The following is a 57,671-nucleotide window of genomic DNA, read 5'->3' as shown; positions in this document are numbered from 1 at the left end:
GGCTGTCAGAAGCCTTTCAGAAGTAGTTCGCGTTTCCTAAAAACCCCCAAATGTCTTTTATTCATTTTTTTGAAAAAGGAAAAGGTCAGCCTTTAATTCTGATTCACGGATATTGTGAAACGGGTAACATGTGGCTTGACTTTGCGGAAGCACTTTCTAATCAATTTCGGGTGCTTTGCCCCGACTTGCCCGGGATTGGAAACTCCCCGATTTCAGGTGATCAGCTTTCTTTGGAAGAAGTTGCGATTTCATTGGAAGAATGGATGGAGTCCAACCAAATCGAAAATCCAATCCTAATCGGTCATTCACTCGGAGGGTATGTTTCCTTGGCGCTTTTGGAATTGATGGGAAATCGCATCAAAGCAATTGGCCTTTTTCATTCCACAGCTTTTGCTGATGATGCGGACAAAAAGGCAATGCGAAACCGGACGATCACTTTTCTTCGAAAATATGGAGTTGAGAAATTCGTCACCTCATTCGTCCCCCCGCTTTTTCCCGAAAACAGAAGAGAAGAATTGTCCGGAGAAATTGAGGACGCAATCGAAGATGCAAAACGATGCAGTTTGAATGGACTGATTGCTTTTTCAGGAGCTATGAGGGACCGGAAAGATAGACTGGAGTTGCTAAGACAATATTCAGGTCCAAAATTACTGATTGCCGGCACAGCAGATGGAGCGGTAAAAATTGAAGCCAGCCGCGCCCAAAAGGATACTTTCACCCATTATTTTGAATTGCTAGGTGTGGGACACATGGGAATGATCGAGCAAAAATCAGAGACTTTGGAGATCGTTAGGGAGTTTTGTCGAAGTTCGATTGGATGAGAACTGAAATTTTCTCAATGAAATTTTTTACTGGCTCAAAATAAGGTTCAACTGCTCTTTCAAGCCGATATTTCACAAGCTCCTTTTTTGATTTATTCATTTTAAACGAATGGCATCTTTCTTAATTTCTCGATAGAGTGAGGTCATCGGTCGAGTTTTATTCCACACTTTTTTTGAATAAATCAAAGGAGAAATCGATACGCCGGTTTGAAGTTCCAGTTCATAAAACTCATCCATGATTGATTTTTCTTTTGCCAGATCAATCGAATCTTCCTCCAAAAGCAATAAGATATCCCAATCAGAATCATGTTTTTCTGTTTCCCTCGCTCTTGAGCCAAAAAGGAAAAGCTCCGAACCTGGAAACTTTTCAGAGGCAAAAGATGTGATTTTTTCTAAAATAGCCGATTGAGTCATGTTTAAAGTTAGGGAATTTTCAACATAATGAGTTACAGCAAATTGCCCAATACTGCCATCAATTCTTCCAGATACTTTTGATCCGTCTCATCAAAATCAGCCAATTGATCACTGTCCACATCGAGAACCATTGCAACCTCATTTCGGTTGAAAACCGGTACTACTATCTCAGACTTCGAAGCTGAACTACAAGCAATGTGTCCCGGAAATGCATCTACGTCCGGCACCAGTTGGGTTTTCGCTTCCTTCCAAGCCGTACCGCAGACGCCTTTTCCAAAGTTGATGCGTGTACAGGCAATAGGTCCTTGAAATGGCCCGAGCACCAATTGCTCATTTTTCACCAAGTAAAATCCAACCCAGAAAAATCCAAACCCCTCTTTCAAAGCCGCCGCAATATTTGCCAGGTTGGCATACAGATCAGGTTCTCCGGAAATTAAGGCTTCTATTTGGGGAAGCAAGGCCTCGTATTTCTCAGCTTTGGTTGCGGTATCGGGGATCAAAAGGGTCTCAGCCATGGTGGTAAATGTTTAAAATATCTTCGCCAATTGAAAGGGTTTCCGCTGGATTTTGGTTCAATATCGGGGCTGAAATTCCAGTTCCAAATTTTACTTTTCCGGTAAATATGCGTGCCTCATCCCAAAGACTATTTTCGATGAATTGTGACAAAACCTTTGTTCCTCCCTCGACAATCAGACTTTGGATTTTTCGGGAATGTAAGTCTTTCAATATGTCGTGCATACCGAACTGGTCTCCGAGATTGACAAAATTGAGGTTTTCCTGAATTTCCGATTTTTTGGAATTATAGCAAACTGTCGGAATGGTTTGGTCAAAAAGGGTTAGGTTTTGAGAAAGTTCCAACTTGGCATCCAAGACAATCCGCATGGGGTTTTTGCCTGCCCAATCCCGGACGTTTAGGCTTGGATTATCATGTAAGGCAGTGTTTTTCCCAACCAAAATCGCATCCTCCTCGGCTCTCCATTTGTGAACCAGCTGACGGCTTTGACTTCCGCTGATCCATTTGGATGAGAAGTTTTCCCGAGCCACAAACCCATCTTGGGACTGTGCCCATTTGAGAATCACATAGGGTCTGTGCTTTTCGATTTGGGTGAAAAACCGTCGGTTTTGCCAGCGCGCTTCTTTTTCCAAAACCCCCGTTTCAACTTCAATTCCCGCATTTTTTAGAATTTCGATTCCTTTTCCCCCTACCAGAGGATTGGTGTCGATGGCGGCTATCACAACCTTTTTCACCTGCTTTTCAACCAAAAGATTGGCACAGGGAGGAGTTTTTCCCCAATGGGCACAAGGTTCCAAGGTGACGTAAACGGTAGCTGCTTTTAGAAAGTCCGGATTTTGAACCGAATTAATGGCATTGACTTCAGCATGTGGACCGCCATACTGATGATGGTGGCCTTCCCCGATGATTCGATCTTGATAAACAATCACACAACCCACCATCGGATTTGGACTTACACTGCCCCTACCCCATTCGGCAAGTTCCAGTGCTCTTCTCATGTAGAGATGATCCAATCGGTTCATTTTCTTGTGAGTGAGATACGTTCCAAAAGTGTTTTTTTCCCCACTTCAACTGCTACATTGAAGAGGGTGTCGGTATTGTATCGAGTGTCTTTTGGGTCAATAAAAATGGTATAATCGCCAGGCTCAAGCCGGAAAAAAAAATTGCCACTTGAATTGGTATGAGTGCTAATGGAGTCAGTTTTATTGATAGCATAGATCACTGGACGAATTTCTGCCGGACTGGTGGTACCAGTCAATTCCCCTTTTCCGAATCCGGAAAAAGCCCTAACCGTCGGATTAAATTTCAGGGCCAGTGGATTGGCGCCGGTTACTTGGATGGATTTTCCCAAGTCAAAGTCCAAGACTATATCATAAGAAATCCCTTGTTCCAGATCAATGTTAAGAGACTGGAAATAATCGATTTTCCCATCTGGCAATTCCAAGGGAAATTTTTCCTTATTTAAGTACAGGGAATTTCCTGTTCCAAGTCTAAGTGTAATTCCAGTGATCACGCCCAGTTGCATTTCATTTCGGGCTACTGAAAGGGATCTGCCTCCGACAAACCGGGAAATGTCTACTTGCTTGTTTCCAAGTTCATAAGGAAGGAAAATCCGCTGGACATCTCCTCCTTGACGACTGTTGGGCACGAACTCCAATTCTACTCCCTGAATTTCGACAACGACGGAATCCCATTTTGCTGGAGCATCTATTAAAAGGATATTAACCAAAGCTTTGGGGCTGGAATCCAGATCTTGGCATGACCAGAGAAAGGCCGAAAAAAGTGCTAATGGAAGTAGGTGTTTGATTTTAATCACAAAACAAATTTAGTCCAAAACTCTTCAATTTAAGTGTTTTGGACAAATGGAACTGAAAGAAAAATGCCGGATTGGAGTCCGGCATTTAAAATTTATTTGAGTGTGAGTGTGGCAGCAGGGACGGTTGTTAATTTGCCAGCCTCCACGCTGATTCCTGTAATTGTTGCAGGATTGTACAGTTCGTTTGGCGTGAGCGTAAGGGTGTATGTTCCGGGTTGAATACCCTGTATCACGTAATTCCCTTTCGTGTCGGTAAAGGTGTTTAGGTCAACTCCACTTCCATTGACATTCACTTGGACAGGTTGAGCCGCGAGCGGAAGCACTTGGCCCTGCACTCCCTGAGACTGCTCCAGAAAAGCCCGAAGAACAGGTTTTAGAATGATATTGCCCGAGTTTCCGGCTACCACAATAGATTTTGCTACATCAAAATCAATCATCAGGTTATAGGAATTACCCGCTTCAATTTCCTGATTCACCTTGATTTTAAGGCCGCTTTGTTGTGCACTTGGAGTTTGGAGCTCCAGTATATTTCCATTTTTGATGAGGTAATTATCTTCTCCTAGGATGAGTCGGATTTGATCAATTTTTCCTTCGGGAAAATCCTCAGTGCCAAGTAGAAGGGTATTTCCACCTGTTAGATCCAACAAGTTGATGTATCGGCTTCCTTCAAAAACAATTTCTTTCCAAGAATTATCATCTTCGGACATTTCACTTTTCTCGTGATCGGATTTCACGCGCAGAGCCAAGACTTCGATCCAAACCTCATCAAAGTCTGCCGGGGCATCTACTAAGTAAAAGTTGACTCTGGCCTGTCCGGATTTGGGAGAATCGTCTGTGTCACAGGCGAAACTTGCCAGTAAAATCAAGCTGAGTAATAGGTTTTTAACTAGGGCCTTCATGTGTTTTTTTTTATTTAGTTTCCCTTCAAAGGATTCAATCCCCATGCCAAGGCATCAAAGTTTTTTTAAATAGGAGATTAATCTCCGGAGCTTTTTAATTTTGGGGATGATGAAATGGGAAAAATTGCTGGCTAATGGACGTTTTGGTGAAACTCCAAGATCTCCAAATCTGGAGTCCAGCAGAACAGAGTTTGAAATAGACTACGACAGAATCATTTTTTCGGCACCTTTTCGGAATCTTCAGGATAAAACACAGGTATTCCCACTTCCTGAGCAGGCCTTTGTTCACACACGGCTTACACATAGTCTGGAGGTCTCCAGTGTGGGAAGATCTCTGGGGAAGTCTGCTGGGGAGTTTCTCATCGAAAAGTATCCTACTTTAGAAAAATTGGGGATTTCTTCCTCAGCTATAGGGTCAATTGTAGCAGCGGCTGCGCTTACTCATGATATTGGGAATCCTCCATTTGGGCATGCCGGGGAAGAAGCGATTTCAGACTTTTTCAGATTTCATGTCTATGGCAAAGTATGGGAAAAGCATGTCAGAGTAGACCAATGGTCTGATTTGGTCAACTTCGAGGGAAATGCCCAGGGTTTTCGAATGTTGGTTTCCAAGCAATTTGGGTTAAATCTGACCTATGCAACCCTTGCAGCTTTCACCAAATATCCAAGGCCAAGCTTGATCCCTCAGCGGGATATCGCACGAAAGAGCCAAAAGAAATTTGGATTTTTCATCAATCAACTCATCGATTTCGAATTGATGACGGATGCATTGGGAATTGAAAAAACAAGTGCAGAATGTTGGGTTCGACATCCACTCGCATTTTTGGTGGAGGCAGCAGATGACATCTGTTATAATATTATCGACCTTGAGGATGGTTGCACGATGGGCTTGATCAGTTTTGAAGAAACCGTCAGCTTGCTCAAGCCAATATTGGGTGACCGATTTGACAAAGAGAAATTGAAAGACCGAACTCAAGCCCAAAACCTTGGTATTCTGAGAGCAATGGCCATTGGACAACTAATTCGAGAATCGGTTGAAGTTTTTGTACACTATGAGGAAGGTATGCGGAAAGGGAATTTTGATAAAGGCCTTACGGATATCATTCCATCGGCCAAAGCCCTTGCTGCCATTTCCACAGCTTCAGTAAAGAGCATCTATCGATCAAAAGTTGTCTTGGAAAAAGAAGCTGCCGGATTCCAGGTACTGGAAGGCTTGTTGTCTGTGTTTTCACAGGCGCTTTATCATCAATTCTATAGCCCTGAATTGTTCTCCGGACAAGACAAAAGCATCTTGAGATTACTTCCGGAAGACTTTCCGCTGAAAGGCTGGGGTGCAGAAGTAAATCCTTACCCACTACTCAGAAATTTGGTCGATTTTATCTCCGGAATGACGGATAAATATGCCCTCAACCTGTATCGCAGGGTGAAAGGCATTTCCTTTCCGGGAATTTGAGGAAATACAAAAAAAACCGGTGAGAGGAAATTCTCACCGGAGAGCTTATGAAAATTAATAGTTCTTTGTTGTATTCAAAAATTCAGTCAAGAAGTGCTCTTTAAATGAATTTCTGACCCTTTCGACCCGAAATTGAGTCAAATTTAATTCAGGATATCCTTTTCATTCCATTCGATGACTTCGTCTTCGAGGTAGTGGGGATATATTTTTCTGTGTTGTTTTTTGACTTCTGCCAACAGTGCTGCTCGAAATTCTTCTACATTTTCTACCGAAGTTGCCGACATAAATACAGGCTTAATTCCATTTTTCTTTTCGTAAGCATCACTTAAGGCTTTGAAATCGACATAGCGCGTTTCCTGAAGTTCATGTTCGCTGATATGTTGGGATTCCTCTTCGGACGGCATTTGAAGTACAAGGTCGATTTTGTTGAAAACCAATAAAACAGGCTTATCTCCCGCTTTGATTTCATTCAGTGTTTGAGTTACCACTCCGATTTGGTCTTCAAAAGCGTGATGCGAAATATCGACGACATGCACCAAAAGGTCCGCTTCTCGAATTTCATCCAACGTTGATTTAAAGGATTCGATCAAGTGCGAAGGCAATTTGCGAATGAATCCAACTGTATCCGAAAGCAAAAAGGGTACGGTCTCCAACACCACCTTTCTGACCGTGGAATCCACAGTTGCAAAAAGCTTGTTTTCAGCCAGAATATCCGTCTTGGTGATGAGGTTCATCAGCGTGCTTTTTCCCACGTTGGTATAGCCTACCAAGGCCACTCTCACCACTCCCTTGCGGCCTTTTCGCTGTGTGACCCCCTGTTTTTCGATTTCAAGAAGTTTTTCTTTCAGCAAGGTGATTTTAGCACGAATGTCCCGCTTATCTGTTTCGATTTCTTTTTCACCGGAACCACCCCGGGTACCCGTGCCACCGCGCTGACGCTCCAAGTGAGTCCACATGTTAGTCAATCGCGGCAATAAATATTGAAATCTGGCAAGTTCTACCTGCGTTTTAGCCTGTGCTGTTTGGGCTCTTTTGAGGAAAATATCCAAGATCAACAAAGACCTATCATAGATTTTCACCTTGATTTCATTTTCCAAATTTCGCATTTGGGAAGGGCTCAAGTCATCATCGAATATGACCATGTCCACTTCGAAATGCTCCACATATGCCCTGATTTCTTCCAATTTTCCCGAACCAACAAAGGTCTTGATCTCCGGTTTTTCCATACGTTGGGTAAACCTGTAAACCGTCTTTGCACCGAGTGTTTCGGCCAAAAAGGCAAGTTCGTCCAGATGCTCTTCCACTTCCTGTTCGCTTTGTTGCTGACGAATCAGTGTGACAAGGATGGCGGTCTCCTCTTTTGGGGCGGTGTCGTGAAGTTTTTGGAGTTTTCTTGAAAATTTATTCATAACAAGTTCTATTCGTGGTAATCAACGGTCTTTTTTGGATAATAGGTTCCGCTTCATGGATTCTATATATCCGCCATCAAATCCTGATGGATTGGGAATTCGGCTGTCCAAGTACAAATTTGGGGATAATTATCTAGAATAGATTAGGATAGTCAATTGGGGAGTAGTTATTTTGCCCTACCAAGCTCAAGTATTTATCCCCAAATGGCAGAATTGCGCAGCGCTCCTATTGCTGGTCTTATTGAGATTTTTCCAAAAATTTTTCATGACAGCAGAGGCTATTTCTTTGAATCTTACAGACATGATTGGTTGGCAAAAAATGGTATAACTGTGGATTGGGTTCAGGACAATCAGTCCTTTTCGCAAAAAGGAACTGTTCGAGGACTCCATTTTCAGCATGCACCTTTTGCACAGGCCAAACTCGTCCGGGTAATATCAGGGAAGGTGCTCGATGTAGTGGTTGATTTGAGAAAGGATTCCCCGACTTTTGGAGCGCACTACTCTACAGTATTAGATGGAGAAATAAACAACTTACTTTTCGTTCCCGTCGGATTTGCACACGGGTTTTCTGTATTGGAAGATGCTATTTTTGCGTACAAATGTTCTAATTATTACAATAAGCTTTCTGAAGGTGGAATCCTTTGGAATGATCCTAAATTGGGAATTGATTGGCGAATCGACGAGCCAATAATCTCCGATAAGGATAAAACTTGGACATCCTTGGAGGAATTTAAAATTCAAAGTAAAGGCGGCTTATGATGGGATGGCTTGACGCATTCAAAAGAAAACCGGAGGATACAACACCCCTTGACCTATCGTGGATGAAAGTGGACATGCACTCTCACCTGATCCCGGGGATCGATGATGGGTCCAAATCCATGGAGGAATCGCTTGAATTGGTGAAGCGATTAGCGGATTATGGCTTGGAAAAAATAATTACCACCCCCCATATCATGTCGGAATATTATCGGAATACTCCGGAAATTATTCATATGGGCTTGGAAGATCTCCGAAAGGCGGTCAAGAAAGAAGGAATTGCCATCCAAATAGAAGCCGCTGCGGAGTACTACATGGATGAAATTTTCCTTGAAAAAGTGAAGGCAGGTGAAAAGATGCTCACTTTTGGGGACAGTTATATCTTGGTCGAAACAGGGTTTATCAATAAACCCCAAATGCTTTTTGATATTATTTTTCATTTGGAGATGGCTGGATATAAGCCAATTTTGGCTCACCCGGAGCGTTATCAATACCTAATTATGGATAAGAAACTTCAAGAAGAACTTTTTGAAAGAAACCTTCTTTTCCAAGTGAATTTGCTTTCGTTTACAGGCTTTTATTCCAAACAGGTCAAAGATTTTGGTGAAATGCTCGTCGATAAAGGAGTGGTTGCGTTATTGGGAACAGATTGCCACAATGCACGCTACCTTGATATGCTCGACACGTTGCCAAAATACCAGAAGATTTATGAGAAGCTGCAAAATCTCGAGTTAATCAATACCCGACTTTAGGATCCGGTTATGAATATTTTGATTACGGGAATTACGGGACTTTTTGGTAGTCAACTTGCCAAAGAATTTGGTGCTTTGGGAAAAATTCATGGGCTAAAGCGTGAAAATTCCAGTTTGGACATGGTTGAGGGACTTGACATCCAATGGCATATTGGTGAGTTGTCCAATACGGAATCATTGCTTGAAACTTTGGCCGGTATGGACCTCGTCATCCATTCGGCGGGCTTGGTTTCTTTCTCTGCCAGAGACAAAGAAAAACTCTATGAGGTAAATACCATCGGTACTGCCAACCTCGTCAATGCCATGCTGGCCACCGGAGTGAAAAAATTGATCCATGTGAGTTCTGTATCAGCCATCGGAAGGAGTCCGGAATTAAGTGTGATTGATGAGGAATTTAAATGGGTAGAATCTCCATGGAATACCGAATACGCTGTTTCAAAATACTGGGCGGAATTGGAAGCCTGGAGAGGCGAACAAGAAGGCCTGGAGTTGATCCTAATTAATCCCTCTGTTTTGCTTGGAAAAGTAAGTTACGGAAAGAGTAGTACAGCGATCTATTCTTATGTCATGGAGGAGGGTAACTTTTTTCCGAAAGGAGATTTAAATTACATAGACGTGAGGGATGCAGCGAAGATTACCCGTGAATTGGTTGAAAGCCAGGCTTGGGGTGAGCGTTTCATTTTAAATAAAGAGAGCATCTCGTACCAGGAATTTTTCTCAGAAATCGCAACTGTTTTTGGAAAAAAAGAACCCAGGTTTCCGCTTTCTGACGGACTAATTTCAATTGCCTCGTTTACTCTATCGTTGCTCCGCGCTTTCGGATTGAGCAAAAGCCCCTTAAACAAGCAGACGGCGATGCTTTCTCAGCAAAAAATCAGATTTGACAATGCCAAAATCGAAAGATTTTTAAACTTCCGCTATTTTTCGCTCAGGGAAAGTCTGGAATGGGCGAAAACGCCATAAAACAAACTTAATATTTGGACGTGGCGTTATTGAGGTACTAATTAAAATAGTCACCCTGTTTTCCTGAAAAAAATCTTTTCAGGATTGAAAAAATTAAATGAAGTGAATTTTGAGATCCCTCTTTTATTGGTATCTTAAATAAACCATAAAATCATCGAATGACCGGAGATCACGATCACGACTGGGAAGAAGATAAAAAACTCGTTGAGCGATTTGAAAATTCTCTGAAATCAAACCTCGACCTCTATTTTGAAGAAGAAGAACTGGAAGACATCATTCGGTTCTATTTCGACCAGCAAAAATTTCTCAAAGCACTGAGAGCTTCAGAATATGCCCTGGAAAAGTTTCCTTTTTCGGTGGAAATACGTTTGCTCAAAGCGCAGTGTCTTATTTTTAACGATGAGCTGGAAGAAGGATTAAGTATTCTGGAAAATCTGAATAACCTTTCTCCAAACAATGAAGATATCGTTTTGGCCTTGGCCAATGCACACATCTTGGCAGGGAGTCATCAGGATGGAATAGAGTTACTCGAGAGTTATCTGCCTATGGCGGAAGACAAAGCAGAAGTTCTTTACTCGCTAGGGAACCTCTATCGGGCAAAAGGAGACAACACCAAAGCCAGCGATTATTTTAAGGAAGCGGTGAAAAATCGAATCAACCACGAGGATGCCTTGTTTCAGCTAGCCATGATCACTGAAGAGGAAGGATCGTTTGACGAAATTCTCCAGTTCTATCAGGAATTTATTGATCAGGATCCTTATTCAGCAGGCGCTTGGTACAATTTAGGGGTGGTATATAACCGACTGGGCCGGTTTGAAGATGCCATTTCCGCCTATGAATATGCGCTGATTATTGATGATGCCTTTGCATCGGCACACTTCAACCTTGGGAATTCTTTGATGAATACCCATCAATACGAGGCAGCCTTGGAGGCTTACCAAAACACCATCAACTGCGAAGGAGTCAATGCGGAAAACTGCTGCTACATGGGCGCAGCCTATGAGAAGCTGGGCAAAATCGATGAGGCCTTCAAATATTTTAAAAAGTCCGCAAAACTGGATGAAGAATACGACGACGCTTGGTTTGGACTTGGTATGTGCATGCTCAAGAAGGAAAAGTTTTTTGAAGCAATCCATTATTTCAAAAAGGCGCTCAATCTCAATAAGGAGAATGCCAACTTCTGGGTAGGATTGGCAGACGCCGAATTCAATCTGGGCAACATGCAGGCAAGTTCGGAAGCCTATGAAGAGGCAATCAACCTCGAGCCCGGCATAATGGAGACTTATGTCAATCTTTCAGTGATCTATTTTGAGCAAAACCGCTTTGAAGAAGCTGTCGATGTCGTCCGTGAGGGAATCGAGGAAGCTCCGGAAGAGCCCGAGCTGTACTATCGTATGGTAGTTTATCTGGTAAAAATGGGCAAATACAAAGATGCGTTCTCATATTTGGAAAATGCGTTAACTTTGGACTATGACAAGCATACCATCTTGTACGAATTGATGCCGGAACTCAAAGAACAGAAGGCTATCTACAAGATCATCGCTCAATATCGGGATGACCATTCCCTGCTCTAAACATTAAAACCTGGCAAATGAAATCAAGCATGTCAAAAAAGTCACAAACTGTGATGATCATCCTGCATGCGAGATTCCATGTGGCCATTAAAAATCAAATTATTATCGCATGAATTATGTGCTAAAGAATATTCCTGTACGGACTGATAAGCCACGTACCACGGGATTTACTATGGCTATGGACAAGGGTCTTAGCCTTCGGGAAACCGAGGATTTTGTAGATAGTTGCTCTGATTTTGTAGACATCGTCAAACTGGGCTGGGCGACATCTTATGTCACCAAGCGTCTTAATGAAAAGCTGGCAGTCTACAAGGCTGCAGGAATTCCGGTTTATTTGGGAGGCACGCTTTTCGAAGCCTTTATCGTCAGAGGTCAATTTGAGGATTATCGTAGAGTCCTTGACAAATACCAACTCGAATTTGCAGAAGTATCCGATGGTTCAATCTCACTGAATCACGATAAAAAATGCGAATACATAGCAACACTTGCCAAGCAGGTCACAGTTCTTTCTGAAGTTGGGTCCAAGGATGCAGCCAAAATCATTCCTCCATATAAGTGGATTGAGCAAATGCAAACGGAGCTTGCTGCTGGTGCATGGAAGGTAATTGGAGAAGCCCGTGAAGGCGGAAATGTAGGCTTGTTTCGCGATTCGGGAGAAGTACGTCAAGGATTGGTGGAAGAGATTCTAACTCAAGTGCCTGAAGAAAGAATCATTTGGGAGGCTCCTCAAAAGTCTCAGCAGGTTTGGTTCATCAAGCTTTTGGGAGCAAATGTAAATCTCGGAAACATTAGCCCTACAGAGATCATCCCTTTGGAAACCATCCGTCTCGGACTCAGAGGAGATACTTTCGATCACTTCTTGGGAGAAATCAAACTTTAATCAAAATCTAACGAAGAGGGGCTGATCGATTCATCGTTCAGCCTTTATTTTGTTTATGAATTCGTGTCTATCTGTCGGTAGATAGGCCTGCCAAAAACGTAGTTGGTAAATCATCATCTGCCGGCAGGCAGCTGAGACCGCTGGAAGACAAATGCCAAACACATGACCTCTATCAAAAAATACATCCTGACCTATTTCAAGGGTATGGCAATGGGAGCTGCTGATATCGTACCGGGCGTATCTGGAGGGTCTATTGCGCTGATTGCAGGGATTTATCAAGAATTGCTCAACAGTATCAATTCGTTTACGCTGGAAAACGGCAAGCTTTTGTTCGGGGGCGAGGTAAAAAGGTTCTATAAGTCAGTAAACGGCTCTTTTTTGTTGAGTCTCCTTTTAGGGATTCTATCCAGCATTTTTTTACTGTCGCGACTGATTACATTTTTGATGAGCAATCATCCGATCCCTTTATGGTCTTTTTTTACCGGGTTGATTCTGGTAAGTGCTTTTATGATTTTAAAGGAAATCAAACGATGGCACATGGGAGTAATTCTGGCAGTTGTGATAGGTACTGGCATCGCTTGGTGGGTGACTAATCTGCCTCCAACCACTACACCGGAAGCTTTGTGGTTTACTTTTATTGCTGGCTCCATAGCCATTTGTGCCATGATTTTACCCGGAATAAGCGGAAGTTTTATTTTGCTTATCCTTGGGCAGTACGAGGGAATTCTTCAGGCAGTCACCGAGCGTAATTTTCTCAAACTTTTTGTTTTTGCGGGCGGGTGTATCGTTGGAATTTTGTCGTTTAGCAGGCTTGTTGCCTGGCTTTTGAGAAAATATCATTCAGCCACAATTGGCTTACTCTCGGGGTTTATGCTGGGTTCGGTCAATGAACTTTGGCCCTGGAAGATCGTCACCGCATGGCGGACTTCCTCAAGTGGGGAAGAGAAACCTTTCCTGACAGACAACATCCTTCCCGGAAGCTATTTGGAGCAAGTGGGTGAGCAACCACAAATTCTAGCGGCTGTACTTGCCTTTGTTTTTGGAATCGGATTGGTACTGTTTATCGAATGGCTGGCAACCAAACTTTTGAAATCATGAGAAAATTCGGTCTGATCGGATATCCCTTAACCCATTCGTTTTCAAAGAAATACTTTTCAGCAAAGTTTGAAAAGGAAAGAATCTGGAATTGTGAGTTTGAGCTTTATGAAATCCCTCAGATAGCTGATTTTGAAAAAGTGCTTTCTGAAAATCCCGAAATGGAGGGAATGTCAGTGACCATTCCTTACAAGCAGGAAGTTATTCCGTTTTTGAATGAATTGGATTCGGCCTGTGAATTAATCGGAGCCGTCAATTGCATCCAAATCCGAAACGGCTACCGAAAAGGATTCAATACCGATTACATTGGCTTCAAGAATTCTCTTAAGAATTGGCTTGGAAAAGAGATTCCAAGGGCTTTGGTCTTGGGAACTGGGGGTGCTTCCAAAGCTGTAAAAGTGGCTTTGAAGGATCTGGGAGTTAGTTTTTTGGCGGTTTCAAGAAATCCTGCCGAAAACCAAATCACCTATGCTGATTTGAAAAGCAATTCTGATTTTATGATCAATTTTCCCTTGATCATCAATACTACGCCACTTGGGACTTTTCCCAAAACAGAAGAAATGCCTGAAATTCCGGTGGAAATGCTTACTGAATCTCATCGGGTCTATGATTTGGTATATAATCCTGCCGAAACCACCCTGATGAAGGCCTGCATCGAAAGAGGAGGAAAGGCTAAAAACGGAATGGATATGCTTGTCCTTCAGGCAGAAGCTGCTTGGACGATCTGGAATTCCTAATTGTAACTTATGAACAAGGCAATTTTACTCATCCAATGTCCCGACCAAAAGGGGATTGTATCGGAAGTGTCCCGATTTTTATATTCCTACAACGGCAACATTCTGGAAGTGGATCAGCACGTGGATGAGGAAATGGGGATGTTTTTCATGCGGGCGGCATGGGAGTTAGATTCTTTTTCTTTGAAAAAAGACGAAATAGCTTCTCGTTTTGAAGTAGAAATCGGGAAGAAATTCCAAATGGAGTTCAAACTTCATTTCAATTTTCCAAAGCCAAGAATGGCAGTTTTTGTGAGCAAACTTTCCCATTGTTTATTCGATATTCTGGGAAGACATCATGCCGGACAGCTTGAAGTGGATATCCCTTTGGTGATTTCCAATCATTCGGATTTGAAACCCATCGTGGAGGCTTTTGGGATTCCTTTTTTTTACATCCCGGTAAATGCCTCGAACAAAGACACTGTGGAAGCGGAGCAATTGGCACTTTTGAAGGAACATCGGGTGGATTTCATCGTTTTGGCGCGGTACATGCAGATTGTTTCAGCAGAGTTTATCCGACATTTTCCGAATCGGATCATCAATATTCACCATTCCTTTTTGCCGGCATTTGTGGGAGCAAGACCCTATCATGCTGCGTATGAAAGAGGCGTAAAGATCATTGGAGCAACAGCACATTATGTGACCGAGGAGCTCGATGCGGGGCCGATTATCGAGCAGGAAGTGGCTCGGGTGCGGCATCACAATACGATACCGGAATTGGTGCAAATCGGGCAGGACGTGGAGAAAGTGACACTCTCCAAAGCAATCAAATATCATCTGGATCGCAAAGTTCTGACTTTCAAAAACAAGACGATTATCTTCTATTAATCCCTGATTTTTCTCGGGATTTGGGCAGGTAACCTGGTCAGCATTTCGTAGTTGATCAGATCGGAAGTTTCGGCAAATGAAGCGACAGTGATTTCATTTTCTCCTTGGTATCCGATCAAAATCACTTCGTCTCCGGGGCTTGTCTTGGCCAAATGACTTACATCCACGGCGACAGCATTCATATTTACCGTGCCGATGACAGGACAGTATTGACCTGAAATAAGGACTTTGCCATTATTGCTGAGATTGCGGCCATATCCGTGAGAATAGCCTACGGGAAGTATCGCCAAAGTCATGTCCTGACTTGCCTGAAAACTTTTTCCATACCCCACAAATTCTCCGGATTCCACTTTTTTGAGACTCATGATTTGTGTTTTCCACGTTAAAAGGCGCTTGAGCGGATTGCGATTTTCCAAAGGACGTTGATCCTTTAGTAGGTTAAATGTCTCCCGGGTTGGCCAAAATCCATAGCCCGTGATTCCGACACGGACCAGATCCATGTGAGTCTCGGGAAAAAGTAAAGTTGCTGCAGAACAGGCCGTATGTAATCGTTCAAACTGGATCTGGTTTTCAGTGAAGAATTGGTGAAATTCCTTAAAACGCCCGATTTGACTCCTTATCCGGATGTGATTTTGAGCACTTTCTGCTCCGGCATAGTGTGTACAAAGCCCTTTCAATTCGAGAGCCGACTCGTTGTTTTGAAGAATTTCCAGGAGTTTTTTCCTGTCCGCCCACTCAAATCCGGTCCGGTGAAATCCGGTTTCTACTTCGACATGGATTTGAGCTTTTAGTCCTAAGGTTTTTGCCGTCTCGATGGCATGCTCCAAGCGCTCAAAATCAAATACAAAGAACTGAATCTCACGCCGGATTAGATCGGGGATTTCCTCCGGATGGAGCATACCCATAATCATGATTTCGTTCTTTTGGGAGCTGCTTTCCAAAACTTCCCAAGCTTCATCGGAACTGAAAGTGCTGAAATGATGGATCCCGGCCTTTTCAGCGATAGGTACCATTTGCGCTATTCCGTGACCATAGGCATTCCCTTTGACTACGGAAGAGATTGTCGGCCCAGTGCCGATTCGTGAACGGATAAATTCGATATTTTGAAAGTAGGCACTGGTGCTGATTTCCAAGCAGGACGTATGAAGCATTTTTTAAAGTCTTATTGTGGCAAAATTTAAACCCTTAAGGATTCTTAACCCAATTCTTGACTATTTTTAAGGAAATCAAGATATCTATGTCTGCCACAGAACAAAAATCCCGCTGCCCTTGGTGCCTTGGATTCCCGGAATATGTCAGCTATCACGATACCGAATGGGGTGTACCTGTCTACGATGACCGGATCCATTTCGAGTTTTTAGTTTTGGAGAGCGCCCAAGCCGGACTGAGTTGGGCGACAATTTTGAAGAAAAGAGCGGGATACCGTAGGGCCTTTGCAGATTTTGATTACCAAGTGGTAGCAGAATTTCCGGAGAGCTATGTACAGGAATTACTTCAGGATTCGGGGATTATTCGAAACGTGCTGAAAATCCGGGCAGCCATAACCAATGCTCAACGATTTATGGAAATTCAAAAGGAATTTGGGAGCTTTTCAAACTACATCTGGGGATTTGTCGGAGGAAAACCCATTCAGAATTCGCTTCGAACCATGGGCGAAGCTTTGGCCACCACTCCTGAGTCTGACCGATTGGCCAAAGATCTCAAAAAACGCGGCTTCAAATTTTTGGGCAGCACCACCATCTATGCCCACATGCAGGCGACAGGATTGGTGAATGACCATTTGGTGGATTGCTTTCGATATTCTCAGGTCAAAACTTAAACGAAAGCAAAAAATACCAGCCAAATCAGAAACAGAATAGGCAGCAATATCGGGATGGTAAACCGGATCAGGTAGCCGAAGAATGATGGCATTTTTATCCCGTTTTGCTCGGCGATAGACTTCACCATAAAGTTTGGACCATTGCCGATGTAAGTCATCGCACCAAAGAAAACTGATGCAATAGCAATTGCCGCCAATTGGAAGGTGGTGTCCGAATCATTCATCGAATTGTTTGCAAATTCTCTTACTTCAGCGATACTGTTAATGTTAGCTCCTTCCGAAGCCATGGCTGCGGCAAGGAAATTAAGGTAAGTTGGTGCATTGTCCAACACGGCAGAAAGTGTGCCTGTGCCCCAATAGAGAGTATTAACAGTAATCAAAGAAGCTCCTTCGGGAGACTTTGCAAAATTCCCGACCAGCTCGAGTGCGGGCATCATCGTTCCAAAAATTCCGACGAAAATAAAGGCTACTTCTCGGATCGGTTCAAAATTGAAATCATTCCCCTTTAGGGCCTTTTGGTCCCCGAATTTATAAGAGAAAAAGGCCACCGAAAGCATGATGATTTCTCTGAGATATGAAAATTTTTGACCGTCATAGACGATCGCCGGCACACCATCGATCACATTTGGGTCCAGGAATACGGCACAGATAATAATAAAAAGCCAGCCGAAATTTTTAATTCCAATGAATGAAAATTTATTGGTGTAGGTTATTTCCTCGGTGTATTCATCTTCGTTTGCTTTACCCATCTTGCGGTCGACGAAGTAGAAAATCAGCGCTAACAATGACAACGCTAATACCCAAGCAGGCCAGTTGTGTTCCAAAGTCCAGAAGAAAGGGACTCCCTTTAGAAATCCCAAAAACAAGGGCGGATCTCCGATCGGGGTCAATGAACCACCCACATTACTTACCATCAGGATAAAAAACACCACATGGTAAGGCTGAATATTCCCTTTGTTGAGGCGGATAAAAGGCCTGATCAAAAGCATAGATGCACCGGTGGTACCGATCAGGTTGGAAACCAAAGCACCAATGAGCAATAAAGAAACGTTAGCCATAGGTGTGGCCTTCTTGTCAATCTCTATCAAAATGCCCCCCGAAGCCACATATAGGGATGCAAGCAACGCAATGAACTGGATGTACTCTGCCAAGGCATGAACTGGAGCGTGCACATTTCCAAGTACAAAAAGATAATAGAATACCACAAGGAGCGAAAATCCAACTGCGATTTTAGGATAATTGTGATGCCAAAAGTGCTCATAAAACAGGGGACCGGTGGCGATCATAAGGAGCAAAGTGACAAAAGGGATCACCAACCAAAGCGGAGCAATATGACTGTCATGATCTCCTTCCTCAGCCTGTATTTCTGAGGAGGAGCCTGCCAAATCAGCTTGAGAGGCGTCTGCTTGAGCAATAAGTTCCAAGCCATTTTCCTGAGAAAGTGCATAGGAATCTGTTGGTTCAATTAGGCCAAAAAATAATATTCCGAAAAGTATGGATAAACTTATAAGATATTTCTTCATTTGGTCGGTTTGGTATGCAGGGTCTTACTCTCCGGAAATTTAAGCAAATTTTAATGGGGTGCCGTAGCGAAATGCTGATTACTAAACTACAGATTTTGATCTAAACTGTCCAACTTTCAAAATGAACCCGAGCCGGAATTAATGAAAAATTAATTCCTAGCCCGGATCTTTAGCTATCCTTTTACACGAGTTGTGTCAAAGCTATTTTAAAGGAGGTTTGAGCCAGTTTATTTTTGGATGGGTTTTCGGAAAATGTCTTTTTCATCGCTTTCTTAATAGTTTTTGAAACATCGGAGAAAATGGCTTTATCGGTAACTTCTGCTCCGTCACTCATCAGATATGCAAAAACCCGGGCCATTCCACAATTGGCTATAAAGTCAGGAATGACAGCTATTTTCTCGTCTGCCCAGACTCCTATCGGACCAAAGAAAATTTCGGAGTCGGCAAAGGGGACATTAGCGCCACAGGAGATTACTTCCAAGCCCGCATTGACCATCCGGGAGACTTGATCCTGTGTCAGTAATCGTGAGGCTGCGGCAGGGATAAATATTTCACTTTTCAAATCCCAGATTTTCGAATTGATCTCTTCGAAAGGGATCAGGTTTTCGGAAACCAACTTGTTGCCATTTCTTTTGATGAATAGTTCCCGAATCTCGTCCAAATCAAATCCTTCTTCTTTGATCAGTCCTCCATCACGATCGATAATGCCAACGATTTTCACGCCTTCCACGGCGAGAAAACAGGCAGCGGCGGCTCCCACATTTCCCCAACCTTGAATAATCGCCCGCTTTTCGCGGATATCTCCTCCCCAAATTGAATAGAAATGGCAAACCGCCTCAGCTACTCCGTATCCGGTGATCATATCTGCCACGGTATATTTTTTTGATCCGTCGGGGGTGAAGTTTGGATCTTCCAATACTTTGGAAACACCTTGTCTTAACTGACCGATTTTTCGAATCTTTTGTGGTTCGTTGGCGTGAAAATGTCCATTGACAATACCTTCCTGTGGATGCCAAAGTCCATAGGCTTCCGTGATGGGGATGACTTCATGAATCTCGTCGACATTCAAATCGCCTCCGGTTCCATAATAATTTTTCAATAGTGGCATCACAGCTTTATACCAACGCTCCAATACGCCGGACTTCCGCGGGTCAGCCGGATCAAAGTTGATCCCTGACTTGGCACCGCCAATAGCAGGACCTGAGACAGTGAATTTTACTTCCATGGTTTTAGCCAAGGACTCTACCTCCCGCTTGTCGAGTCCTTTTCTCATTCGGGTCCCTCCACCGGCTGCCCCACCCCGAAGGGAATTGATCACTACCCAGCCCTCAGCTTCAGTTTCCGAGTCACTCCACTCAAATACGATTTCCGGTTTTTTGTTTTCAAATTTCTCTAGCAGATCCTGCATTCTTCTTTGGGTTTATATTAGGCCCCAAAAATAGAAAAAATACCACGCAGTCCTCACCGCCCAACGGATGATCGGTCAGCCGTAGAGGGTACCCCCGCAATTATCCTCAGAAGCACCTGTGACAGAAGCAAGACAGTTTATCTCTTTCCGCAGTCTTAAAACTCCCAAGAAAGCAAAAATCAATGCCTCTTTAAATTCAATCAGTTCGGAGTTTGCATCAATCTGAAGCCAGTTTTTCTTCAGGTAATGATCCAAACGCTCAATGAAATAGGTGTTGTAAGCCCCTCCGCCTGTGATCAAAACTGTGGGGGTATCTTTTTGAGAAAAGGATTTGATTACGGATGCGAGCTGAAATGCAAAATGCTCCACTAAAGTACTTAGTGTATCCTGTGGGCTAAGTCCGGATTTAGTAATCAAAGGGGAAAAATCCCGTTCCATATCTTCCCTACCAAGGGATTTTGCCGAGCTTTTATGGTAAAAAGGCAAGCGATTGAGTGCTTCAAAAAGTGTCAGATTGACTTCGCCTGATCGGGCGATTTCTCCCTCAGCATCATAGGATTTACCCAGTTTATTGGCGGCTGCATTCAGCAAAAGATTGAATGGACTGCAATCAAAGGCTATTCGGGCACCATTTTTTTGCATGGAGATATTTGATATCCCTCCCAGATTGATGCAGAAATCAACATGTGGGAAAAGTAATTGATCCCCGATCGGAACCAAAGGCGCACCCTGCCCACCCAATTGTACATCGAGCATTCTAAAATCGTTGATCACTTTTTGTCCGGAAGCTTGATGAAGCGCCCAGCCATTGCCGATTTGAAGACTGAGACCAGTGGCCGGTTGATGGAATACCGTATGTCCATGTGAGGCAACTGCAAGTGGCTTAATTTGAAACTGCCTGCAAAAATCCTTCACTTGGTTTCCCATCCATTTTCCAAAATCCACATCCAATTGGGCCAATTCAAGCGCGGGAAGAAGATGGGCTTTTGAAAGCTTTTCTCCCAAATCAGGCGGAAAAGGGATGGTAACTGCTTCCTCTATCTCAAAACTCCAATTTTCTACTAGCTCAAAATGAACGTAGGCCATATCCAATCCGTCTCCGGAGGTGCCGGACATCAATCCAATCAAATTGTAGCTGCTAGGGTTCATGGGTTAAAGATTGTTAAGTATGGATGCAGATCAAAGATAATTTTTGGCGATGAAAAGTCTCCCTTTTAATAATGTCTAATTTGCAGGGCTTATGAGAAATTTGGTCATAGACATAGGAAACTCCCGAATCAAATCTGCACTCTTTGAGGGAAATGAATTGATTGGGGACCACTCTTTTATAGACTTGGATTCCGCCCTGTCTTTTTGGAGGACCATGGAATTTGGGCCCTGTCTTGTCAGTTCGGTAAGCGTTAGCTCGGAGGAATTAGCTGAGAAAATCCCTTTTCCTTTCCATTTTCTAAGCTATAGTATGGTTTTACCCATTTTGAACGGGTATGCTACTCCTAAGACGCTGGGCTTAGACCGAATTGCAGCAGCTGTTGGAGCCTGGGACTTGGCCGGGAGAAAGCCTGTTTTAGCCATTGACTTGGGAAGTTGCATTACATTCGAATTTGTAGACGAACTGGCCATCTATAGAGGAGGGGCAATTAGCCCGGGTCTGCAAATGCGTGCCAAGGCAATGAATTCGTTTACAGCCCGACTTCCCTTGGTTGATTTAAATAAAAAGCCCGAAAATTTTACCGGAGATTCTACCATCACCTGTATGCAGGCGGGCATCTGGTATGGGGTGGAGTTTGAACTGACAGGCCAAATTGCGGCCTATCGTCTTAAAATTCCTGAAATTAAGGTATATATCTGCGGAGGTGATTCGGTTTCTTTTGAATCATTGGCAAAAGACCACATATTTGTAGTCCCAAATTTGGTCCTTCACGGACTGAATTCTATTCTAAACCACAATGTCGATTAAAAATTGGTTGAAGTCCTTGGGTGTGTTAAGCACTCTTTTATTGTTTTCAGAAGTCGGTGCGCAGACTAGCGCCTCCACTTACAGCGCATTAGGAATCGGAGAGTTCAATTATTCTGGCCTTACCCAAAATCAGGGTATGGGAGGAATGGGGATTAGCTATGGCACCGGCTGGCAGGTGAATAATGTCAATCCCGCCCTTACCACCCGAAATACCATTTTCAATTTTCAGGTAGCGCTTAATTACAAAAGTATCAATGTGGATAACGGTACTGAAAACTCCCAAGTCGATGGGGGTGGACTATCCTACCTGGCCTTATCTTTTCCGATCAAATCCGGAAAGTTTACCTCCGGTATGGGGCTAAGTCAAATCACCGGTGTCAATTATCGACTACGGGTGGAAAGTGCAGTAGACAATTCTGATTTAAAGGCGAATAATTTTTTGACAGGCGATGGAGGAATTTCTGAAACCTATCTCAATTTCGGATACCTGCTTGCCAAAAATCTTAGTATTGGGGTTCACGGATCTTATCTTTTCGGGTCTACCATCCGGTCAAATCAACTGCTCATCACAGATGATAAAGGAGTGGAAGTAGGAGCTCCTTCTGAGTATTATGAGAGACTGACTGTATCTGATGTAGGTTTCAAAGTTGGCATTCACTACCAATTGAAGACCTCTGAGAAAAGCAATCTACATTTTGGCGCCATTTATCAGAAATTTGGGGACGTTAATGGAACCGGATTTGCAAAACTAGCCGGAATTGGCCAAGCTAGCGACCCGAAAACAGACGGAGACCTGATCGCAAATAACATAAAGGGAAGTGTCTATATCCCCAATCGTCTCGGATTTGGGTTGACCTTTGAGAAAATGAATAAACTGGCGCTAACCCTCGAAGGACAATTCCAGGATTTTACAGAATATCGAAACTTCTTTGGAGACCCTTTGGATCTTCAGGCCACCAAAAAACTTGCTTTGGGATTCCAAATGGTGCCGGATTATCTGTCGTTTGACAACTTATTAAAAAGAGGAACATACCGCATAGGTCTGGAATGGATGCAAACTCCGTATTTCTTAAATCAAACCAATATTAACGATATCGGAATTTCGCTGGGATCATCGCTTTACCTCAATCAGCTATCCATGATGAATTTGGCGTTTAAAGTAGGACAAAGAGGAACCTTGGATGCTGGGTTGATTAGAGAAAACTATGTAAATTTCACGCTTGGTTTTTCTCTGAACGACAACAGCTGGTTTTACAAAAGAGTATTCGAATAACATAATTTAAGAAATCAAGGGAAAACAAGGCCCAATACTTGTAATATCAATAGTATAATAGGAATCAAACCAAAGAAACCGAATAAAACCTTACTGAATATGAAAATTAAATCAACACTTCTGGTAATGGGGGCCATGCTGCTCTCCGGGTTGGTTCAAGCACAGGATGGCTGGAACTGGCCTGCCGATCCTGCACAGGAAGCAAAAGCAAGAGAGCTCAATGCTGCCTACACTGACTACATGAAGTCTGAGCAGTTTGTGGAAGCTACCAAGCCGCTGCATTGGCTGCTTGTAAATACTCCTGAATTAAATGAGTCCATTTATATCAATGGTACTGCGATTTATAAGGGAGCGGCCGATAAGACAGCCGATGCCGCGCAGAAGTTGGTTTATCAGGATAGTGTGATGGCTCTTTACGAAAAAAGAGGAAAGATTTACAATAACGAGGCAAAGTGGATCGAAAACAAAGCCTATTATGGCTATGTTTTTTTCAAAGGAGACAAAACCAGAATTCCGGCGGTAGTTGCGGATTTTGAAAAAGCCATTGAACTAAACGGAACCATAAGTAATCATCAGCTGGTTGCCGCTTATTTCGATTTGGTTTATCGAAACAATGCGTATAATAAAGCCTACACCGGAGAGCAAGTTCTTGCCATCTATGATAAAGCGAATGCGTTGTTGGATGAGGCAGCTGCACAAGGAACAGATGTTACCTCTTCAAAATCGACTCTTGAGACGATCTTGGTCAACATGGAATTGATCGACTGTAATTTCATCGAAAATACCATGGGGCCAAAGTTGAAGGCTGATCCAACCAACGAAGAACTGGCCAATCAAATCTTCAAGTATTCTGTACAGTACAAGTGTTATTCTTCCAATTCATTTATGGCGGCCTTGGAGTTTATTGACTCCAAAAACCCAACCTTTGCGACCTCCCAGGTAAGAGCAATGAAATACATGTCTGCCGGGGAATTTGACAAAGCTGAGCCGGTCCTGATGAAAGCCATTACTTTGGCTGAAAACAACAAGCAGAAGGGGGAAATCCAATTTGAATTGGCTAAAATCTATACTAGAGCTGGGAAAAAGTCTCAGGCTAGAACTGCTGCAAGAGAAGCAGCAGCTTTGGACCCGGAATTGACAGCTTCAGCTTATTCGTTAATTGGGGATTTGTATATGTCTTCCAGTAATGATTGTAGAGGTGGTGAAAGCAGAGCAAAAGACCAGTCAATTTTTATTGCAGCTTACGGGGCATACCAAAAAGCCGGAGATTCAAAAGGCATGGGAGAAGCTAGGGCTAGATTCCCTTCCAAAGAAGAATTGTTCACCGAAGGCTTTCAGCCCGGTGCAAGTATTAGCACGGGATGCTGGATAGGTGAGACAGTAACGTTAGCTACGAGAGATTAATTTTCACAATTCAATTATATAAAGGCAGTCTTTGGGCTGCCTTTTTTCGTTAGCCCGATTTTAAGACTATTCACTTATCTTTGAATTGTAATGAGGTATCGCTTTTTCTTTCGATTGATCCTTTTGGGATCATTTTTGATTTCCTGCCGGGAAAGTGTAGACCTGGATGAATTGATGGTCTATGATGGGCCTATCAACTCGGCAACAAACATTTTTTTGGTTCATAGTGATTCGGCAATTGTGCGATCTGAGATCACCGCTGCAAAAAATTTACAGTTTTTGAATGGCAATGAAGAATTCCCTGAGGGGATTGAAATTAAATTCTTCACCAAAGACGGCCAACTCGAAACCACTATGCGGGCAGATCGCGGATATTATTTGAAAAATGAAAACCTGTATCGCGGGGAAGGCAATGTGCAGATAAAAAACCTGCTGAAAGACCAAAGCCTGCAATCAGAGGAAATCTTTTGGAATCAGGCAGAAAAGAAAATTTACACTGAAAAGTTTGTGACTATTCAGGACAAACAAACGCTCTTTAATGGCACTGGAATGGAAGCGGACGACAGTTTTTCTGTTTACAGTCTGAAAGAAGTACGGGATAGCCGAACCCTCTTACCCGGAGAAGGAATATGAAATCGAGCATGCCCCCTGCGGTGTCACACAGAGGAATGATTATCCCTCAAGCGAAGATTCTCCCGAAGAAAAATCGGGACAGGCTATGTGGCCTTTTAAAAAACAAATTATAAACAGATGAAACTTGGAGATGTATTGATCCTTTCCTTGGCTTTAGCCTTAAGTATAATTGGAATTCATCAAAGTATGACTGTAGGAATAGGTGGCTCCTACTTTATATTTATGTTTGCAGCAGCCTTGTTATTTTGGTTTCAACTGCGACGAAACAAAGTGCTGGCTGCTGAAAAAGGGACACCGCCAAAACCAAAACAAAAGAAGAAACGCTGAGCATGGACACTACTTATCTATTATATGTCATTGTGACGTTGATTTTTTCCGCGTTCTTCTCCGGAATGGAGATTGCCTACATATCTGCCAATAAACTACAGATTGAACTTCAGAATAAACAGGGACTTCTTAGCGGCAAGGTGCTAAGCCAATTTGTGCAGAAGCCCGGTCAATTTATCGGAACAACCTTGATTGGTAACACGATCATGCTCGTTCTCTACGGTATTTTTATGGCGTTTTTGCTGGACCAACCCATCCGAAATCTGCTTCCGGAATCCTTGAATAATGAGGCGGTTATTTTGCTTTCTCAGACTGTGATCTCAACCTTTGTGGTGCTGATTACTGGAGAATTTCTCCCGAAAAGCTTCTTCATGCTGAATCCCAATAGCCTGCTTTCACTGTTTGCTCTGCCATTTTTTGGGATTTATTACCTCATGTATCCCATAGTCTGGTTGATTGTCAGCCTATCGAGAGTGTTCATCACCAAGGTCCTTCGATTGGAATACAATGAAGAAAAGCCCGTCTTTAAAGTGACTGATCTAAACGCCTTTATCAAGGAGCATTTCCGTCAGGCCAATTCCAACCATAAAAAAATGGAGATCGACTCCAAGATTTTTGATAATGCCATTGAGTTTAAGACGGTCCGAATCAGAGAATGCATGATACCACGGACAGATATCGTAGCAGTAGAGGTAGATGACAGCATCGGGGAGCTAAAGAAGGTATTCGAGGAAAGCGGGCATTCCAAAATAATCGTCTATCGCGAAACCATCGATGAAGTGATCGGTTATTGCCATCAGCTGGAGCTTTTTCGAAAGCCGAAGACAATTGAGGAAATTCTGACTCCGATTATCATCGCCCCGGAGTCTGCACTCGCAAACGAACTCCTGATCCAGTTTATCCAAGAGCGTAAAAGCCTCGCTTTGGTGGTGGATGAGTTTGGAGGTACCAGCGGAATAGTTTCAATGGAAGATATTATTGAAGAAATTTTTGGAGAAATCGACGACGAATATGACAACGATGAATTGATCCAACAGAAAATCAGCGAAGATGAATACTTGCTGAGCGCCCGTCATGAAATTGACTACCTCAACGATAAATACGGGTGGGATTTGCCCTATGGAGACTTTGAGACCCTGTCAGGGCTGATTTTATCGCTCACGGAGAATCTTCCCAACAAAGGAGATACTGTCGTTTTCGAACGATATACGTTCACGATTATGACCAAGCTCGCCCACCGGATCGAGACTGTACGACTGAAAATCAACGAATCATCCAATGCATAGCTCAGACTTTGTTCTGAGTTAAATTTTGAATTTCGCCCCTAATGCTATTATTTTGCGACACTTCTAAAAAGCGTAGTACTATAAAATGGCGTTAATTAAACAAATTAGACAGCGGACAGGACTCATGATCGGTGTAATTGCCGGCGGGTTGATTCTATTCCTTCTCGGTGGTGACCTTTTGAGCCCAAATTCCAGTCTGCTCAGTTCCAATAAAAATATTGTTGGTGAAATAGCAGGAGAAGATATCACGCTTGAAGAGTATTCACTCAAGGTGGAAGAATTCAAAGGGATGTTTCAACAACGTACCGGCAGGATACCTTCCGAACCTGAAATGGTCTCAGTACGAGAGCAGGCTTGGCAAGCCATGATCGTGGAGCGAGTATTTGACGAGGAATACCAGAAGCTCGGCCTGACAGTGTCAAGTGCCGAATTGGTGGACATGGTCCAGGGAAAAAATATCGTGCCTGAGCTGAGAGCTCAGCTGGTAAATCCGCAGACCGGCCAATTTGACAAAAATCAACTGATCGCTTTCCTACAGTCTTTAGAGACGGCAGACCCTGCGCAGCAGGCTGGATGGGCGCAACAGGAGCAACTCTTTGCCCAGGCAAGACTGCGGATCAAGTACGATAACTTATTGGCAACGTCTGAATATTTCACCACTGCGGAAGCGAAGCTGGAGCATAAAGCGGCAAACACCATTGCAGATGCTTCCATTCTTTACATTCCATACTATGTGATTCCAGATGGAGACGTCAAAATCGAGGAAAAAGAGTTGACTGCCTATTTAAGCAAAAATCAGGATAAGTTTCGGGTAGGTAATACTGCCAATATCGAATATGTATCTTTTAGTATTTTGCCGAGTGGACAGGATTCATTGGAAGTCATTTCCAGAATGAATGAATTGTCTGAGGAGCTTAAGACCTCAGAAAATGATTCGGCTTTTGTGAGTCGAAATTCAGAGATTCAAAATCCATTTATCACCTTCAGACCGGGGGACATGCTTCCGACCAGCCTCACAACCAATGTTGCTGAACCGGTAAAAGGACAGGCTTATGGGCCTTATGTAACGGCCAACTCTACCTATGTGACTTATAAGGTTACAGACCAATATGAAGGTACTCCGAGAATGAGAGCTTCTCATATTCTCTTTGGCACTGAAGGAATGGACGATGCTGGCAAAGCTGCTGTAAAATCTCAAGCAGAAGGAGTCTTGGCAGACATCAAAGCAAATGGGAATTTTGCGCAAGCAGCCAGTCAATATGGACAAGATGGTACCGCACAAAACGGTGGTGACTTGGGTTGGTTTGCCAAAGCAGATTTTGTTGAGCCTTTTGCCAATGCTGCATACGCTGCTAAATCAAAAGGCTTATTGCCAAATGTGGTAGAGACAGAATATGGCTACCATATCATCGAAGTGACTGAGCTTCCTAATTCAAGCTATACCAAATTGGCTGTTTTAGAGTTGGAATTGGGTGCCTCCGATGCAACCAGAAATGAAGCATTCAGAAATGCGGATTCCTTTGCTGCGGAAAGTGGTAACAGAAATGAATTCACTGCGAATGCCACTGACAAAGGATACCGAATCCTTCAGGCTAATAATATTGATGCAACTTCCAGAAACCTTAACAACCTGCAAAATGCCCGTGAAGTAATCATTTGGGTTTTTGGAGAAGGCGCACCAGGCAAAGTCTCCAAGGTTTTTGAACTGGACAATTCCTACGTGGTTGCTTCTGTGGTGAGTAAAAAAGAGGAAGGCAAAGCAAAGCTTGAAGACGTAAGAGAGCAAGTGGAGCAGCAAGTTAGAAATGAAAAGAAAGCAGCAATGATCGCTGAAAAGTTGGCTGGAAAGACCACATTGGAAGAAATGAAGGCAGTCTTTGCCGATGGTGCAATCAATGATATTCCTGATTTGAGGCTGAGTGCTTCCGTGATTCCCGGAGTTGGTTTTGCTCCAAAAGCGATAGGATCTATCTTTGGGCTCAAAGCGTCAGGTCAACTTACCAAGCCTGTTCAGGAAGATATCGGAATATTGGTAGGAAGATTGAATAACCTCACTCCTTCCACTGAGATTGGCGATTACACCTCCTATCAGGCTCAGATGAGTCAGTCAGGTTCACAGCGAATGACCTATCAGATCATGATGGCCTTGCAGGATTTGGCTGATGTGAAAGACTACAGATACAAATTTTATTAAAATAACCTAGCAAAAGGAACCCATGTCGCAAGGCATGGGTTTTTTTGTTTAAGATCACTTCTGAAAAGAAAAAAGTAAGTTTGAGTATGGATAGCAAGTTTAACAAAGCAGCATTCAAGGATAAATTAGAATCTGCGGGTCAGTTTCCCATGTTATATATGTTCAAGTTCATTGTGCCAAACGGAAAAGAAACTGAAATTGGCCTTCTATTTCCGAAAAATGAAATAGCTCTTAAACCAAGCTCAGGAGGAAAATACGTCAGTGCAACAATCAAAGCAATGATGGACAGTGCGGATCAGATTATTGAAATCTATGAGAAAGCCTCATCGATCGAAGGAGTAATTTCACTTTAAAAAATTAAAGCTATGTGGGTTGAGAAAAATAACAAATTGACAAAGTCATTCAAGTTTTCTGATTTTCAGGAAGCGTTTGCATTTATGACGCGTGTCGCATTTTTGGCGGAAAAGCACAACCATCACCCGAATTGGTCTAACGTGTATAATACCGTGGATATCGAATTGACCACACATGATAAGGGTAACACCGTGACCGAAAAAGACCGTAAATTGGCCAAAGCAATCGACGAAATTTAGGAATGAGTGATTCTCCCATCAGTCTTTATCTTGTGCCAACTCCGATTGGCAATCTGAAGGACATTACCTTACGTGCAATTGAAGTACTGAAGTCTGTGGATGTAATTCTTGCAGAAGATACTCGGACGAGTGGAATCCTGCTCAAACACCTCGATATCTCCAAACCGCTTCAGAGCTACCATATTTTCAATGAGCATAAAGCCGCCGAAAAATTGGTGGAGCGGATGAAGCGTGGGGAAATTTTTGCCTTGGTCAGTGACGCAGGAACTCCGGCAATATCAGACCCCGGGTTTTTACTGGTAAGAGCGGTTCTTGCTTCGGGTTTGGACGTGCAATGCCTCCCCGGCCCAACAGCCTTCGTTCCTGCCTTGGTCAATAGTGGCCTTCCCAATGACCGATTCGTTTTTGAAGGATTTTTGCCACATAAAAAAGGGCGGAAAACCAGAATCGAATCGCTGATGGAAGAGACCCGAACGATCATCCTATATGAATCCACTCATCGACTGATGAAAACTTTGGAGCAACTTGCCGAGGCCTTTGGCCCAACTCGGCAAGGATGTGTATCAAGAGAATTGACCAAACTGCACGAAGAGAATGTGCGGGGAACTTTGGAAGAACTAATTGAGTACTATCAAACCCACCCGATCAAAGGTGAAATTGTTTTGGTGATTGCAGGGAAAAGCGAAAAACGGGAATCGCGCAATCAGACTACTTAATTTTCTACCGAAAAGCTTCATTTTAATTAATTAAATAATTAATTTTCACCTCAGTTTTAGTTCGGCTTCAAACATTAAATCACTACCAAAACGAATGATTACCCAAGAAAAGCTTACTCAATTAGTAGAACAAACTCAGGAAATAGCGAAAGAAGTTGGAGCATTTATAAGAAAGGAACGTCAGCACTTTAGTGTGGAAAAGGTGGAGCATAAAGGCTTCAATGATTTGGTTTCGTATGTGGATAAGGAAGCAGAGCGACAAATTGTAGATCGGTTGAGCTTGATCTTGCCTGAGGCAGGATTTATTACAGAGGAAGGCACCAATACTACCAAAGGAGAAGTATACAATTGGGTCATTGACCCTTTGGATGGGACTACTAATTTTATCCATAACATCCCTGTATTTGCGGTGAGTATTGCCTTGATGGAAAATGAAGACCTTATCCTTGGCGTGGTCTATGAGGTCAACCGACATGAGTGTTTTTATGCCATGAAAGGTGGAGGGGCTTATTGCAACGACACAAGAATCAAAGTAAGTACAGCCCCTGATCTTTCGGCTTCTCTTATTGCTACGGGTTTTCCCTATTACAACTTTGAGCTGATCGATAAGTATTTGGCTACCATGAAATCCCTCATGCAGAAAACGCATGGCCTGAGGAGACTTGGGTCGGCTGCAGTAGATCTTTGTTATGTGGCCTCAGGACGAACTGAGGGGTTTTTTGAGTACAACCTCAATTCCTATGATGTAGCTGCCGGAGCATTGATCGTGCAGGAGGCAGGAGGAATGGTGACTGATTTCGAAGGTGGAAATGATTTTGTGTTTGGCAGAAAAATCGTAGCGAGCAATGGTAAAATTCACGCTGATTTTCTGAAAGTACTAAATGAGTTTTGGGGCTAGTTAGCCCAAAAGAAAATACCAAATCAACAGGCTTATTGCCGAAATCGGCATACCCAATCCTGAAAGCAGCGTGGCAAGCCTTGGCTGAAGTCCAAACTGCATCGCAACGATTGATCCTGTGATCATAGGAGCCATGCCGCTTTCTAATACCGTTACTTTTAAGTCCAATGAATCTGCAGGTAGGAAATTCCGATAGATCATCCAAACTACGGCCGGAGCAAGTATAAGTCTGTACCCCAATCCGTACCAGAAAAACCGTGAGGCCAGTGAGCGCCTATCCACTGTGAACTTTAAACCAATCGCCAAGAGCGCCATTGGAGGCATCGTTTTCCCGATGAGTTGGAGAAGCGGAATGAGGAGTTCGGGAGTTTTTAGATTGAGGAAACTCATGATCAAGGTGCCGACAAGAAAACCAAATGGAGGAAATTTGAGGATTTTGAGAGGTACTTTTCGCAGGCTTTCGCTGTGATTTCCATATAGGGAACCCACCAAAATCGAAAGTGAGGAGACGATCAAAAAAGAACCTCCTTGATCAATCAGCAATGCAGTAGGTAATCCTGCTTTTCCGTATAGGCCTTCAATCACCGGAAATCCCAAAAATGATGTATTTGCCAATCCTGCTACGATGATCAGGCAGCCGGTGGTATTTCGGCCCCAGTTGTATCTTTTTCCAAGAAAGCCAAACAGCGCCCAAGAGCCGAAAAAAGTAAACCAAGCTGCAGAAATCGGAATGAGTAAGCCCCAGGAAGGTTTGATTTCGGGAATGTAGAGTAAGGCTAAGGCAGGCAAGACCATATTGATCAAATAGGCCTGAACCCACCTTGATGCAGTATTTCTCGGAAAACCTGGCGCTTTCTGAAGAAATAGACCTAAAAAAAGACTGCTAATTGCAAGGATTACCCCAATCATCCCCGAATATGTTGAAACTTATTTTTAATTAACATAGAAATAATTCTGATTTATTGTATGGTCTTGAATATCAGCATACTTTTGGCATGAATTAAACTATTCCGTATGACTAAATTGACACCTATTTTTATTGAAGGTAAAAAGTGGATACAACTTTCACAGCTCACGGTAGATCAAGCCCGCTCGCTTAAATCATTTATTCCGGTCAGTTACCTGAAGAATATTTTTTTTCAGGGAATAGAACTATGCGATTGTCTTGATTTTGATACCTACGAATATTGGTTTAAAAGCCAGCAAATGTCAGGGCATCGCCAGGCTTTGCTGGATTTCTAGTCCAAGCCAAAATTTTTTCGTTTTTCCACAAAATAGGTTTTGAGCTCCGGGTAAAACTCACTCTCAGCTTCTGGAATGCCGTCTAATACCAAGGCGATATTTCCTTCCATTGAATCCTGATTTACTTGCATTCCTTCGATCAGATAGATCAAATCTTCAAAAGAAAGAGGTTCCCAAGCACTACTCGGATAGAGTAGATACTCATTTCCATAAAAATCCACTGCTTCAAACTGGACTTTTCCTTCCAGTAAATGAGCATAGAGGGATATTTGCTCACCCCAGGTACTTTCGGGATAGTGGAGGCGCACCAGTAAGACAGAATTGGACTCTCCCTTAAAATATTTTTCAGGCTGATACTTGAAATCAAACATGAATTAAAATTACGATGTAAGATTCATGAAATGCACTTAGGCTTAGCGGTATTTTCATGACAATTACATTTTTCCGAGTTGTGTGAATTAAGCTTTCATCTTTTACAAAGATTCTAACCCTTTGAATATCAAGAGAATTGTGATACAATAACCAATTACTTTTCAACTTTATCTCTATACCACTTTTCAAGCGCTTTTTCACATTGGATTATAGGGACTTTCAGGTTATTTTTGGACTCGTTTTCAAAACTGACGGATTGCAGCCGACAGATATACCTTGCTTTCAAACCCCTGATTATGAAAAGAGATTCGCTTGTTTTCGACCTTATTGCTAGAGAAGAAGACAGACAAAAAAGAGGCATCGAACTGATTGCTTCCGAAAACTTTACAAGTAAACAAGTGATGGAGGCAGCTGGAAGCGTCCTGACCAATAAATATGCCGAGGGCTTGCCTGGTAAGCGCTATTATGGTGGCTGTGAAGTAGTAGATGAAATAGAGCAGCTTGCCATCGACCGTGCTAAGAAGTTATTTGGAGCGACTTGGGCTAATGTTCAGCCGCACTCCGGTGCTCAAGCTAATGCTGCAGTTTTTTTGGCTTGTCTGAAGGCAGGTGACCCGATTCTTGGATTTGACCTTTCTCATGGGGGACACCTTACCCATGGATCACCGGTTAACTTTTCTGGTAAATTATACCAGGCGAATTTTTATGGTGTAGAAGAAGAGACAGGCGTGATCGATTACGATAAAGTCGAAGAAAAGGCGCTAGAAGTAAAGCCCAAGATGTTGATCTGTGGAGCCTCGGCCTATTCCAGAGACTGGGACTACGAGAGGCTGAGAGAAATTGCCGACGAGGTTGGAGCAATTTTGCTTGCGGACATTTCCCACCCATCGGGATTGATCGCAAGGGGACTTTTGAATGATCCTTTGGAGTATTGTCATATAGTGACCACTACGACCCACAAAACCTTAAGAGGTCCAAGAGGGGGATTGATTTTGATGAGGGAAGACTTTGACAATCCTTGGGGACTGACTACGCCAAAGGGAGAAGTAAGAAAGATGTCCGCGTTGCTTGATATGGGGGTATTTCCGGGCACTCAGGGTGGACCTTTGGAGCATATTATTGCTGCAAAAGCGATAGCATTTGAAGAAGCACTCTCTGACGAATACATGCATTATGTCATTCAGGTGAAAAAGAATGCATCCATTATGGCAGAAGAGTTCGTAAGTCGTGGATACCAGATTATTTCTGGTGGGACAGACAATCACCTGATGCTAATAGACCTGAGAAATAAAGACCTGACGGGAAAGCTTGCTGAGGAAACACTCGGGAAAGTTGACATTACGATTAATAAAAACATGGTTCCATTCGATACCAAGTCGCCTTTTGTGACTTCGGGAATGCGGGTCGGGACCGCTGCTGTGACTACTCGGGGACTGAAAGAAGACGATATGCGAAAAATCGTCGGCTTGATCGACCGTGCTTTGAAGAGCCATTCGGACGAAGCGAGCCTTGCTAAAATCAAGGAAGAAGTCAATGCTTGGATGGTTCAATTTCCATTATACTAATTACTGAATAACCAAAGTGGCCCTAGATCAAGTTCAAGAGGAAGAGGAAGGAATGTCGTTTTTGGATCATTTGGAAGCTTTACGCTTTCATTTGCTCCGATCAGTGGCGGCAGTTCTGGTCTTTACCGTTATTGCCTTTTTGGCGAAAAGTATCGTGTTTGGAATCATTATTTTGGGACCCTCCAAAGTGGATTTCTTTACGTACAGGGTACTTTGTGACATAGCAAATTCGCTCAATGTGCCAGCACTTTGCATTGATGATCTACCATTCACAATCCAAAGCCGTCAAATGACTGGACAGTTTTCCATGCACATGACATCGAGCTTAGTGGTAGGATTTATTGTTGCTTTCCCCTATGTATTCTGGGAATTCTGGAGATTTATCAGTCCAGGATTGTATGACAAGGAGAAAAATGCAGCCCGCGGAGCCGTGTTTTTCGTAAGCTTCCTGTTTTTCCTGGGGGCGTCTTTTGGATATTACATTCTAGCGCCACTGTCAATCAACTTCCTATCAAACTATCAACTGGATCCTTCGATCTTAAATGAGTTTGACATTTCTTCCTACGTGACCACCTTGGTGATGCTGGTCTTGGCCTCGGCTATTATGTTTCAATTACCCGTTGTGATTTATTTCCTTTCGATGTCAGGATTAGTCACTTCCAAGATGTTGAAAGCCTATCGAAAGCACTCCATTGTGGTAATCTTGATTATTTCTGCCATCATTACTCCTCCGGATGTGATTTCCCAACTGCTCATTTCGATGCCAATTATGGTATTGTATGAAGTGGGGATTTCTATTGCAAAGCGGCTGGAGAAGAAAAGAGCATTAGTGGAAGCAGAATATCTGCGTAATCATCCTGAAGAAAATCAATAAACCATGAAGAAGAAAATTGCAATCGGAGGTGATCATGCCGGGTTTGACTACAAAGGCAAACTGATTGAGAAGCTTACCGCTCAGGGATATGAAGTGAAAGATTTCGGTCCCTTCTCTACTGATTCGGTTGACTATCCTGACTATGTCCACCCGCTTTGTCAAGCAATCGAGAGTGGTGGATTTGACTTGGGTATTGTGATTTGCGGAAGCGGAAATGGCGTAGCTATTACCGCAAATAAGCATCAGGGAATCCGTGCAGCGCTTTGTTGGAATGAGGACCTGGCAGCTTTGGCGCGTCAGCATAATGATGCTAACGTGATTGCGCTTCCGGCTCGATTTATATCCTATGAGCATGCGGAAAAACTGTCGGAGATCTTTCTGACTACCGACTTCGAAGGTGGCAGGCACCAAAATAGGGTAAATAAAATAGCCTGTAGCTAAAATGTTATCTTGACCAAAACGGCCTCCGAGATCACCTCGGAGGCCGTTTTGGTTTTATTTGAAATGTAAACTATGCAGATGCTGTAAGGGTCTGGATTTTTCCCACTTCCACAAGCCAATTTGGAAACCTGTTTCAAAGCGTCCTGTGGAGATTAATTTTTGGTGATTTTATGAAGTCATATTCTCACCCTATTATCCTTCATCCTCCTATCTGATTCCTCGTAATCTTACAACTTAGCCGTGCCGCGGGATACTTGATCCGCCAGAATGATTGCGTTGTAGAGATTGGCGATTTTTCCTGATTTGGATATTTCCAAAAACGATTTTTCCGTCCCATCAGGACCTCCAAGCTGCACTTTCACTTGTGGTGAAATTCCGGACTGCATGATGATCTTTTTTACCTGTACTGCAGAAAGCTGCGGATAGTAGGATCGGATCATAGCAGCTATTCCTGCCACAGCTGGTGCTGCCATGGATGTGCCTCCCTGGAATTCATAGTTGTTGTCAGGCATGGTCGAATAGATTCCGTCTCCCGGAGCGAAGACGTCTACGTTTTGTTTTCCATAGTTTGAAAAAGTGGCAATCATCGAGGTGCCAAAATTGGAAGTAAGCGCACCGACCGTGATTACATTTTCTACAAACTCGGGGTAATTTTGAAACTTATGGTCATTCGGGAAGTTTTTGTTTTCAGGATCATCCAGGTCTTTTCCGTCATTACCGGCAGCATGAACGAAAAGGACATCCTTGGACGCGGCATATTCCAAAGCCTCGTATACCCATTCTGCATTTGGGGAAAAACTCTTACCAAAACTGGCGTTGATTACTTTAGCTCCATTGTCCACAGAATAACGAATAGCCAAGGCCACGTCTTTGTCATATTCATCTCCGTCAGGAACAGTCCTGAGGCTCATAATGGATACATTTTTTGCTACACCGTTGACACCTTTTTTATTGTCTCGGGTGGCAGCGATGATCCCTGCGACGTGCGTCCCATGGCTTTCGTCTTTGTTTCGGATAGTGGGGTTGCCATTTCCGTATTTTTTGTCATTTATATCATAGGGATTGTCCCCCACAGGCTTTCTTCCATCGAAGGCCACATTGAGGTGGTATTCTACCTGACCTTTGTAATAATTTATTCCTTCATTCAGATCAGCCAAAGCAGCAGGAATATCCTGTCCCATACCCATTACCTGCATTAAAATTCCCACTTGCTGTTCTTCCTGAGGGCTTTTTGGCTGATATTTTTCAAGCTCGGACATGGAATAATATTCTTTCCCCAGTTGTTTTTGGATATTCTGATGAGCCATACTTACAAATTGCTCAATCTGCACAAGCTGGGGAAGTCCTGCCTGCGCTTCAGGAAGTTTGGATTCCAAGGCAGCTCTTGCCTCTGCCTGATAGGCTTCATCTCCGATTTTGAGGCGGATGATTCGGGCGATTTCCAATTGTTCATGGTAAGATTCCCCGAGGAAATTATACCCGTGCACATCGTCTATATAGCCGTTTCCGTCGTTGTCAATGCCGTCACCGGGTATTTCTCCTTTATTTACCCAAAGGACATCCCGGATATCCTCATGATTCAGATCGATACCCGAGTCGATGACTCCAACGATGACAGTCTGGCCTTTTCGCTTTTTCAAAAGCTCGGCATAGGCCCGATTTACACTCATCCCCGGAACAGTGTCTTTGATCAAATCCAGATGACCCCAACGTTGAGTATCTGATTCGGACAATTCGGAGATCCTTTCAGTGGTATTTGTGTAGCTAATTGGAAGTGCGGTAATCACAGCAGAAGTGCTGCAACCCATGGCGATCAAGCCGATACTCAGGCCAGCCAGTGATTTAGACAGGGATTTAATCATTTGTAAATTTAAGTCCTAAATGGATAATTAAGCATTCAACCCATGTTAAAAAGGGTGAAACCTACAGGGAGTACATGAATGAACTATTACTTCAACCGGAAAACACCCGGCTGAGTTTCGGTGTAAAGACTTTTGAGCGCAGGAAGTTCATTCAGGAGGTTTTTGAACATCCCGGATGGGTCGATGACTACTTGGGGCTTTTGTGTAGTTAGATTTTGAAAAATCTTGGCCTTTTGTTCCAGTGTTTTTTCAGATTCCAAAAACGCCTTTGTGAGATTATAGTTTAGGAATGGTCCCCCAAGAGGATTTCCAAGGTAAGGGGAAGAGTCTTTGGACATGACCATAATTTTTTCCCCGGGATTGATTTGATACTCAGCCTTCGATCTCACAAAATAGGTTGATTCAGATTTTAATTCTTGTTGCCAAAACCACCAGCCTGCGATAGGAAGTCCAAAAAGAAGGATTAAAAACGCCAGTTTTCCGATCACACTTTTACTTGTATTCAGAAAAAACTGAGTGATCAGAAAGGTCAAACCCGGGATAAAAATTAACAGCTGATAGGTTGCTTGCCGTTTGATCAGGAAAAATTCTGCCAGCGAAAAAATCATCCATAGAATGATCATTTGACGCTGTTTTTGTTGATTGATCGTTGAGCCGCGCAGGACTGCACTGTAGAAATACCCCACTAAAGCCAGTAACAAAGGGAAGGCTCCCAACACAGCCCAAATCACCAAAGATTGATAATTGTACTTTTCATAGGTGAAAATCAGCGGCCAGATCTGAAACGCCTCGGTCAGCCCATTATTCCAAAAGTAAAACATCATCACCAGTAGAATCGGTAGGAAGAACCCAATCAGTGATAAAAGAAGCTGTCGGATAGAAAACCCACTGATGGCAATCCCCATGAAAATCATATAGGGAAGGAATATCCCAAAATTCAAATGAAATCCGGTGGCTATACCACCATAAATCCCGATCAATAGGGTCGATTCACTCGTCTCTTTTTGTAGGACTGTTTGAGAAAAAAGCTGTCCAATAGCCAAAACCAAAAATGTACTTCCCAACAAGGCTGGGGATAATGCCGCCATATCAAAGGAGAGGTGAAATAGCGCAGCCATAATGATCGCGGGCAAGTAGGTGTTTTCTTCAAATACCCGGTAGCGGATCAAAACGGTATTCCAATAGATGATCTGAAATAGCACCAGCATTCGGCCGATTAGCTCGTATGCAAATTGGTTTCGCCCAAAAAGGAAATCTATGAACGTGAAGAACCCGGCCGACAAAGGCCCTGTATCATCGATGATATCCTGATAAAGGAAAAATCCGTCACTTAATCTCTCCCCCAAAACCATATAGATCAATTGGGGTTCCGTAAGAGGGAAAGAGAAAAACCCAAGCATTACTATTGCGAGTAAAATCAGGTAGATCGCTACACTGATGAGTCTAAAAGGATCGTTTACTTTGAAAAAACTTAACAAGGTTTCTGCTTTGGATTGTGTTGGATTGGGTCGAAATTAAAGCTTGCCCAAGTATTTCGCTAAATTTGTACCACAAATACTTCAAATGGAAAGCAAAAGACAACAAAAACATGCTAAGCTGCTTCAGAAAGAGCTTGGAGATATTTTTCAGAAAGAGGCCAAACACCTCATTGGGAAAGCAATGATCACGATCACCCGGGTAATGGTCAGTCCTGATTTAGGGTTTGCAAAGGTTTATGTGAGTTTCCTATTAGCAGATCCCAAAGCTACTTATGAACTCGTCAATGAGCATAAAAAGGAGATCCGGCATCACCTATCCAAAAGAATCGGCAAGTCCGTTAGGGTTATTCCTGAAATTGCCTTCTTTCCGGACGATTCTGCTACTTATGCCCAATACATGGATAAGGTAATTTCAGATCTCAATATTCCTCCTGCCCCGCCAGAGGAAGAAGAAGAAGACGAACAGGATTAACCTATATATTTTGAATTCCAGTTCATTTATTGCCGGCAGATATTTTCGCAGTAAGAAAAAGCGGAATTTCATCACTGTCCTGTCCATCATCTCCATGGTGGGTGTGGCTGTGGGGACCATCGCTTTAGTCGTCGTGATGTCTGTTTTCAATGGATTGGAAGATTTGATTCGGAGCCTGTTCGCAAGTTTTGATGCGGAACTGAAAGTGGAGCCTGTAGCCGGAAAAAGTTTTTTAGCTCCAAAAGAATGGCTCCGTGAAATCGAGCAAATCGAAGGAGTAGCCATCCTGACCGAGGTGATCGAAGACAATGCGCTCTTTCAGAATGGGGGAAGTCAGATTGTCGCAAAAATCAAAGGTGTCTCCGACAACTTTCTGGATCAGGGGAGATTTTCAAGAGGATATTTTTGGGGGGATACGACCTTGGGGACAGCCATCAGACCAGGCGCTATCCTAGGAAGAGGTGTTGGTTTTTTTCTTTCTGTCAATCTCGATGCGGTTAACTCGACGATTAAAGTCTTTTATCCCAAGGCGCCCCGATCGGCTGCTAGCATCGACCCAAGTCAGCTCTATGCCAGCGCGCAGCTTGAGCCCCGGGCGTTTTTCAGTATTGACCAGAAATTTGACGATGAATACGTGATTGCTCCCCTCGATTTTACCAGAGATCTGCTGAATTATGGGGAAAAACGCACTTCCCTCGAAATCAAAGTAAAACAAGGTTATGCCATCAAAGACGTTCAGAAACGACTGAAAAATTATTTGGGGCCTGAATATTTGGTGAAAAATGCAGACGAACAGCACGCCGGTCTGATCCGGACAGTCAAACTTGAAAAACTATTCGTTTTTCTCACGCTGACTTTCATATTGGCCATTGCCTCGTTCAATATCTTTTTTTCGCTGAGCATGCTAGCCATCGAAAAGAAAAAAGACATTGCAGTACTCAAGGCCATGGGAGCTCGAGACAGATTGATTCGAGGGATTTTTCTGAAGCAAGGAGCATTGATTGCATTCAGTGGTGCAGTAATTGGTTTGGTTTTGGGGTATTTAGTTGTTCTGGCCCAAGATACCTTTGGATTGGTTTCTTTGGGGATTTCCTCCGCTGTGGTTGATGCCTATCCTGTACGGATTGTCATGACAGATTTCATCTGGATCAGTGTTGCTGTGGTATCGATAACCCTTTTGGCATCTTGGAGACCGGCAATTATTGCTTCCAAGGTGGATACCGTTCGAGAGCTTTAATTCAGTTGCAGACTTTTTGCCAAGCGATTTCCGCCGCCTCCATTCCCAACTCTTTCGCTTTGAGCAGATCAGCACAGGCATCCTTGAGTTTCCCCATCCGCTGATGGGTAATCCCTCTGTGATAATACCCGGAGGCATGTTCGGGATCAAGCGAAACTGTCACCGTGAAATCCGCCAAAGCAGCTTCTAAACGTTGGCTGACATATCGGGCTTGACCTCTAGCCAAGAAGTATTCCGGATTTTCAGGCTCTAGGTCCACCGCCTCAGAATAGTCTTCCTCAGCTTTGGCCCAGCTTTTTTGGCGGGAACGGATCATGCCCCGATAAAAAAAAGATTCAGAATCATCGGGATCCATCATAATTGCAATGGTAAAATCTTCAATGGCTCCTGCATAGTCATCGTGGTTCATCCTGTAAAATCCACGTTGTTTGTAGGTTTGTGAATTACCGGCGGAATCCGAAATCACTTGATCCAATTGTTCCAATAGTACGGTATCGCCTCCTGTTTTCACAAGAGCCAAGCCCTGCTTTGCAGGCAAATGATCCGGATCCAACTGAAGCGCTGTCTCGTAGGATTCGATAGCGGGGACATTATCCCCAAGTCTTGCAAGCGCTCTACCCTTTTCAGCATGAAAATCGGCTTGTTTTGGATTCAGGAGTATGGCTTCATCCAAATACAAAAGCGCAAAATCATACTCCTCCAACGCGATGCTGCACAGTCCAAGATGATAGTAGGCGTCTTCCTGACTGGAAGTTTGTACCGTGGTAATACCGGAGGCGGCGTTGTCTCCAGGGGAAATTTTGAAGAGAATCCTCGTGGTCTCTCCCGGAGGAGTTTTGAGAAAATTCTCGAAATCTACCATGGCTTCTTCATACTGCTTCAATTGATAGCGTACTCGCCCTCGCTCGAAATGGGCCTCAGCATGAATTGGGTTTAAGGTGAGTAAACTGCTAAAATCACTTAAAGCCCGATCCAAATTGCCCTGATTTTGGAAGGCCTGTGCTCTTAGCCAATAAGTCTCCTGATCCGCAGGATGAGTCTGTAGCCATTGATCCAGGTAATCCTGAGCTTCTTTCCATTTCTTGTTTTCAAAGGCGGCATTTCCCAAATCAAAGAAATTTTGTGTGGCCACTCTTTGAAAGCAAAAAGCACTAGCGGATAATTGAATCAAAAAGAAAAAGGCAACGGTAAATCTCATAGTTGGACAACTTGGCTGGTTTGAATCATTCCTAAGTAGAAGGATTAAAATTATAATTTGTTTAGTTGTGATTGAATTTTACTCTTTAAAATTATTTTTTTTTGATCTAAGGCATGTTTATTGTTAAATTCTGGAAAATCTATTTCCTCCCTAACTTATCCCTAAAGATGATCAAATCACTCATCCTGATTTTACTTTTTTTTGGGACCGGATTTGCAGCTTCTTTTGCTCAAGATTCCACAGCCACCCAAAATTCCCTGCGCTCCGGTACCATCACCAGTCAATTTGACTATATCTACAGAGTCTCCAATAGTTTTCAGGATCATGAAGTAGTCAAAAAATCAAATCTTGAGCAGCTCAAAGCCAATGTTTTGGATTCTATCCGTACCATGTCGAAGGAAGTTTCTGCCTTGAAACTTCAAATGACCACCATGGGGGACTCAGTGGTGATCATGCAAAATCTGCTGTCAGCTGAAATAAAAGAGAAAAATCAGGCAATTGCGGATCGGGATAATTTCAGTTTTTTGGGAATGGGAATTCAAAAAGCAGCCTACTCCTCGATGATGTGGGCATTGGTACTGGTACTGGCAGGAGCCTTGTCTTTTTTTGCGGTGCAATATTTCAGAAGCTCCAGCAAAATCTCAAAAGCAGAAAAAGATCTGATAGAAGTACAGGAGGAATTTGAGCAGCACCGAAAAAACACCTTGGAGAGAGAACGCAAATTGAAACGCGAATTGATCGACGCTCAAATGGGGAGAAGCTGACCAATAAGTGGAAATTGCCCCCTGTTTTTAATCGCTGTAAATTTTATCTATGACAAGCTCCCTATCAAAATACGATGTGGTGGTTATCGGACTTGGGGCCGTCGGAAGCGCCACAATTTTTCACTTAAGTAAAAGCTCAAAGTCAATTCTTGGTATTGATCGCTACGAGCCTCCCCACACCTTTGGCTCCAGTCATGGAGAAAGCCGAATCACTCGCCTTGCCGTCGGCGAGGGGGAAGATTATGTCGCTTTGGCCAAGCGATCCCATCAGCTTTGGAGAGAAATTGAAGCGGAAGCTGGAGTGGAAATTATGTCGACTACGTCGGGGATTTTATTGGATTCTGGAGCTCAACCCTGGGCCAAACATGGATCGGAGGGTTTCTGGGATAAGACGGTATCTTTTGCCAAAAGGCAAAATGTAGGACATCAGATTCTCAATCACGAAGAATTGAAGGCGCTGTTTCCGGCTTTTCAGTTAGGATCTTCCGGTAAAGCCTATTTGGAGCATGATGCCGGTTTTCTTCGCCCCGAATTAGCCATCCACACACAATTGGATTTGGCCCAAAAAAACGGGGCTCAGCTGTTGTTAAATTCACCGGTGGAGCAGCTCACCAAGCTGGGGGATTCCATTTTGATCCGCAGTGGAGAAAGGGAAATTCTTGCCGACAAAGTTCTCCTTAGTGCAGGAGGTTGGATCAGGGATTTTTTGCCGGAAGCGGAAAAATCAAAGTTTAAAATCTGTCGACAAGTATTGCATTGGATGGAAATAGAACCTGAATTCACAGATTGGGCCAACTATCCGGTCTGGATGTGGGGCTTTGGTCCAGATCCAGAGGACTTCATCTATGGTTTCCCTTCACTGGATGGAAAAACAGTTAAAATGGCATCAGAATCTTTTGTGGATTCCAGCCATCCGGATTATTTAAGCAGAGAAGTAAGTGCTGATGAGCAAGACTTGTTTTGGAGAGAAAAGGTAGAAGGGAAAATTCTGGGATTAAAACGGGAGATTATTAAGTCAGTGGTTTGCTTTTATACTGTGACGGAAGACGCCCGGTTTGTTATCAGGCCTATGGTTGAAATGGAAAATGTATTACTTGTTTCCGCATGCTCTGGACATGGGTTCAAGCATTCGGCAGCATTGGGAGAGCAGCTGGCAAAGGCATTGGTCGAAGGTATGGAACTATAGCCCTTCTTTTTTTCTGTCATTTCTCTTTCTAATACGCTACTTTTGCGACCAAATCACCACAAAACAGAATGGCCAAAAAACGAGGAACTGCACTGGAGCCGGAGGAAAAGCGAAAATTGAATAAGCAGAATCTAAGTAAGCTGGGAGGGATTTTTCAGTTTTTGATGCCTTACAAATTGGCATTTATATCAGGATTGATCTTCCTGCTTTTGTCTTCACTTACCTTGTTGACATTTCCTTTTGTAGCGGGCAAGCTCATCGATACCGCACAGGGATCAACTTGGATCGTCAATGATGTCAATTCTATTGCCTTAATCCTGATCGGAATTTTGGCTGTCCAAAGCATCTTTTCCTTTTTCAGAGTCTGGCTTTTTGCTCTCGTCTCCGAGCAGGCTATGCGTGATATCCGACACCAGCTCTATGGCAGACTGGTACGGCTCCCGATGACTTTCTTTGACAAAAGACGGACCGGTGAACTTATAAGCAGAATCACTGCCGACGTCAGCCAATTGCAGGATACGTTTTCGACGACCTTAGCTGAGCTTTTCCGTCAGGTCATTACCTTGGTGGCAGGGATTGGGTTTTTATTTTTCAATACACCCAAACTCACCGTCTTTATGCTGGGGACCTTTCCGGTTCTAATAGTAATTGCGATGTTTTTTGGTCGCTTTATTCGTAAACTTTCCAAGAAAACCCAAGATGAGTTGGCCGCGGCCAATGTCATCGTCGAAGAAACCCTTCAGTCGATCAGTACTGTCAAATCCTTTGTAGGTGAAGCATACGAATCGGCTCGATACGGAAAAGGCCTCAACGCGGTAGTTGGAGTGGCTTTGACCACAGCAAAATATCGGGGGGCTTTTATCTCTTTCATTATTTTCGCGCTTTTTGGAGGAATCGTCGCAGTAATGTGGTACGGGGCGAGTCTGGTAGCCGAGGGCCAAATGAGCGTAGGGGAGTTGGTTTCCTTCGTGCTTTACACGACATTCATTGGGGGCTCGATTGCAGGATTGGGAGATATTTATAGTCAGCTACAGAAAGCTATTGGTAGCTCCGAGCGGGTGTTGGAGATTATGGACGAAACCCCTGAAGCTGAGTATGGAGCAACTTCAGAAAAGTTTGAAGGGAAAATAGAATTTGTAGGGGTAGGTTTCAGATACCCGACACGTCCGGAGGTGGAGGTCTTGAAAAATGTATCCTTTCAGGTACAACCCGGTGAAAAAGTTGCATTGGCGGGACACTCAGGAGCAGGTAAGTCAACTATCATCCAGCTTCTCCTCCGTTTTTATGAAAGTGACAAAGGCTCAGTTCTTATTGACGGCAGAGATGTGAAGGAGTGGGACTTGAAGGCCTTACGGAGCAAAATAGGAATTGTACCTCAGGAAGTTTTGCTTTTCGGAGGCTCCATCCGGGAAAATATCGCCTATGCAAAACCTGATGCAACCGAGGATGAAATCATCCAGGCAGCGAAAAAGGCAAATGCTTGGCAGTTTATCACACAATTTCCCGAAGGCCTGGAAACCTTGGTTGGAGAACGTGGGGTGAAGCTTTCGGGTGGGCAACGTCAACGGGTCGCCATCGCAAGGGCAATTTTGAAAGACCCCGCTATTTTGATTTTGGATGAGGCCACATCATCACTTGATGCCGAATCCGAATCTCTGGTACAGCAGGCCCTCGATGAACTGATGAAAGGCCGTACCACTTTGATCATCGCCCATCGTCTGGCTACAATTCGAAAAGTAGACCGCATTTATGCACTCAGTGAGGGGAAAATTGTGGAACAGGGAAGTCACAAGGAACTGTTAGCGGATGAAGGAGGCTTTTATGCCAACTTGGTGCGCTTGCAGTTTGCGGATTAGCGGAGATTATGCGCTGTGATGGATTTGGTCAATCCGATTGTCTTTTCTTTCAAAATTTTTGATTCGGTAAAGAGCATCCGCATTTCAGATTCATTCAATAACCTGATCTCGTCCAAATATTGCTGAGCAACTTGGCGATCCCAACGTTTGAATCTGCTAAGTTTTGTTTTAGTCAATAAAAACAAGAGCAGTCGTTTAGGCAGATACTGAGCAAAAGGCAGGGCATAATGTGCCTCAATTGGGAAATACTTATTTGGAGTCTGGATAAAGTATTTTCTCCCGACTCGTTGAATTTCCCTTGCCATCTTACTTTGTTTTTCAAAAGTATACAGGTGTTCAATCACTGAATTAGAAAAAACCAAGTCGAATTCTTTGTCTTCAAAATTTTTCATCTCTGTCGCGTCACCGATCATGGAGCTGATGTGTGGATGTCTTGATTTCTCCAGATGGAGGTTGAGCAGGGTGATGCGCACACCGGGGATATTTGGGATTTGACTTTTTTTCCAGAAACTCGCTGTCCCTCCGACATCGAGGATTTGAATTTCTTTTTCCGGATTAAAATTTCTAAAAAAAAGCTTTTCGAATTTGCGAAGCCGTTTGGCTCGGAATTTGGCACCAAGTGAATCGGGATGATCGGATGATGCAAAAAGATCGATTATGAAATTCATTAGAAGCCCATTGGCGTTTTGAGATTACAAATAAATTCAAAAGTAAGCAGCTGACGGAATTTCTTTGTTAATTTTGAGACACAAAACTTTAAGGTTAATATTAAAATTGTCAGGTTTTTGTTTTTAATGGACAGGACTAGTATGGATTTATTTTTATGAAGAGAAGATTCGACACCTATTTTCCTTGGCTTTTTATAACCAGTGATTTTCTGGTATCCCTGATTTCATTATCCATAGCCAATGTTTTCCTTCAGCTGACAGGCGTATTCGAGGGAGCAAGTTTTTCGGCATTTCTGCCACTCTCACTGCTATGGCTGCTCATTTCTTCTCTGAGGAAAGACTACAAAATCGGGCGAACAGATGAGTATGATCACACCATCAGAAATCTTCTAGCCACCCTTTTATGGTTTTTGGGTGTTACAGCCATCCTTTGGACGCCGCTTCAAAATGGAAATTTCCGATGGATTCAGATCGCCGGATTAGGGGTGACCATGATTTTTTTCATGGGCAGCTTTCGTGTGCTTGTGCATATGTTTCTTCGTCATTACCGTGCCAAAGGGAATAACTACAGAAATGCAGTGATCGTTGGCAAAGGAGGTACGAGTCCGAGACTTGCTGATGTTTTTAGAATCAGAAAAGATTTTGGAATAAATTTTCTTGGATATTTTGACGATGAGGCAGATTGCAATCAGACACGGGGAGGGATCACGGATTTTTTTGGAGAGGCTCCCAAGTTGGACTTGGACCTCATTTACATTCAAGAGCAACTCGATCCTTCGTTAGTTAAAAAAGTCATTGATTTTGCCGATGAGAACTACATCAAAGTCAAGATGATTCCCGGCGGAAGTCTCCAGTTGGAAAAGAATCTTTCCTTTTCGAAGTATGGAGATTTCTTTGTAATCAATGTCAATGAAATCCCACTTGATAATCCCTTGAATAGTTTAGCCAAACGAACCTTTGACTTGGTTTTTGCAAGTTTGGTGACCATTTTCATTCTCTCTTGGTTGATTCCTTTGGTTGGAATTTTGATCAAATTGGAATCGCGGGGGCCTGTATTTTTTATCCAAAAAAGAAATGGGGTGAATAACAATGTGTTTAATTGTCTGAAGTTCAGATCAATGACTCCAAACGATTATGCTGACACTAAACAAGCCACCAAAAATGATCCCCGAGTTACCCGAATTGGATCATTTCTTCGGAATTCTTCTTTGGATGAAATGCCTCAATTTCTCAATGTGCTGATGGGAGATATGTCCATCGTTGGGCCTAGGCCCCACACGATCCCAATGAATGAAACCTTTAAAACGCAAATCAAACGGTACAATTCTAGACACAAAATCCGTCCCGGAATAACGGGTTTAGCACAGGTAAGGGGCTTCCGTGGTGAGATTGAAAATACCCATCAAATTCGTTCCAGAGTGAGACTGGATTATTTTTATATCAACAACTGGTCTTTTTTCCTTGATATGGGAATCATGGTGAAAACCATACACGAACTGATTTTCAACCGGGAAAACGCCTATTAATCTAGATGTCCAAGTGCAAGTTTTGTGGGAGTTCCGATCTGAGGTTTTTTCAGGCTAAGGAACGGATGCTTGGCTTGGGGGGAAATTTCAGCTATGCTGAATGCATTTCCTGTGAGTCCCTGCAATTAGATTCCATTCCTGCTGATCTTTCGAGCTACTACCCTGCCGATTATTATTCCTTTGCAGAACTCAAAAAGTCCAACCCAATAGCTCGACTTCTGAAAAAATTTCGGATGCGTGTGTTTCTCAGGTTCGGCATTAGATGGCTGAGTCCTGTGTTTGGCTATTGGCTTGTAAAGTTTCAGCCTGGGTTTTCGGATCGTATTGCCGATGTAGGTTGCGGCAATGGGCAGCTTTTATATGAACTTCATGCTGCGGGGTTTACAGATTTGCAGGGTTTTGATCCATTCATCGCGGAAGATACTCAAATCGCTCCCGGATTATGCCTTTGGAAAAAGCGAATTGAAGAATCAGAAGTTTCCTTCGACTGGATTATGATGCACCATTCGTTTGAGCACATGGAGGATCCAGAGGATGTATTGAAATCATGCTATGAGAAACTTAAGCCTGGAGGAAAGCTGCTCATTCGCTGTCCGGTGGCTGATTCAGAAGTCTGGAAAGAAAGCCGGGAGTTTTGGGTTCAACTTGATGCACCCCGGCATTTGATTATTCCGACCCTGAAAGGCCTCAAAATTAAAGCAGAGCAGCTTGGCTTTGTGTTGGATGAGGTAGCATTTGATTCCACTGATTTCCAGTTTTGGGGAACAGAACTGTATCGTCGAGGTGAACTATTGGACGAAAGTAAGACCGCTGCCTTTCTTACCAAGGATGTCAGGTCATCCATGCAAGAAAAAGCCCTCCTGTATAACCAAGAGGGCAAAGGGGATCAGGCTTGCTTTTACTTGAGAAAACCCATCAAAGCTTAAACAGGGCATCAAAGAATCCCATTGTTTCTCCTTTCTTTTTAAATATCAGCATGGGGAGATACTTGTTTACGTGAATAAGTTTTTCCGCAGTACTTCCTAAAAGGATCGCTGCTGAGGTGGTTCTACCTCTGGATCCCAGCAAAATCATATCGGCCTCAATCTTAGTTGCAAACTCCAATATTAAGTTTCCCGGGTTTTTGCCATCGTTGAGCAGCATTTCACATGCCAGTTCTGGATGGTGGTGTTTACTCACAAATTTTTTGAAATCATTCTTCGCGTTTTCTTTCATGATTTCAGAAAACTCCTCGTAAGTTTTCCCTGTTTTTGAATATCCGTGCGGTACCTCATAGAGGTGAAGCGGGACAAGTTCGGCGCCTAGTTTATCCGTAATTTGCTCAGCGAACTCATAGATCAAATGGTTGTGAGATGAAAAATCCGTTGCGATCAGGACCTTTTTAGGAAATTTTATCGGCCTTTTTTCCTGAACCAAAAGCACCGAACAAGGAGCCTTCTTGGCGACACCATCGGCTAAGACTCCGTGACCGGGCAGGCTTTCTTTGCGGCCCATGATGATCAGATCCACATCTTTGATTTTTGCCCAGCGAAGAAAGGAGTCCAAAGGATGACTTCCTTCATCCACGAAAACTTCGGTTTCGATATCCTCAGGAAAATTGTGTTCCTTCAGCTTATTAGTGATGATGGCCTCTATAGATTCATCTGTCGGAGCAAGGAGATCCGGATAGTTATCTAGAATTTCTCTGGGTATCTCCAGGTTTTTTGCCACATGCACGAAATAGCATTTATTGATTCCTAAAAATTTCACAAATACTGCCGTTTTTTTGATCAGGATATCATCCATTTCGGTGAGGTCAAGACCCACCATGGCTTTGGAAAAGAATTTCATAGTGTTGAGTTATTTACCCTCAAGTTAAAAGATTGCCTGAGGAAATTGAACAGATTTTTTTAAATGACGCAAAGAGAATATTTTCAAGGTTAAATTCAGGGGATGAAAGTTATCCAAAAGTACTTTTTGGCCTTAGTTCCGCCTGAGTCAATTATTGAAAAAGTTCAGGAAATGAAATTCCTGATTCGTGATCAGTTTGGGGTAAAGTATGCTTTGAAGTCGCCTCCCCATATTACAGTCAAAATGCCCTTTAATTACAATGAGGCTAAAGAGGGGCGATTAATTGAAAAGCTAAACGAATACTTGAAAGATAGGAGACCCTTTCCGATTCAGGTTTCAGGCGTAGGGAACTTTGGAAAAAGAGTGGTTTACCTAAATATCTTGAAATCACCCCAACTCGAAAATTTTCAGGAAGGAATAAAGCATTTCTGCAAACGCGAACTTCATTTGGTAGATGAATTAAGTGATCGCAATTACCACCCTCACATGACCGTTGCATTCAAAGACATCAAGCCAATTCATTTTTCTGAGGTTTTGCTTTTGGTGAAAAAGCTGAGTTTTGAGACTGAATTTTCAGCCTTGGACTTGGTGCTACTCAAGCGAATAAACGGAGAATGGGTTTTATTTAGGAAAATAAAATTTGGAGCTTGAATTTTAGTAAAAAGGCACTTTTTAAGCCTTTAAAGGCAAAAAAATACAGATTTTTCAAAAAAATTAGATTTTTATAAAATTTGGGTAATTTGATTATTTGTATTCAATTATTTTGATTCTATATTCTCTAAATTTTGTCTTGTCAAAAGAATAAATTGTTTAAAGTCAAATAGCATTCTATTAACCAAATATTATTTTATTATTAATAATTAATCTTTCGATTTTTTAAATTGAATAAATCTAAGGCTCAGAATTTTGTTTGATTTTATCCGATATAATGAAATTTAAATCTCAATTAGGATGAAATACAATGAATTTATTATGAGAACAGGGATTAAGCCCTGATAGTTAGTTTAAATTTTAATAAAAAGACTGTTTGGCCAAATAAAATTGCTTTTTGTGAGACTCTAGGCTGTTTTTTGAGATTTGTTTCAATGCATTATAAGGTCGCATATTGCTTACTGAATGTTAAAAAAACTAAATCAATTACCTATGAAGAAAGTTTTATTAGGCTTTGCATTGAGTTTTCTGACGATCGTGTCAGTACTCGCGCAATCCAAAACGATCACTGGTAGGGTAACTTCGGCCGAAGAGCCTGAAGGTATACCGGGCGCCAGCGTGGTGGTAAAAGGCACCACACAAGGAACAATCACTGACCTGAACGGGTCATATTCAATCACTGTTCCTGAAAATGCAACGACACTTGTATTTAGCTTCGTTGGCTATCTCACTAAGGAAATGCCAATTGGCTCAAATTCCGTGATCAATGTGAGCATGACTACCGATATCAAAGTCCTAAATGAAGTGGTAGTAACCGGATACGGTACTCAGGAGCGAAGAGATATCACAGGTTCTGTGGCATCAATCAGCAATGAGTCAATCGAAAATCTTGTCTCTCCTTCATTCGATGCTCAGTTGGCAGGTAGAGCTGCCGGTGTGTCTGTAACGGTTCCCAGTGGTATTTTGGGTGCAAGACCAATCATCCGAATCAGAGGTGTAAACTCCCTTTCAGGAGGAGCTGATCCATTGATCGTTATCGATGGTGTACCGGTAGTTGATTCCGACCGATCAGGTGCTGTTGCTTCCAATCCATTGGCAAACATCAACCCTGCGGATATCCAGTCTTACGAAGTGTTGAAAGATGGTTCTGCTACTGCGATCTACGGCTCCAGAGCTGCCAACGGTGTGATTTTGATCACTACCAAAAGAGGACAAACCGGTAAAGCTCAAGTAAACTATAGTGTCAGTGCAGGTATTAATGAGGCTGTAGCACAGTTTGACCTTTTGACCGGTGACGAATGGGTACCTATTGCAAACGAAAAAAGAGCAAATGCAAATGCTTCTGCTTTGGCAAATCCAGGTGTAAATACGGATTGGCAAGCTGCCGTGCTTAGAAGAGGTGTGACTCAGCAGCATAACCTCTCGATCAGCGGTGGATCTGAAGCGACCAAATATTTCTTTTCCTTGGGCTTTACGGATCAGGAGTCTGTTGTGAAAAACAACGATTTGAAGCGTTATGCTTTCAGAGCAAACATTGATCATGCAATTTCCAAGAGAGTAAGAATCGGTAACAGCATGTCTTACGCTTACACTGAAATCACGGGACTGAACAATGGAGCAAACTCCCTGTCAGGTGCGATCTACAATGCGACCCGTGCATTGCCAAACGTTCCAATTTATGATCCGGCAAACACCGCGTTCAACGGATTTAACATCACAGCAAATGGAGCAACTACTGGATTTGGTGCTAACCTTGCCGGACCTGACAACAATATTCCAAACATTGCTTATGTATTGGAAAATAACTTCTACAGAGGCAGAAACCACAGACTTTTGGGTAATGCTTATGCTGAAGTGGACATTGTTACTGGATTGACTGCAAGAACTCAGATCGGTATCGATTTGACTATGGCAGATGATTTCACTACGCTTAACCCTAAGCATGGTGATGGTAGAAGTGCAAATGGTTCAGTAACTATGGCGTTCAACCCGGCTTTGAGATGGAACTGGCAGAATACTTTGAATTATCAGACCGTATTGGCTGATGATCACAACATCAACGTGACTGCGGGTGTAGAATATCAGTACACTAATTTCTACAACTTCTCGGCATCAGGAACTGATTTCTCGGATGAGTTTTTCAGATTGAGAAACTTGATCTCCAACTCATACAACAACCAGTTTTCAGGTGGGGGTTTCCAGGAGCAAGGTTTTGATTCTTACTTTGCAAGATTCAATTACAGCTACAAAGGCAAATACCTGTTGTCATTTGCTGTAAGAAATGACGGTATTTCTCAGCTTGCCACAGAAAATAGAAGAGGTACATTCCCAGGCGGATCTATCGGATGGAGAATATCAGATGAAGGTTTCTTCAATTCTGAACTGATCACTGATTTCAAAGTAAGAGCATCTTACGCTGAAGTTGGTAACGTAAGCTTACCGGGAGGTTCATTCCCTTATGCGGGTGGATTTGGTCCAGTACAGGCTGCTGCCGGTGCAGGTATTGGTTATTCCAATGTCGCCAACGTTGCTTTGCAGTGGGAGACTTCCAAGAAGTTTAACGTTGGATTGGATATGACCATTGGTAAAGTGACCATCTCTGCGGATTACTTCAAAAACAACGTAGACGGTATCGTATTGAATGCACCAACTGCACCTTCTTTGGGTATTCCAGGTAACAACATCAGTCAGAACGTAGGAGCGATGTATAACGAAGGTGTTGAATTTCGGGCGGTTTCTAATGTCGTCAACAGAGGCAGATTCTCTTGGAATACTGACTTCAATTTTACATTTATCAAAAACGAAGTAACCAACTTGGTACAGCCCTTGACTGGTACTTACAACAGAACAGTTGAAGGCGGTCCTATCGCTCAGCTCTATGGATTTAAGTGGGCAGGCGTAAACCCGGCAAACGGTAACCCAATGTATTTCAGTGGTGAGAATATTGTACAATATGATTTAAGATCATCTGGAGTTGGAAGATTAACGTTTAGACAATTTGATCCTGCTAATCCTGGTGACATTTCTGTTGCTGGGGCAGCCCCAACTCAAGAATTCTTGGGCAATACGCTTCCTAAATATCAGGGTGGTTGGTCAAACAATTTCACTTTTGGCAACTTTGATGCAGAAATTTTCATCAGATATTCAGGTGGTAACTACATCATGAATGAATCGTTGAGAGGTCTGATGGGTCTTGGATTCTCCAACAACCACAGAGAGATCTTGGGTAGATGGACTGAAAGCGGTCAGGTTACAAATGTACCGAAGTTATACACGGGTCAAGATGCCAATGTGTGGCAAACTTCTTCTGCTAACAGCCGATTCATCGAAAAAGGTGATTTCGTACGTGTTCAAAACATGACTTTGGGGTATAGAATTCCAGCTGCTACCTTGAATAGTGCCTTCAATGGTAATATCAGATCGGCTAGATTCTTTGCACAAGTTCAGAACCCATTGATCTTTACTAAGTATTCAGGAATTGATCCCGAGTCTAACCAGTTTAGCGGTCAGTTGAGCTTCGGTGTTGACTGGAACGTTGCACCGATTATCAGAACTTGGTCTGTGGGTCTTAATGTTGGATTCTAATCAAACCTCCTAAAATCGAACAATATGAAATCGAGCATATTTCAAACCTCACTAGTTGGGAAAATTAAAAGTATTGCGAGATTCCATGTGGCCTTTGAAAAAAAAATGACAAACACATGAAAACAATAATTTCAAATAATATAAAGACAGCGTTAGTTGCATTGGCGATGTTGGGAATTACTTCCTCTTGCGATGTGACTGACCTGCAGCCTGCCAACATCATTCCTGATGCTGAGGCTTTTGCGGATGCTAACCGGGTAAATGCGGCAGTGTTGGGAATCTATGAATCTGCTCAACGTGGATTCTATCTTGGAGCAGTTCAGCGTGGATATCCATTCGGAGCAGCCTCTACACAGCAAGGTGATATGAGAGGTGAAGACATGTACAACGATCAGTTGTTCTACGAAGTCACATATACTAATGCACACAATCCTCAGACTGCAAACAATAACGGACAGTGGATCTCTCTTTACAGAATGATCAACCGTGCAAATATTGTAATTGAGAATCTACCGATAGCGCAGTCTAGCGGTGCGATTACTACTGAAGTGATGAATCAGTTTATGGGTGAAGCGCTTTATTTAAGAGCACTTGCACATCATGAATTGGTGCTTTATTTCTCAAGACCGTATTCTGATAATCCATCGGCGATGGGTATTCCTTATCGTACTTTCGCAATCAATGATGTGTCCAAAGTTGGACCGGGTGAAGCAGTGGGAAGAGGAACAGTACAGCAGGTTTACACGCAACTTTTGGCAGACCTAGATCAGGCTGAAGGTTTGTTAAACTCAAGTACCAATCCATTCAGAGCTCAGAAAGGTGCTGCAATCGGATTGAAAGCTAGAGTGAAATTGCACATGAAAGACTGGGCAGGTGTGTTGACTGAATACAATAAGCTGGTAGGAAGATACACTGTAACAGCTAATCCATTGGCTCCATTTAGAAGCGGTGGAATTAGTACTGACAATATTTTCTCTTTTGAAAATACTGCCAATTCCAATCCGGGTGTAAACGGTGCTTTGGCCAACATGTACGGCAATCCAAACTTGGGTTCAAGGGGTCTGGTAAAAATCAGCCCATTGATTTGGAGAGCATCTTTCTGGCATCCCGAAGATACTAGAAGAAGCATCAGAGGTACCGCAGATGGATTTGTAAGTCAAGGTCCACTTGGAATGTTTACCAACAAATACGTCGACAATACTACGTTCTCTGACAAGTCTATTGTTATGAGATTCTCTGAGGTTGTCCTAGCAGCAGCTGAGGCGAATGCAAGATTGGGCAACACGGCAGCTGCTATTACTTTGTTGAATACAGTGAGAAGCAGAGCATTGCCTGCAACTGTACCGGCTTACACCGCTGCAAACTTTGCAAATGCCGATGCGCTTATAGGTGCGATAATCCAGGAGACAAGAATCGAATTCCTTGCAGAAGGAAGAAGATTCCCTAACATCCACAGATTGGCAGGTGAAGGAAGAATGCCTGGTATCCCGGCTAAAGCTACTTCAAGATCGATCACGGGAATCGCCTTCTACACAGGAACAGGAACTATTCCAACCGATCACTCCTTGCCTTATGCCAGCAACTTGTTTATCTGGCCTATTCCATTGGAAGAAATCTTAACAAATGCTTCTGCACCATTGACGCAGAACCCAGGTTATTAATTTTCAAATAAGGTTTTAAGTTAAAAGTCCGATTCGTAAGAGTCGGACTTTTTTTGGTTATACGCTTTTGTATTTCACCGCAGTGAACGCGGAGGATCGCAAAGTTTTTTACTACGGACCAATGGTTAAAGTTTTTAAACCTTGATCTACAGTTATTAAGTCTGCTGAACATCAAAATTGGAAAATGCTTAGATGATCTCGGTTCTTATTCATTTCTGATCATGGGGAATTTAGCTAAAATTTTTTGTCACAGAATTTCACGGGTTTGAACCAGGAAAACTGCGAGACGAGAAATAGTATTTGCTTTTAATATTAAATGCAAAATTTAATTCTTTTTTAGGCCGATTTCATCGCCTAGATTTGGCCACCAAACATGTTCCAGACAGGAATATTTGAATTGTTGCCCAATGAAAAATCAAAATGAATTGCTGCAGTCACCTGCTGCACATAGCCATAGCAAAGCCTCCTCCTCGGGAGGCTTTTTTATTGGGTCAACTTTCAAATCCATTTCTCTGTGTTCAGAAATCAAAAAAATGACAGTCAAGAAATTAGCTATGAAAAATCACCTTAAATCAACCGTCTCAATTCTGGTAATTATTGCCGGATTGACTTGGTCCTGCCAGGACATCAATGAATCTGTTCCCGTAGTACTGGAGGAAGATCTGGTCACGCATTTTACGCAGACTATTCCAAACCAATACATCGTCATGCTAAAGCCCAATGAGACCAATTTCAGGAAGTCAGGCGATTATATCTCCAATCAGGCTGCCATGCGAAAATATTCCGGCGCGCTGCTTGCCTCGCATCGTATCGCAGCTACACAGATTGGGATGACTTACAGTGCAGCTATTGATGGGTTTTCGGTTCATTTGAGTGAGGAGCAGGTAAAATCTCTTCGGACGGATTCAAGAATCCTTACCATCGAAGAAGATGAGTGGATCACCCTGGATGGGGCAGGAGCCAAGGGCGGAAAAGGGGGGTCTACTACCAAAGGACCTAAATCCTCTCAGCCCGCTCCTACGGAACCAGAGCCAACAGAGCCGGTACCTTCGGAGCCAGAACCCAGTCCAAGTCCTGACCCAGATCCGTCCTCTTCGATAGATTATAGCCCGGAAACTTCAGATCCAAATCAAGAGGTTCCTTGGGGAATCCAAAAAGTGGGGGGATTCTCTACCTACATGGGATCCAATGTGGCCTTTGTGATTGATTCTGGGATCGATTTGGACCATCCGGATTTGAATGTGTTGGCTAGCTTGGGCTTCAAAGCCGTACCTGATGATATCAGCACTACTTTGGATGATGAAAACAGCCACGGAACTCACGTTGCCGGTACTATTGCCGCCATCAACAACAAGTTTGGTGTGGTAGGCGTTGCCGCAGGTGCACCGGTAGTTCCTATTAAAGTATTGGGCCCTACAGGAAGCGGGCAGAAGTCCTGGGTGATCGCAGGAATTGATTATGTAGCGGGAGTTGGAAAACCAGGGGATGTGGCCAACCTCAGCTTGGGAGGGTCACCGAGCAGCATTCAGGATCAGGCAGTGATCAACGCTGCTGCCAAAGGGATTTTTATGGTCATAGCGGCAATGAACAATGCAGATCTGGCAAGCAATTATTCTCCTGCGAGAGTGAACGGGACCAATATTTTCACCATTTCTTCCATGGACAGCAACGGGGCCTTGTCTTCGTTTTCCAACTATGGAAATCCTCCGATAGATTTTGCCGCACCGGGTCGGAGCGTACGGTCCACCATGCCGGGAGGAGGCTATGGTTCTAAGAGCGGCACCTCCATGGCGACTCCCCATGTGGCGGGAATGTTATTGCTCAATGGGGTACGTATCAATGGATATATCACTGGTGATAAGGATGGGGATCCTGACCCGATCGCGTATCGGGCAGATAGGTGAGTTTTACTCCGAATAATTAAAAATATGTGTATCCGAAATCTTGCACGTGAACTTATAAGTTGAGGATTTGAGGAGGATTCCCCCTTGAAAAGGGGGTTGGGGGGATTTTTCAAAGATGACTCGTCCTAAAAACAGTTTACAGGTTATTGTTTAAATCCTGATACTGATTGACTGTTTGTGTTAGTCCGTTTATTGGTTTACAAGTGTACGGTTTTTGGGATAATAGTTTTTCCACAATCGATCTGTTTTTTGATTGGTTTGATGGATCTCTTCAGGAGTTTTGTTTCCTATACTCATATGAGGCCGCTCTTGGTTGTAGAG

General features: G+C 43.1%; 55 protein-coding genes (1 of these 55 running past the window's edge). 38 read left to right on the top strand and 17 right to left on the bottom strand.

Annotation, left to right across the window (positions count from 1 at the left end; all coding sequences use genetic code 11):
• Window positions 1-40, top strand: partial view of a 1-deoxy-D-xylulose-5-phosphate synthase gene (dxs, locus tag Q8M62_RS19000; protein ID WP_304900286.1) — the final stretch only. Its footprint begins 1,874 nt before the window's first position; the window shows 40 of its 1,914 coding nt (coding positions 1,875-1,914); its start codon lies beyond the left edge, outside the window; its stop codon occupies window positions 38-40.
• Window positions 41-50: 10 nt separating this feature from the next.
• Window positions 51-821, top strand: a complete 771-nt coding sequence (locus Q8M62_RS18995; RefSeq protein ID WP_304900285.1) for an alpha/beta fold hydrolase — start codon at window positions 51-53, stop codon at window positions 819-821.
• Window positions 822-917: 96 nt separating this feature from the next.
• On the opposite strand, the gene Q8M62_RS18990 is transcribed toward Q8M62_RS18995, so the two are convergent.
• The 5 genes from Q8M62_RS18990 to Q8M62_RS18970 form a co-directional block, all read right to left on the bottom strand.
• Window positions 918-1,235: a nucleotidyltransferase domain-containing protein gene (locus Q8M62_RS18990; RefSeq protein WP_304900284.1), complete on the bottom strand. Its 318-nt coding sequence runs from the start codon at window positions 1,233-1,235 to the stop codon at window positions 918-920.
• 32 nt (window positions 1,236-1,267) lie between these two features.
• Window positions 1,268-1,750 (bottom strand): GAF domain-containing protein, encoded by a 483-nt coding sequence (locus Q8M62_RS18985; protein WP_304900283.1) that lies wholly within the window; start codon window positions 1,748-1,750, stop codon window positions 1,268-1,270.
• Complete coding sequence (ribD, locus tag Q8M62_RS18980; protein ID WP_304900282.1) at window positions 1,743-2,771, bottom strand: bifunctional diaminohydroxyphosphoribosylaminopyrimidine deaminase/5-amino-6-(5-phosphoribosylamino)uracil reductase RibD; 1,029 nt, start codon at window positions 2,769-2,771, stop codon at window positions 1,743-1,745. The genes Q8M62_RS18985 and ribD overlap by 8 nt, the downstream gene beginning before the upstream one ends.
• Window positions 2,768-3,565, bottom strand: coding sequence for a DUF4382 domain-containing protein (locus tag Q8M62_RS18975; RefSeq protein WP_304900281.1), 798 nt, complete (start codon window positions 3,563-3,565; stop codon window positions 2,768-2,770). Before Q8M62_RS18975 ends, ribD begins: the two co-directional genes overlap by 4 nt.
• Window positions 3,566-3,657: 92 nt before the next feature.
• Window positions 3,658-4,464, bottom strand: a complete 807-nt coding sequence (locus Q8M62_RS18970) for a DUF4382 domain-containing protein (protein ID WP_304900280.1) — start codon at window positions 4,462-4,464, stop codon at window positions 3,658-3,660.
• Between the two features lie 109 nt (window positions 4,465-4,573).
• Here Q8M62_RS18970 and dgt point away from each other — a divergent pair, with 109 nt between their 5' ends.
• Window positions 4,574-5,917: a dGTP triphosphohydrolase gene (dgt, locus tag Q8M62_RS18965; protein ID WP_304900279.1), complete on the top strand. Its 1,344-nt coding sequence runs from the start codon at window positions 4,574-4,576 to the stop codon at window positions 5,915-5,917.
• Between the two features lie 143 nt (window positions 5,918-6,060).
• Here the strand turns inward: dgt and hflX are convergent, their stop codons facing one another.
• Window positions 6,061-7,326, bottom strand: a complete 1,266-nt coding sequence (gene hflX, locus Q8M62_RS18960) for a GTPase HflX (RefSeq protein ID WP_304900278.1) — start codon at window positions 7,324-7,326, stop codon at window positions 6,061-6,063.
• 204 nt (window positions 7,327-7,530) lie between these two features.
• On the opposite strand from hflX, the gene rfbC reads away from it, so the two are divergent.
• From rfbC to purU, 8 genes are all read left to right on the top strand, one after another.
• On the top strand, window positions 7,531-8,085 hold the full coding sequence (gene rfbC, locus Q8M62_RS18955; RefSeq protein ID WP_304900277.1) for a dTDP-4-dehydrorhamnose 3,5-epimerase: 555 nt from the start codon (window positions 7,531-7,533) through the stop codon (window positions 8,083-8,085).
• A complete protein-coding gene (locus tag Q8M62_RS18950) occupies window positions 8,085-8,834 on the top strand; it encodes a tyrosine-protein phosphatase (protein ID WP_304900419.1) in 750 nt (249 codons plus the stop codon). Before rfbC ends, Q8M62_RS18950 begins: the two co-directional genes overlap by 1 nt.
• A 9-nt stretch (window positions 8,835-8,843) precedes the next feature.
• Entirely contained in the window at window positions 8,844-9,797 is a 954-nt protein-coding gene (locus Q8M62_RS18945; protein ID WP_304900276.1) for an NAD-dependent epimerase/dehydratase family protein, read from the top strand.
• Between the two features lie 158 nt (window positions 9,798-9,955).
• Entirely contained in the window at window positions 9,956-11,371 is a 1,416-nt protein-coding gene (locus tag Q8M62_RS18940) for a tetratricopeptide repeat protein (protein WP_304900275.1), read from the top strand.
• Between the two features lie 109 nt (window positions 11,372-11,480).
• Complete coding sequence (locus Q8M62_RS18935) at window positions 11,481-12,251, top strand: phosphosulfolactate synthase (RefSeq protein WP_092727973.1); 771 nt, start codon at window positions 11,481-11,483, stop codon at window positions 12,249-12,251.
• A gap of 162 nt (window positions 12,252-12,413) precedes the next feature.
• Complete coding sequence (locus tag Q8M62_RS18930) at window positions 12,414-13,349, top strand: DUF368 domain-containing protein (RefSeq protein WP_304900274.1); 936 nt, start codon at window positions 12,414-12,416, stop codon at window positions 13,347-13,349.
• Window positions 13,346-14,083 (top strand): shikimate dehydrogenase, encoded by a 738-nt coding sequence (locus tag Q8M62_RS18925; RefSeq protein ID WP_304900273.1) that lies wholly within the window; start codon window positions 13,346-13,348, stop codon window positions 14,081-14,083. Before Q8M62_RS18930 ends, Q8M62_RS18925 begins: the two co-directional genes overlap by 4 nt.
• Before the next feature lie 9 nt (window positions 14,084-14,092).
• The gene (gene purU / locus Q8M62_RS18920) at window positions 14,093-14,947 is read left to right on the top strand and encodes a formyltetrahydrofolate deformylase (protein WP_304900272.1); all 855 of its coding nucleotides are present in this window, start codon (window positions 14,093-14,095) and stop codon (window positions 14,945-14,947) included.
• On the opposite strand, the gene alr is transcribed toward purU, so the two are convergent.
• A complete protein-coding gene (alr, locus tag Q8M62_RS18915) occupies window positions 14,944-16,098 on the bottom strand; it encodes an alanine racemase (protein WP_304900271.1) in 1,155 nt (384 codons plus the stop codon). The two genes, purU and alr, sit on opposite strands and share 4 nt — an antisense overlap.
• Window positions 16,099-16,184: 86 nt before the next feature.
• Here alr and Q8M62_RS18910 point away from each other — a divergent pair, with 86 nt between their 5' ends.
• The gene (locus Q8M62_RS18910; RefSeq protein ID WP_304900270.1) at window positions 16,185-16,766 is read left to right on the top strand and encodes a DNA-3-methyladenine glycosylase I; all 582 of its coding nucleotides are present in this window, start codon (window positions 16,185-16,187) and stop codon (window positions 16,764-16,766) included.
• Here Q8M62_RS18910 and Q8M62_RS18905 read toward each other — a convergent pair.
• The 3 genes from Q8M62_RS18905 to Q8M62_RS18895 all read right to left on the bottom strand — a co-directional run bounded on the left by Q8M62_RS18905 (window position 16,763) and on the right by Q8M62_RS18895 (window position 20,846).
• Window positions 16,763-18,289: a sodium:proton antiporter gene (locus Q8M62_RS18905; protein WP_304900269.1), complete on the bottom strand. Its 1,527-nt coding sequence runs from the start codon at window positions 18,287-18,289 to the stop codon at window positions 16,763-16,765. The genes Q8M62_RS18910 and Q8M62_RS18905 overlap by 4 nt on opposite strands.
• A gap of 181 nt (window positions 18,290-18,470) precedes the next feature.
• Window positions 18,471-19,697: a Glu/Leu/Phe/Val dehydrogenase dimerization domain-containing protein gene (locus tag Q8M62_RS18900; protein WP_304900268.1), complete on the bottom strand. Its 1,227-nt coding sequence runs from the start codon at window positions 19,695-19,697 to the stop codon at window positions 18,471-18,473.
• 75 nt (window positions 19,698-19,772) lie between these two features.
• Window positions 19,773-20,846 carry an anhydro-N-acetylmuramic acid kinase gene (locus Q8M62_RS18895; protein WP_304900267.1) on the bottom strand — a complete coding sequence of 358 codons (1,074 nt, stop codon included), beginning with the start codon at window positions 20,844-20,846 and terminating at the stop codon, window positions 19,773-19,775.
• Between the two features lie 91 nt (window positions 20,847-20,937).
• Here Q8M62_RS18895 and Q8M62_RS18890 point away from each other — a divergent pair, with 91 nt between their 5' ends.
• From Q8M62_RS18890 to Q8M62_RS18840, 11 genes are all read left to right on the top strand, one after another.
• On the top strand, window positions 20,938-21,654 hold the full coding sequence (locus Q8M62_RS18890) for a type III pantothenate kinase (protein ID WP_304900266.1): 717 nt from the start codon (window positions 20,938-20,940) through the stop codon (window positions 21,652-21,654).
• A complete protein-coding gene (locus Q8M62_RS18885; protein WP_304900265.1) occupies window positions 21,644-22,927 on the top strand; it encodes a hypothetical protein in 1,284 nt (427 codons plus the stop codon). Before Q8M62_RS18890 ends, Q8M62_RS18885 begins: the two co-directional genes overlap by 11 nt.
• Before the next feature lie 99 nt (window positions 22,928-23,026).
• Window positions 23,027-24,331: a hypothetical protein gene (locus Q8M62_RS18880; protein ID WP_304900264.1), complete on the top strand. Its 1,305-nt coding sequence runs from the start codon at window positions 23,027-23,029 to the stop codon at window positions 24,329-24,331.
• Window positions 24,332-24,421: 90 nt separating this feature from the next.
• Entirely contained in the window at window positions 24,422-24,964 is a 543-nt protein-coding gene (lptC, locus tag Q8M62_RS18875; RefSeq protein ID WP_304900263.1) for an LPS export ABC transporter periplasmic protein LptC, read from the top strand.
• A 117-nt stretch (window positions 24,965-25,081) separates the two neighbouring features.
• Window positions 25,082-25,291 carry a hypothetical protein gene (locus tag Q8M62_RS18870; protein WP_304900262.1) on the top strand — a complete coding sequence of 70 codons (210 nt, stop codon included), beginning with the start codon at window positions 25,082-25,084 and terminating at the stop codon, window positions 25,289-25,291.
• 2 nt (window positions 25,292-25,293) lie between these two features.
• Window positions 25,294-26,577, top strand: coding sequence for a hemolysin family protein (locus Q8M62_RS18865; protein WP_304900261.1), 1,284 nt, complete (start codon window positions 25,294-25,296; stop codon window positions 26,575-26,577).
• Between the two features lie 85 nt (window positions 26,578-26,662).
• Window positions 26,663-28,771 (top strand): SurA N-terminal domain-containing protein, encoded by a 2,109-nt coding sequence (locus tag Q8M62_RS18860; protein WP_304900260.1) that lies wholly within the window; start codon window positions 26,663-26,665, stop codon window positions 28,769-28,771.
• Window positions 28,772-28,857: 86 nt separating this feature from the next.
• Window positions 28,858-29,124: a DUF493 domain-containing protein gene (locus Q8M62_RS18855; protein ID WP_304900259.1), complete on the top strand. Its 267-nt coding sequence runs from the start codon at window positions 28,858-28,860 to the stop codon at window positions 29,122-29,124.
• Window positions 29,125-29,136: 12 nt separating this feature from the next.
• Entirely contained in the window at window positions 29,137-29,364 is a 228-nt protein-coding gene (locus tag Q8M62_RS18850; RefSeq protein ID WP_304900258.1) for a 4a-hydroxytetrahydrobiopterin dehydratase, read from the top strand.
• Window positions 29,365-29,366: 2 nt separating this feature from the next.
• A complete protein-coding gene (gene rsmI, locus Q8M62_RS18845) occupies window positions 29,367-30,080 on the top strand; it encodes a 16S rRNA (cytidine(1402)-2'-O)-methyltransferase (protein WP_304900257.1) in 714 nt (237 codons plus the stop codon).
• A gap of 94 nt (window positions 30,081-30,174) precedes the next feature.
• Entirely contained in the window at window positions 30,175-30,978 is an 804-nt protein-coding gene (locus tag Q8M62_RS18840) for an inositol monophosphatase family protein (protein WP_304900256.1), read from the top strand.
• Here the strand turns inward: Q8M62_RS18840 and Q8M62_RS18835 are convergent, their stop codons facing one another.
• The gene (locus Q8M62_RS18835; protein ID WP_304900255.1) at window positions 30,979-31,887 is read right to left on the bottom strand and encodes an AEC family transporter; all 909 of its coding nucleotides are present in this window, start codon (window positions 31,885-31,887) and stop codon (window positions 30,979-30,981) included.
• Between the two features lie 105 nt (window positions 31,888-31,992).
• On the opposite strand from Q8M62_RS18835, the gene Q8M62_RS18830 reads away from it, so the two are divergent.
• Complete coding sequence (locus Q8M62_RS18830) at window positions 31,993-32,220, top strand: hypothetical protein (RefSeq protein ID WP_092727954.1); 228 nt, start codon at window positions 31,993-31,995, stop codon at window positions 32,218-32,220.
• Here Q8M62_RS18830 and Q8M62_RS18825 read toward each other — a convergent pair.
• Window positions 32,217-32,591 carry a UDP-glucuronosyltransferase gene (locus Q8M62_RS18825; RefSeq protein WP_304900254.1) on the bottom strand — a complete coding sequence of 125 codons (375 nt, stop codon included), beginning with the start codon at window positions 32,589-32,591 and terminating at the stop codon, window positions 32,217-32,219. The genes Q8M62_RS18830 and Q8M62_RS18825 overlap by 4 nt on opposite strands.
• Window positions 32,592-32,888: 297 nt before the next feature.
• Here Q8M62_RS18825 and glyA point away from each other — a divergent pair, with 297 nt between their 5' ends.
• From glyA to rpiB, 3 genes are read left to right on the top strand one after another with little or no spacing between them, the layout of a single operon-like run.
• Entirely contained in the window at window positions 32,889-34,157 is a 1,269-nt protein-coding gene (gene glyA / locus Q8M62_RS18820; RefSeq protein WP_304900253.1) for a serine hydroxymethyltransferase, read from the top strand.
• A gap of 16 nt (window positions 34,158-34,173) precedes the next feature.
• The gene (gene tatC, locus Q8M62_RS18815; protein WP_304900252.1) at window positions 34,174-35,031 is read left to right on the top strand and encodes a twin-arginine translocase subunit TatC; all 858 of its coding nucleotides are present in this window, start codon (window positions 34,174-34,176) and stop codon (window positions 35,029-35,031) included.
• Window positions 35,032-35,034: 3 nt separating this feature from the next.
• Window positions 35,035-35,472, top strand: coding sequence for a ribose 5-phosphate isomerase B (gene rpiB / locus Q8M62_RS18810; protein ID WP_304900251.1), 438 nt, complete (start codon window positions 35,035-35,037; stop codon window positions 35,470-35,472).
• Between the two features lie 227 nt (window positions 35,473-35,699).
• Here rpiB and Q8M62_RS18805 read toward each other — a convergent pair whose 3' ends face one another.
• Window positions 35,700-37,334 carry a S8 family peptidase gene (locus Q8M62_RS18805; protein ID WP_304900250.1) on the bottom strand — a complete coding sequence of 545 codons (1,635 nt, stop codon included), beginning with the start codon at window positions 37,332-37,334 and terminating at the stop codon, window positions 35,700-35,702.
• Window positions 37,335-37,420: 86 nt separating this feature from the next.
• Window positions 37,421-38,812, bottom strand: coding sequence for a hypothetical protein (locus Q8M62_RS18800; RefSeq protein ID WP_304900249.1), 1,392 nt, complete (start codon window positions 38,810-38,812; stop codon window positions 37,421-37,423).
• Window positions 38,813-38,897: 85 nt separating this feature from the next.
• Between Q8M62_RS18800 and rbfA the strand changes: the two genes are divergently transcribed.
• Both rbfA and Q8M62_RS18790 read left to right on the top strand, forming a co-directional pair.
• On the top strand, window positions 38,898-39,284 hold the full coding sequence (gene rbfA / locus Q8M62_RS18795) for a 30S ribosome-binding factor RbfA (RefSeq protein ID WP_304900248.1): 387 nt from the start codon (window positions 38,898-38,900) through the stop codon (window positions 39,282-39,284).
• Window positions 39,285-39,294: 10 nt separating this feature from the next.
• A complete protein-coding gene (locus tag Q8M62_RS18790; protein ID WP_304900247.1) occupies window positions 39,295-40,521 on the top strand; it encodes an FtsX-like permease family protein in 1,227 nt (408 codons plus the stop codon).
• A 1-nt stretch (window position 40,522) separates the two neighbouring features.
• On the opposite strand, the gene Q8M62_RS18785 is transcribed toward Q8M62_RS18790, so the two are convergent.
• Window positions 40,523-41,719 carry a tetratricopeptide repeat protein gene (locus Q8M62_RS18785; RefSeq protein ID WP_304900246.1) on the bottom strand — a complete coding sequence of 399 codons (1,197 nt, stop codon included), beginning with the start codon at window positions 41,717-41,719 and terminating at the stop codon, window positions 40,523-40,525.
• Between the two features lie 167 nt (window positions 41,720-41,886).
• Here Q8M62_RS18785 and Q8M62_RS18780 point away from each other — a divergent pair, with 167 nt between their 5' ends.
• The 3 genes from Q8M62_RS18780 (at window position 41,887) to Q8M62_RS18770 (ending at window position 45,525) form a co-directional block, all read left to right on the top strand.
• Window positions 41,887-42,483 (top strand): hypothetical protein, encoded by a 597-nt coding sequence (locus tag Q8M62_RS18780; protein WP_304900245.1) that lies wholly within the window; start codon window positions 41,887-41,889, stop codon window positions 42,481-42,483.
• Between the two features lie 49 nt (window positions 42,484-42,532).
• On the top strand, window positions 42,533-43,669 hold the full coding sequence (solA, locus tag Q8M62_RS18775) for an N-methyl-L-tryptophan oxidase (RefSeq protein ID WP_304900244.1): 1,137 nt from the start codon (window positions 42,533-42,535) through the stop codon (window positions 43,667-43,669).
• A gap of 68 nt (window positions 43,670-43,737) precedes the next feature.
• Window positions 43,738-45,525, top strand: coding sequence for an ABC transporter ATP-binding protein (locus Q8M62_RS18770; RefSeq protein WP_304900243.1), 1,788 nt, complete (start codon window positions 43,738-43,740; stop codon window positions 45,523-45,525).
• Here the strand turns inward: Q8M62_RS18770 and Q8M62_RS18765 are convergent.
• Window positions 45,522-46,193 (bottom strand): class I SAM-dependent methyltransferase, encoded by a 672-nt coding sequence (locus Q8M62_RS18765; protein ID WP_304900242.1) that lies wholly within the window; start codon window positions 46,191-46,193, stop codon window positions 45,522-45,524. The genes Q8M62_RS18770 and Q8M62_RS18765 overlap by 4 nt on opposite strands.
• Window positions 46,194-46,348: 155 nt before the next feature.
• Between Q8M62_RS18765 and Q8M62_RS18760 the strand changes: the two genes are divergently transcribed.
• Window positions 46,349-47,719, top strand: coding sequence for an exopolysaccharide biosynthesis polyprenyl glycosylphosphotransferase (locus tag Q8M62_RS18760; protein ID WP_304900241.1), 1,371 nt, complete (start codon window positions 46,349-46,351; stop codon window positions 47,717-47,719).
• A 5-nt stretch (window positions 47,720-47,724) separates the two neighbouring features.
• The gene (locus Q8M62_RS18755) at window positions 47,725-48,645 is read left to right on the top strand and encodes a bifunctional 2-polyprenyl-6-hydroxyphenol methylase/3-demethylubiquinol 3-O-methyltransferase UbiG (RefSeq protein WP_304900240.1); all 921 of its coding nucleotides are present in this window, start codon (window positions 47,725-47,727) and stop codon (window positions 48,643-48,645) included.
• Here the strand turns inward: Q8M62_RS18755 and Q8M62_RS18750 are convergent.
• Window positions 48,635-49,549 carry a universal stress protein gene (locus Q8M62_RS18750; RefSeq protein WP_304900239.1) on the bottom strand — a complete coding sequence of 305 codons (915 nt, stop codon included), beginning with the start codon at window positions 49,547-49,549 and terminating at the stop codon, window positions 48,635-48,637. The two genes, Q8M62_RS18755 and Q8M62_RS18750, sit on opposite strands and share 11 nt — an antisense overlap.
• Window positions 49,550-49,651: 102 nt before the next feature.
• Here Q8M62_RS18750 and Q8M62_RS18745 point away from each other — a divergent pair, with 102 nt between their 5' ends.
• The 4 genes from Q8M62_RS18745 to Q8M62_RS18730 all read left to right on the top strand — a co-directional run bounded on the left by Q8M62_RS18745 (window position 49,652) and on the right by Q8M62_RS18730 (window position 57,350).
• On the top strand, window positions 49,652-50,200 hold the full coding sequence (locus Q8M62_RS18745; RefSeq protein ID WP_304900238.1) for a 2'-5' RNA ligase family protein: 549 nt from the start codon (window positions 49,652-49,654) through the stop codon (window positions 50,198-50,200).
• Between the two features lie 492 nt (window positions 50,201-50,692).
• The gene (locus Q8M62_RS18740; protein ID WP_304900237.1) at window positions 50,693-53,785 is read left to right on the top strand and encodes a TonB-dependent receptor; all 3,093 of its coding nucleotides are present in this window, start codon (window positions 50,693-50,695) and stop codon (window positions 53,783-53,785) included.
• A 116-nt stretch (window positions 53,786-53,901) separates the two neighbouring features.
• Window positions 53,902-55,446: a RagB/SusD family nutrient uptake outer membrane protein gene (locus tag Q8M62_RS18735; protein ID WP_304900236.1), complete on the top strand. Its 1,545-nt coding sequence runs from the start codon at window positions 53,902-53,904 to the stop codon at window positions 55,444-55,446.
• A 554-nt stretch (window positions 55,447-56,000) separates the two neighbouring features.
• A complete protein-coding gene (locus tag Q8M62_RS18730) occupies window positions 56,001-57,350 on the top strand; it encodes a S8 family serine peptidase (RefSeq protein WP_304900235.1) in 1,350 nt (449 codons plus the stop codon).
• Window positions 57,351-57,671 lie beyond the last annotated feature (321 nt).

The sequence above is a fragment of the Algoriphagus sp. genome (genome assembly GCF_030694375.1).
Taxonomy (GTDB): domain Bacteria; phylum Bacteroidota; class Bacteroidia; order Cytophagales; family Cyclobacteriaceae; genus Algoriphagus.
Note: the sequence above shows the minus strand (reverse complement) of the source record. Positions and strands in the feature narration are given on the sequence as shown.

Bases quoted from the DNA above. Each gene is read 5' to 3' on its own strand.
- Q8M62_RS18835 (WP_304900255.1), bottom strand. From the start codon at position 31,887: ATGATTGGGGTAATCCTTGCAATTAGCAGTCTTTTTTTAGGTCTATTT.
- Q8M62_RS18760 (WP_304900241.1), top strand. From the start codon at position 46,349: ATGAAGAGAAGATTCGACACCTATTTTCCTTGGCTTTTTATAACCAGT.
- Q8M62_RS18985 (WP_304900283.1), bottom strand. From the start codon at position 1,750: ATGGCTGAGACCCTTTTGATCCCCGATACCGCAACCAAAGCTGAGAAA.
- Q8M62_RS18930 (WP_304900274.1), top strand. From the start codon at position 12,414: ATGACCTCTATCAAAAAATACATCCTGACCTATTTCAAGGGTATGGCA.
- rpiB (WP_304900251.1), top strand. From the start codon at position 35,035: ATGAAGAAGAAAATTGCAATCGGAGGTGATCATGCCGGGTTTGACTAC.
- alr (WP_304900271.1), bottom strand. From the start codon at position 16,098: ATGCTTCATACGTCCTGCTTGGAAATCAGCACCAGTGCCTACTTTCAA.
- Q8M62_RS18730 (WP_304900235.1), top strand. From the start codon at position 56,001: ATGAAAAATCACCTTAAATCAACCGTCTCAATTCTGGTAATTATTGCC.
- ribD (WP_304900282.1), bottom strand. From the start codon at position 2,771: ATGAACCGATTGGATCATCTCTACATGAGAAGAGCACTGGAACTTGCC.
- Q8M62_RS18890 (WP_304900266.1), top strand. From the start codon at position 20,938: ATGAGAAATTTGGTCATAGACATAGGAAACTCCCGAATCAAATCTGCA.
- Q8M62_RS18970 (WP_304900280.1), bottom strand. From the start codon at position 4,464: ATGAAGGCCCTAGTTAAAAACCTATTACTCAGCTTGATTTTACTGGCA.
- rbfA (WP_304900248.1), top strand. From the start codon at position 38,898: ATGGAAAGCAAAAGACAACAAAAACATGCTAAGCTGCTTCAGAAAGAG.
- Q8M62_RS18940 (WP_304900275.1), top strand. From the start codon at position 9,956: ATGACCGGAGATCACGATCACGACTGGGAAGAAGATAAAAAACTCGTT.
- Q8M62_RS18990 (WP_304900284.1), bottom strand. From the start codon at position 1,235: ATGACTCAATCGGCTATTTTAGAAAAAATCACATCTTTTGCCTCTGAA.
- Q8M62_RS18935 (WP_092727973.1), top strand. From the start codon at position 11,481: ATGAATTATGTGCTAAAGAATATTCCTGTACGGACTGATAAGCCACGT.
- Q8M62_RS18850 (WP_304900258.1), top strand. From the start codon at position 29,137: ATGTGGGTTGAGAAAAATAACAAATTGACAAAGTCATTCAAGTTTTCT.
- Q8M62_RS18840 (WP_304900256.1), top strand. From the start codon at position 30,175: ATGATTACCCAAGAAAAGCTTACTCAATTAGTAGAACAAACTCAGGAA.
- hflX (WP_304900278.1), bottom strand. From the start codon at position 7,326: ATGAATAAATTTTCAAGAAAACTCCAAAAACTTCACGACACCGCCCCA.
- Q8M62_RS18895 (WP_304900267.1), bottom strand. From the start codon at position 20,846: ATGAACCCTAGCAGCTACAATTTGATTGGATTGATGTCCGGCACCTCC.
- lptC (WP_304900263.1), top strand. From the start codon at position 24,422: ATGAGGTATCGCTTTTTCTTTCGATTGATCCTTTTGGGATCATTTTTG.
- Q8M62_RS18780 (WP_304900245.1), top strand. From the start codon at position 41,887: ATGATCAAATCACTCATCCTGATTTTACTTTTTTTTGGGACCGGATTT.
- Q8M62_RS18885 (WP_304900265.1), top strand. From the start codon at position 21,644: ATGTCGATTAAAAATTGGTTGAAGTCCTTGGGTGTGTTAAGCACTCTT.
- Q8M62_RS18880 (WP_304900264.1), top strand. From the start codon at position 23,027: ATGAAAATTAAATCAACACTTCTGGTAATGGGGGCCATGCTGCTCTCC.
- Q8M62_RS18870 (WP_304900262.1), top strand. From the start codon at position 25,082: ATGAAACTTGGAGATGTATTGATCCTTTCCTTGGCTTTAGCCTTAAGT.
- Q8M62_RS18785 (WP_304900246.1), bottom strand. From the start codon at position 41,719: ATGAGATTTACCGTTGCCTTTTTCTTTTTGATTCAATTATCCGCTAGT.
- dgt (WP_304900279.1), top strand. From the start codon at position 4,574: ATGAAATGGGAAAAATTGCTGGCTAATGGACGTTTTGGTGAAACTCCA.
- Q8M62_RS18830 (WP_092727954.1), top strand. From the start codon at position 31,993: ATGACTAAATTGACACCTATTTTTATTGAAGGTAAAAAGTGGATACAA.
- Q8M62_RS18770 (WP_304900243.1), top strand. From the start codon at position 43,738: ATGGCCAAAAAACGAGGAACTGCACTGGAGCCGGAGGAAAAGCGAAAA.
- solA (WP_304900244.1), top strand. From the start codon at position 42,533: ATGACAAGCTCCCTATCAAAATACGATGTGGTGGTTATCGGACTTGGG.
- Q8M62_RS18750 (WP_304900239.1), bottom strand. From the start codon at position 49,549: ATGAAATTCTTTTCCAAAGCCATGGTGGGTCTTGACCTCACCGAAATG.
- Q8M62_RS18765 (WP_304900242.1), bottom strand. From the start codon at position 46,193: ATGAATTTCATAATCGATCTTTTTGCATCATCCGATCATCCCGATTCA.
- rsmI (WP_304900257.1), top strand. From the start codon at position 29,367: ATGAGTGATTCTCCCATCAGTCTTTATCTTGTGCCAACTCCGATTGGC.
- Q8M62_RS18735 (WP_304900236.1), top strand. From the start codon at position 53,902: ATGAAAACAATAATTTCAAATAATATAAAGACAGCGTTAGTTGCATTG.
- Q8M62_RS18805 (WP_304900250.1), bottom strand. From the start codon at position 37,334: ATGATTAAATCCCTGTCTAAATCACTGGCTGGCCTGAGTATCGGCTTG.
- rfbC (WP_304900277.1), top strand. From the start codon at position 7,531: ATGGCAGAATTGCGCAGCGCTCCTATTGCTGGTCTTATTGAGATTTTT.
- Q8M62_RS18995 (WP_304900285.1), top strand. From the start codon at position 51: ATGTCTTTTATTCATTTTTTTGAAAAAGGAAAAGGTCAGCCTTTAATT.
- Q8M62_RS18745 (WP_304900238.1), top strand. From the start codon at position 49,652: ATGAAAGTTATCCAAAAGTACTTTTTGGCCTTAGTTCCGCCTGAGTCA.
- Q8M62_RS18825 (WP_304900254.1), bottom strand. From the start codon at position 32,591: ATGTTTGATTTCAAGTATCAGCCTGAAAAATATTTTAAGGGAGAGTCC.
- purU (WP_304900272.1), top strand. From the start codon at position 14,093: ATGAACAAGGCAATTTTACTCATCCAATGTCCCGACCAAAAGGGGATT.
- Q8M62_RS18905 (WP_304900269.1), bottom strand. From the start codon at position 18,289: ATGAAGAAATATCTTATAAGTTTATCCATACTTTTCGGAATATTATTT.
- Q8M62_RS18865 (WP_304900261.1), top strand. From the start codon at position 25,294: ATGGACACTACTTATCTATTATATGTCATTGTGACGTTGATTTTTTCC.
- Q8M62_RS18755 (WP_304900240.1), top strand. From the start codon at position 47,725: ATGTCCAAGTGCAAGTTTTGTGGGAGTTCCGATCTGAGGTTTTTTCAG.
- Q8M62_RS18925 (WP_304900273.1), top strand. From the start codon at position 13,346: ATGAGAAAATTCGGTCTGATCGGATATCCCTTAACCCATTCGTTTTCA.
- Q8M62_RS18860 (WP_304900260.1), top strand. From the start codon at position 26,663: ATGGCGTTAATTAAACAAATTAGACAGCGGACAGGACTCATGATCGGT.
- Q8M62_RS18900 (WP_304900268.1), bottom strand. From the start codon at position 19,697: ATGCAGGATCTGCTAGAGAAATTTGAAAACAAAAAACCGGAAATCGTA.
- Q8M62_RS18740 (WP_304900237.1), top strand. From the start codon at position 50,693: ATGAAGAAAGTTTTATTAGGCTTTGCATTGAGTTTTCTGACGATCGTG.
- Q8M62_RS18945 (WP_304900276.1), top strand. From the start codon at position 8,844: ATGAATATTTTGATTACGGGAATTACGGGACTTTTTGGTAGTCAACTT.
- Q8M62_RS18910 (WP_304900270.1), top strand. From the start codon at position 16,185: ATGTCTGCCACAGAACAAAAATCCCGCTGCCCTTGGTGCCTTGGATTC.
- Q8M62_RS18950 (WP_304900419.1), top strand. From the start codon at position 8,085: ATGGGATGGCTTGACGCATTCAAAAGAAAACCGGAGGATACAACACCC.
- Q8M62_RS18855 (WP_304900259.1), top strand. From the start codon at position 28,858: ATGGATAGCAAGTTTAACAAAGCAGCATTCAAGGATAAATTAGAATCT.
- glyA (WP_304900253.1), top strand. From the start codon at position 32,889: ATGAAAAGAGATTCGCTTGTTTTCGACCTTATTGCTAGAGAAGAAGAC.